The sequence below is a fragment of the Comamonas sp. genome, assembly GCF_009360615.1.
GTDB lineage: Bacteria > Pseudomonadota > Gammaproteobacteria > Burkholderiales > Burkholderiaceae_C > Comamonas.
On record NZ_SPEY01000041.1, the window covers coordinates 1 to 56,826 of the forward strand.

Below are 56,826 nucleotides of genomic sequence, written 5' to 3' on the forward strand. Positions count from 1 at the left end.
CCGGCCGCCCCCGCTGCACGGGCAAGCGCCGTAGAATCCCGGGGTTTCCGCCCAGCAGGGCGCCCCCGCACCGGATCCATCGATGAGCTCTTCCGCATCCTCCTCTACCCCCATTTCCTACAAAGACGCCGGTGTTGACATCGACGCAGGCGACGCACTGGTCGAACGCATCAAGCCCCTGGCCAAGAAAACCATGCGCGAAGGCGTGATGGCAGGCATCGGCGGCTTCGGCGCTCTGTTCGAAGTGCCCAAGCGCTACAAGGAACCCGTGCTGGTGTCCGGCACCGACGGTGTGGGCACCAAGCTCAAGCTGGCCTTCGAGTGGAATATGCACGACACCGTGGGCATCGACCTGGTGGCCATGAGCGTGAACGACGTGCTGGTGCAGGGGGCCGAGCCCCTGTTCTTCCTCGACTATTTCGCCTGCGGCAAGCTGCATGTGGACACGGCCGCTGCCGTGGTGGGCGGTATCGCCAAGGGCTGCGAGCTGTCCGGTTGCGCGCTGATCGGCGGTGAAACCGCCGAAATGCCGGGCATGTACCCCGATGGCGAATACGATCTGGCCGGCTTTGCCGTCGGCGCGGTCGAGAAGTCCAAGATCCTCAGCGGCCAGAACGTCAAGCCCGGCGACGTCGTTCTGGGCCTGGCCTCGCATGGCGTGCACTCCAACGGTTTCTCTCTGGTGCGCAAGTGCATCGAGCGCGCCGAAGCCCAGGGCAGCCTGCCCGAGACCCTGGACGGCAAGCCCTTCAAGGCCGCCATCATGGAACCCACACGCCTGTATGTGAAGAACGTGCTGGCCGCACTGGACAAGCATCCCATCAAGGCCCTGGCCCACATCACCGGCGGCGGCCTGCTGGAAAACATCCCCCGCGTGCTGCCGGAAGGCACGGCGGCCCATCTGAAGGCCGGCAGCTGGCCCCAGACCGAACTGTTTGCCTGGCTGCAGAAGACTGCCGGCATTGACGATATCGAAATGAACCGCACGTTCAACAACGGTATCGGCATGGTGGTGGTGGTGGCGGCCGAAGAGGCCGAGGCCACGGCAGCCACCCTGGCCGGGCTGGGCGAGAAGGTCTACACCATCGGCGCCATCACGGACATCGGCTCCGGCAAGCCCGTTGAAGTGCGCTAAACAAGTCTTCATCACAGCCCTCTACCCCGAGCCTGAATGACGCAGCATTTGCCCGCCCCCATCACTACGCAACCGGGTGTTTCGCCCAAGGTCATATTGGCCAGTTACATATTGATGGGAGCCGCACTGCTGCTCGTCATGCACCAGGGGATTCTTCCCGGACTGCTGTGCGTGTGCGTGGGCTTCATGCTGACCCGCGCCCTGTCGCGCCTGCTGTCCCGCCTCAATCCTCGCGCCTTTGCCCGCCATCAGCTGCCGCACTGGGCCCAGGTGGTGGCGACCACCATCGTGATTCTGGCCCCCCTGGCCCTGCTCAGCGGTGCCCTCTCCCAGACGCGCACCTATATCACCGAAGCCCCCGCCCAGTACAAGGAACTGCTGGACTATCTGGCGGCCACGGTGCTGGAGCTGCGGGAGAAATTGCCTTCCGACATCGCCGACCAGTTGCCCGACGGCGCTCAGGAAATTCAAAGCAAGCTGGCTGGCTATCTGGCCGCCAAGGCCGGCGTACTGGCCACTGCAGGCCGCGCCTGGCTGACCGGCCTACTCTATGCCTATGTGGGCCTGATCATCGGCGCTCTGGCTGCCGTACGCCCCATCGCCACGCGCCACCCGCCGCTGGTGCAGGCCCTGCAGCAGCGCATTGGACACTTTGCCCTGGCCTTCAAGCAGATCGTGGCGGCCCAGTTCTGGATCGCCGCCTTCAACACCTTGCTGACGTCCATCTTCCTGCTGGCCATCCTGCCCATCTGGAAGCTGCAACTGCCCTATACGCCCGCGCTGATCACGCTGACCTTCATCGCCGGGCTGATCCCCATCGTCGGCAACCTGCTGTGCAACGCCGTGCTGACCCTGGTCGGCCTGTCGGTGTCGCCCGTGGCCGCCGCCGCCTGCCTGGGCTTTCTGATCCTGATCCACAAGGCCGAGTACGTGATCAACGCCAAGGTGGTGGGCACACGCACGCACATGGGCGTGTGGGAGCTGCTGGCCGTGATGTTCGTGGCCGAGTCGGTCTTCGGCCCCGCCGGCCTAGTGGCGGCACCGCTGTTCTACGCCTATCTCAAGAAAGAGCTGGAAGCCGCACAGCTGGTATAGGCCGGACGCGTGCCGCCCGGGCTTTCAGCCTGTGCGGCGCAGCCGGGCGATGGTTTTTCTGATGTAGTCGGCTTCTTGGCCTTGTGCAACGGGCGCATACCGCTCTAGATCCGATAGCGCTCTCTCAATCACCCCCCATTGGGCATAGGCCATGCCTCTGTCCCGGAACAGTTCCTCGCGACCGGGCTGCAGCAGGATCAGGCGATTGAGCACGGCCACCAGCATGGGCCAGTCCTTCTGGACCTGGTGAATCTCCTGCAGATTGCGCAACATGCGCGCCACGATATCGCGCGGGTGGGCCGCCTGCAGATACAGTCCCAGCGGCGGCGCATCGTCGGGCGAAATGCCAGCCTGATCCAGAAACGGCTGCAGGCGCTCCGCCAGGGCACTTGCCGAATACGAGTCGCCCGTCAGCGGGTCCTGCACCACCTGACCCTGGGGCAGCATGGTCTTGACCAGAAAATGTCCCGGAAAACCGATGCCCTCCACCGCCAGACCGATGCTGGCTGCCAGCTCCAGCCAGATCAGCGCCACACTGATGGGGATACCGCGACGCGTCTGCAGCACATGGTGGATATAGCTGTTGGCAGGGTCGTAGTAGTTGTTGAGGTTGCCTGCAAAGCCCAACTCGGCATAGAAGAACTTGTTGAGCGCGCTGAGCTTGCGCAATCCGTCCTCCTCCCCCGCCAGACGCTGTACCAGGCGCACCTGCAGCCTGTCCAGATCGGCCTGCACGGCCTGCAGGTCAAGATCAGGTTCGGCGTCCTGGGCAATGCTGATGGCCGCCTCCATCAGCGCAAAGTTTTCGTCGCTCTGCACCAGGGACGCGAAATACTGCAGGGCCGTGGGGTACTCGTCAATCGTCCAGCTCATAAGCTGGTTTGTAAGCCGGCTTGGCAGGCCGTGCAAGCGAAATCCCCTGGATACGCCTGTAAAACCGGCTCTTGCCGCTCACATTTTTCCATCGGCCGCGCAGACTTCAACGGCGCAGCAACTGGCGCAGATTCAGGCCCGACAGCCTCAGCACGCCAAAGTAGAGCACAGCGGCCCCGGCCATCATCGCAGCCAGCAAGCCGGCACGCAGCACGCCATGGCTGCGCAGGCCCACCCAGTCGAAATGCTGGCTGCCCCAGAGCAGCAGAACCGCCAGCAAGGCACTGGCCGCAATCACCTGCACGATGAATTTCGGCCAACCCGGCTTGGGCCGGTAGGTACCTCGGCGCAGCAATCCGGCGAGCAGCCAGGTCGCATTGACCAGTGCGGCCAGACCGATGGACAGGGCCAGCCCCGTGTGCTTGAGCCAGGGAACCAGCACCAGATTGAGCAACTGCGTGATCACCAGCACCACGATCGCGATCTTCACGGGTGTGCGGATGTCCTGGCTGGCGTAATAGCCGGGCGCCAGCACCTTGATGGCAACCAGGCCCAGCAGGCCGGCGCCGTAGCCCATCAGCGCCAGGGCGATCTGCCCCACATCGCTGTCATGCAAGGCGCCACGATGGAACAGCGTGGCCACCAGCGGCGTGGCAAAGGTCAGCAGGCCCACGGCGCAGGGCACGGCCAGCAGCACCACCAGTCGCAGCCCCCAGTCCAGCATATTGGAGTAGCGCTCGCCGTCACCGGCCGCCTTGGCGGAAGCCAGCTGCGGCGTCAGCACCACACCCAGAGCCACGCCCAGCAGGGACGTGGGAAACTCCATCAGACGGTCGGCATAGAACAGCCAGGTCACGCTGCCCGGTGCCATATAGGAGGCGATCTGGGTATTGATCATCAAGGACACCTGGGCCACACCCACACCCAGCAGCGCCGGCCCCATCAGCGCCAGGATGCGGCGCACCCCGGCCTCGTCCCAGGCTGCGCGGATGGCAGCAGACGAAAAACCGATGCGCGGCATCAGCCCCATGGCGCGCAGCGCGGGAATCTGCACCGCCAGCTGCAGCACGCCGCCCAGCATCACGCCGCCGGCCATGGCATAGATGGGCTCTATGCCCTGCTTTTCGAACCAGGGAGCACCGAGCACGGCCGTCACGATCATGCTGAGGTTGAGCAGCACGGGCGTGGCGGCCGATACCGCGAACTTTTTCCAGGTATTGAGAATGCCGGCCGACAAGGCCACCAGAGACATGAAGCCGATATAGGGAAACATCCAGCGCGTCATCACCACGGCGGCGTGATAGCCGTCGGGCGACTGGCGCATGCCGCTGGCCAGCAGCCAGACCAGCAAGGGAGCGCCGATCACGCCCAGCACGCACACCAGCAGCAGCACCCAGAACAGCAGGGTAGCGACATGGCTGATCAGGTGGCGTGTGGCCTCCTCGCCATCCCGGGTCTTGCTCGCGGCCAGCACCGGCACAAAGGCCTGACTGAAAGCACCCTCGGCAAACAGGCGACGAAAGAGGTTGGGAATTCTGAAGGCGACATTGAAGGCATCCGTCAGCGCGTTGGCGCCGAACATGGAGGCCATGAGCAGATCGCGAACCAGCCCCGAAACACGGGAGGCCAGCGTCAGAAGAGATACGGTGGAGGCGGCTTTGAACAGTGACACGCAGCGAAGTGTATGCGTTCACGCCCGCCGCTGCTTGGCATTCGCGAGGGCCTTGCACTCTGTAGCACTCCAGCAGGACCACTCGGCCCATCCCCCCATCGAGACTGGCTGCCGGGCACTGGAAGACCTGCAGGCAATAAGGCCCTCCCGCCCCACCTGACTTGTCTCGGAGACAGCAGACAAGGGGCTGACCGCCCCGCTGCGAGCCCCCAGAGGAAGGCTGCGCAGCAGCGCTCAGGGGTTCTGCTATAATCACGCGCTTTGCTGACATCATCCTCAGACACACAAGGAAATAAATCATGGCAACTAAAGCCAAAAAGAACCCCCGCCTGGCCTCCGGCCGCAAGCGCGCCCGCCAGAACGTCAAGCTGAACGCTGCGAACACTTCGCTGCGTTCCAAGTACCGTACTGCTGTCAAGAATGTCGAAAAGGCTGTTGTGGCCGGCGACAAGACCAAGGCAGCTGAACTGTTTGCCAAGGCTCAGTCCGTGATCGACGCGATCGCCGACAAGGGCATCTTCCACAAGAACAAGGCAGCTCGCGATAAGAGCCGCCTGTCCGCCAAGGTCAAGACCCTGGCTCTGGCTGCTTAATACCAGCCTCCCTCAAGCACGGATGACTTCGGTCATCTGCCGTTTGTAACGGGTGCGCTGTCAGCAAAAACATCAAAACCGCCTTAGGGCGGTTTTTTTGTTGTCCGCGCTCTGCAGATATCTGATTGATCAGCGCATGCACACACCGCCCCCCCTCTAGCACAAAGCGCCCTAATACGAATTGATTAGCGTCATATTTTGACTTCCCTAGGACAATCACCAGGTCGGGGAGTCTCATGTCTTTTATAGGACTTGCCCCGTATCTTCGCAAAAAGCCTGCGGCCTGCCTGCAGGCTTTTTTGATAGTCAAGTCTAGAAAAAGTCATGAAAAAGTCGATCAAAGCAGGACTGGGAGCCGTCGCGGCCCTGGTCCTGGCCGCGCTATTGTTTTTATTTTGGCCACTATTCCCCCGCTCCGTCCCCAAGGCCGAGAACGAGCAGCCTGTCGATGTGGTGATGGTGGGCGCCGGCGTGATGAGCACGACCCTGGCCACCTACCTGCAGGAGCTGCAGCCCGACTGGAAGATCGAGGTCTTCGAGCGCCTGGACGGCGTGGCCCTCGAAAGCTCCAACGGCTGGAACAACGCCGGCACCGGCCACTCGGGCTTTGCCGAACTGAACTACACACCACAGCTGCCCGATGGCAGCGTGGAAACCAAGCGTGCCGTGGGCATTGCCGAGCAGTTCGAGGTGACGCGCCAGTTCTGGGCCCACCAGGTCGGTCGCGGCCATCTGCAGTCGCCCGAGACGTTCGTGAACGCCACACCCCACATGAGCTTCGTCTGGGGAGATGACAACATCGCCTTCCTCAAGAAGCGCCAGCAGGCCCTGGTCCAGAACCCTCTGTTCTACGGCATGGAGTACTCCGAAGACCAGGCTCAGATCAAGAAGTGGGCTCCGCTGATGATCGAAGGCCGTGATCCGGCCCAGAAGATCGCCGCCACCTACATGCCCCTGGGCACGGATGTGAACCATGGCGTCTGGACCGAGCAGCTGATGGCCTCGCTCCAGAAGGGCCCCAACTTCCAGCTGCACCTGCAAAGCGAAGTCACGGCCCTGCGCCAGAACGCCGACAAGACCTGGAACGTGACCGTGGCCGATCTGGCCAAGGGCGGCCAGGAAAAGACCGTCAAGACCAAGTTCGTCTTCGTCGGTGCTGGCGGCGCAGCGCTCAAGCTGCTGCAGGCCTCGGGCATTCCCGAGTCCAAGAACTACGCCGGCTTCCCCGTGGGCGGCCAGTTCCTGGCCATCGAGAACCCCGAGCTGGCCAAGCGCCATGACGTCAAGGCCTACGGCATTGCCTCGACCGGCTCGCCCCCCATGTCCGTACCCCACCTGGATGCCCGCCAGCTCGACGGCAAGCCCGTGGTGCTGTTCGGTCCCTTTGCGCTGGCCACCACCAAGTTCCTCAAGAACGGCTCCTGGTGGGATCTGTTTTCCTCGGTCACCCATGACAATCTGATGGGCATGCTGCGCGTGGGCATCCACAACCTGGATCTGGTCCAGTACCTGATGCAGCAGGCAGAACTGACCGACGCAGACCGTCAGGCCGTGCTGGCCCAGTACTTCCCCGAAGCCAAGCGCGAGGACTGGAAACTCGTGACCGCCGGCCAACGTGTGCAGATCATCAAGCGCGACCCCGAGAAAGGCGCCGTGCTGCAGTTCGGCACCGAGATCGTGGGCTCGGAAGACGGCAGCATCGCCGCCCTGCTGGGCGCCTCGCCCGGTGCCTCGACCGCTCCCCACATCATGCTCAATCTGCTCAAGAAGTCCTTCCCCGAACAGATGGCCAGCGCCGAGTGGAAGGCCCGCATCCAGCAGATCGTGCCCTCCTACGGCCGCAAGATCAACGAGGATGCCGCCTATACCAACGAGATCCGCCGCATGACCAGCTCCGCCCTGAAGCTGCCCTACCTGGATGTCCCTGCCGACCTGGGCAAAAAGGCCGAAGTGGCTCCCGCGCCTGCCGCCGCTCCCCGCAACGCCACCCAGCTGAACAAGGAAATGCAGGCGCTCTGAGCCCTGCACTCCCCGCACCGGCCCGCCGGTGCCCGCCCCGCCGGCCTGTGCCGCGCGGGGCTTTTTCTTGCCGGGCCCGCCGACTGAGGTGTCGCCCCCTCCCTCGTCTCCATGCACCAGCCACTGACCCACGCACCGATAGGCCGCGCCCTGCTGCGTTTTTCCCTGCCGCTCTGGGGCGGTTATGTGCTGCAGTCGCTCAATACCTCGGTCAATGCTTTCTGGATCGGACGCCATCTGGGCGAAACCGCGCTGTCTGCGGCCGTGCATGCCAACAATCTGCTGTTTGCACTGATCGCCCTGGTCTTCGGCATCAGCCAGGCCGCCCATCTGCTGGTGGCGCAGGCCGTGGGAGCAGGCCGCTGGACGCTGGCCCGGCGCATCACGGGCACCAGCGCCAGTCTGTTTCTGGGCGTGTCCGTGACGATGGCCTTGCTGGGCTGGCCGCTGGCCGTCCCGCTGCTGGGTGCCATGGGGGCAGCGCCTGCCACCGTCGCACTGGCCGCTGACTATCTGCGCGTGCTCTTTCTCGCGCTTCCTCCCATGCTGCTGCTGATATTCGTGGCCGCCGTGCTGCGCGGCACGGGCGACAGCCGCACGCCTTTCGTGGCCTTGCTGGGCGTGGCCCTGGGCGATGCACTGCTCAACCCTCTGTTCATCTTCGGCACCGGCCCCCTGCCAGGCCTTGGCATGGCAGGCTCGGCGCTGGCCACCCTGGTGGCCAACAGCCTGGGCCTTGCGGGACTGCTGGCATGGCTGCGCTGGCAACGCCTGCCGCTATGGATAGGCTGGCGCCAGCGCCGCCTTTGGCGGCCTGCGCCGGAGCTGCTTCGCTGCCTGGTGACGAAGGGCCTGCCCATGGGACTGCAAATGCTGGCGGTCTCGCTCTCGCTGGTGCTGATGCTGGCGCTGATCAACGCCCATGGCGCGCAGGTTTCGGCCGCCTACAGCGCTGCTCTCCAGCTGTGGGCCTATGTCCAGATGCCGGCCATTGCCGTGGCCTCGGCCTGTTCCACCATCGCCGCGCAGAACGTGGGGGCCGGTCACTGGCCTCGTGTAGAGCGCACGGCGCGTGCCGGCGTGGCCTGCCACCTGCTGCTGACCGGCGCCTGCGTGTCCCTGATTCTGGCCTGTGACCGCTCCGTGCTGGCACTGTTCCTGCCCGACGGCAGCGCGGCGCTGGAGCCCGCACGCCACCTCAACCGCATCGTGCTGGGTTCGTTCCTGCTGCTGGGCGTGAGCAGCGTGCTGGCCGGCGTGGTGCGCTCCACGGGCGCGGTGCTGGCCCCTTTGGCGATCCTGACCCTGACGCTCTGGGGCCTGCGCCTGCCCCTGGCCTGGGGATTGCAGCCCCTGTGGGGGCAGGATGCACTGTGGTGGAGCTTTCCGCTCAGCGCGCTGGCTTCCATGCTCATGTCCATGGCCCACTACCGCCGCGGCACCTGGCGTCGGTCACGGCTGCTGGTCGGCACGGCAGCGCAGCGCTAGACCTGCAGCGCACCGATACAAAAAAAGCTTCCCGTGGAAGCCTTTGTCGTTTGCGCGGCGCCTCTGGGCACCTGGAAAATCACTTCTTGCCGCCAGCCGCCTCGTCAGGCAGCAGGCAGGCCTCGGCCACCTGCAGATCGTTATCCTTGGCGAAATTCAGGCAGAAGTCCCAGGCCATGGGCTCATAGTCACGCAGATCCCGGTTGATGACCACGCATTTGGTGCCGTTCATCACCGTGGGCACGCACCAGGGAGAGTAGCTCAGATGGCTTCCGGCGCAGGCACCGCCAGGGCGAAACTGACTCATGACACCGGCCAAGCGCTCGGCCCAGTCGCTGGGTCGAAAGGTTTTTCCGGCATGGGTCATACCCATGATGAACAGTTCTTTGCTGGAAGGGGTAACCATCAAATATTCGCCAAAAAGATCCGGCAACCAGGCGGGATCCCCGCCAACATGCCTAAACGACTATTCTAACTCTTGTATAAGAGCCATGCTGTCAACCCCACAATGGCGTAGGTTGATTGCATGGCAGCGATGCGCAATCCGCAATGTTGGGGCTATCCGGGCACTCTAGAATCAAAGCTCTCATTTTTCAGGTGCCGCTGTGCGCCGTTGACCTTCCTTCTCAGGAGACTCTTGCAATGACCGCTTTCATCGAGGCAGCTTCGCCCCACGTTATGCCCACTTACGGCCGCGTACCCATCGCGCTGGAGCGCGGCCAGGGCTGCCGCGTTTGGGACGTGAACGGCAAGGAGTATCTGGACGCGCTGGGCGGCATCGCCGTCAACACCCTGGGTCACAACCACCCCAAGCTGGTACCCGCGCTGCAGGATCAGCTCTCCAAGCTGATCCACACCTCCAACTACTATCATGTGCCCGGTCAGGAAACCCTGGCCAAGCTGCTGACCGAGCGCTCGGGCATGACCAATGTGTTCTTCTGCAACACCGGCCTGGAAGCCAACGAGGCCGCCATCAAGATCGCCCGCAAGTACGGCGTGGACAAGGGCATTGCCAAGCCCGAGATCGTGGTCTACGACCATGCGTTCCATGGCCGCTCCATCGCCACCATGAGCGCCACCGCCAACCCCAAGGTGCGCGACGGCTTCGGCGCCCTGCTCGACGGCTTCACACGCGTGCCCCCCAATGACTTCGAGGCCCTGACTGCGGCCACCGAAGGCAATCCCCATATCGTTGCCGTGATGATGGAGCCCATCCAGGGCGAAGGCGGACTGCACCCCATGCGCGCCGACTACCTGAAGAAGGTGCGTGCGCTGTGCGATGCCAAGGGCTGGCTGCTGATCATGGACGAAGTGCAGGCCGGCATGGGGCGCACCGGCAAATGGTTTGCCCACCAGTGGGCCGGCATCACGCCCGACGTGATGACCCTGGCCAAGGGCCTGGGCTCGGGCGTGCCCGTGGGCGCCGTGGTGGCGCACAAGGCTGCCGCCGAAGTGCTCAAGCCCGGCAATCATGGCTCCACCTTTGGCGGCAACCCCCTTTCCATGCGTGCCGGCGTGGAAACCATCCGCATCATGGAAGAGGACGGCCTGCTGTCCCATACCGCCGAGGTGGGTGAATACCTGAAGGCTAAACTCCAGTCTGAACTGGGTAGCCTCCAAGGCTTTGTCGAAGTGCGCGGCCAGGGCCTGATGATCGGCGTCGAGCTGGCCAAGCCATGCGGCCAGCTGATTGCGCAGGCTGCCGAGGCCGGACTGCTGCTGAGCGTGACCGCAGACACGGTCGTGCGCCTGGTGCCTCCGCTGATCCTGAGCAAGGCCGAAGCCGATGAAATCGTTGCCCGGCTCAAGCCCCTGGTTCAAGCCATTCTGGCCGCCTGATCCTCAAGGAACACTGCATGAAGCATTACCTGCAATTTAGCGACTTCACCGCCGACGAATACGAATACCTGCTGGAGCGTGCAGCCCTGATCAAGAAGAAGTTCAAGGGCTACGAGAAGCACCACACGCTGACCGACCGCACCATGGCCATGATCTTCGAGAAGGCCAGCACGCGCACGCGCGTGAGTTTCGAGGCCGGCATGTACCAGCTCGGAGGCTCCGTGGTTCATCTGACCACGGGCGACAGCCAGCTGGGCCGATCGGAGCCCATCGAAGACAGCGCACGCGTCATCAGCCGCATGACCGACCTGGTCATGATCCGCACCTTCGGTCAGGACAAGATCGAGCGTTTTGCCCAGTACTCGCGCGTGCCCGTGATCAACGGCCTGACCAACGAATTCCACCCCTGCCAGATCCTGGCCGACATCTTCACCTTCATCGAGCATCGCGGCTCGATCAAGGGCAAGGTGGTGGCCTGGGTGGGCGACGGCAACAACATGGCCAATACCTGGCTGCAGGCCGCCGATCTGCTGGGCTTCACGGTCCATGTCAGCACGCCCGGCGGCTACGAGGTGGACGAGCAGCTGGCCTTCAACGGCAAACCCGTCAACCCCGGCTGCTACAAGGTGTTCAAGGACCCCCTCGAAGCCTGCAAGGGCGCCGATCTGGTGACCACCGATGTGTGGACCAGCATGGGCTACGAGGCCGAGAACGAAGCACGCAAAAAGGCCTTCGCCGACTGGTGCGTGGATGCCGAGATGATGGCATCGGCCAAGGCCGATGCCCTGTTCATGCACTGCCTGCCCGCCCATCGCGGCGAGGAAGTCGAAGCCGAAGTCATCGACGGACCACAATCCGTGGTCTGGGACGAGGCTGAGAATCGCATGCATGTGCAAAAGGCACTGATGGAATACCTGCTGCTGGGCCGCCAGCCAGCCTGATTCGGCACGTCCTGGCTCATCTGCAGACCACCGCCCCATGCACCTGAGCCACATCACATCCCCACACCGCCAGCGGGCCCTGCGCCAGCTGGCGGTGTTTCTGTTTCCGCTGCGCCCCACCCAGGGGGATGCCCGCTACGGCCAGCGCGGGGGCCTGCTGGCGCTGCGCCAGCCCCATATGGCACGCCACACCCGCGTGCCCTCCTTCTTCGGCCCGCGCAAATCCTTTGCCGCACGCGTGCGCGCCCTCCATGTGCGCATCCACACCTTCTATCTGAAGTTTCTTCAAGGCCATACCTAGCGGCCCGGCACCCGAAGCCGCAGGCACCTCCCGTGCACCGGCTCCCCCTCGAAAGCCGTCCTTGCCTGAGGAGGACGGCCCGACCCCGATGCCTGAACCCTTGAAGAAACACGATGTCCGAATCCGTCCACCCCTGCCTGCGCTGTGGCGTCTGCTGCCAGAACTACCGCGTGGAGTTTTCCATCTACGAGCTGCAATCCATGGGCGGCACCGTCCCCGACGAACTGGCCCATGAAGTGCCCGGCAAGGGAAACCGCGCGCGCATGAACGGCACGGAACGTCACCCGGTGCGCTGCGTGGCACTGCGCGAGCTGCCCGAGGTCGGCGATGGCTGCATAGGCTGCGGAATCTACGAGCAGCGCTCGCGCCCCTGCCGGGACTTTCCGTTTGCCTCCTACGGCTGCCACGACACGCGCGAGAAATTCGGCCTGCCGGCGCTGAGCGACGAGGAAGTCCAGCCCTGGCTGGAAGCCGCCTGAGCTTTCGACAAGCCGGCCAGCGCTATCCAATAAAAAGCTGCCTGCGATTGCCAGCCAAGCACTTCAGCCACGAAAGTATCTGAAATGCCAAAGTGGCAAGCGCAGGCAGCTATTATTTTGCAGCTTAGTCAGGCCTTTCGCGTATCCGAGCAGCTGTCGCCACCACAGGCGCTGCAACCGCCGCAGCGGCCGCCACGGGCCGCCGGAGCCAGCGACGGATGAACCCGCATCAGCTTGCTGCGCAGGCCGGCCGGCATGAAACGCCAGGCCAGCGACACGGCGGCCACCAGGACGATGGCGCCCACGATCAGTTCCTGCCACATAGACAATCCTTTCTCAGCCCCATCCCAGGGCCACGGCGATGCGATAAGTCACAAAGCTGGCCAGATAGGCCAACGCAAACAGATAGCCGGCCATGAGCAGCGGATAGCGCCAGCCATTGGTCTCGCGCTTGACCATGGCCAGCGTGGAGATGCACTGGGGCGCAAACACGAACCAGACCAGCAGGGACAGCGCGGTCGCCATGGACCAGCTGCTCGCGATCAGCGGGCTCAGTTGCTGGGCCATGGCGTCATCGCCCACGGCCGACAGCGCATACACCGTCCCCAGCGCCCCGACGGCCACTTCGCGTGCGGCCATGCCGGGCACCAGCGCAATGGCGATCTGCCAGTTGAAGCCGATAGGCGCCAGCACCACCTCCAGCGCACGGCCGATCTGGCCCGCAAAGCTGTAGCGAATCGCGCCTTCGGTCACGCCTTCGGGAGCACCGGGATAGCTGGAGAGGAACCACAGTACGATGCTCACGGTCAGGATGATGCCGCCGACGCGGCGCAGGAAGATCATGGCCCGCTCGTACAGGCCCAGCACCAGGCTGCGCAGACTGGGAATGCGGTAGGAAGGCAGCTCCATCAGCAGCGGCGTGCGGGTCTTGACCTGGGTGGCCAGCTTGCCCACCCAGGCCACGGCCATGGCGCTGAGGATGCCGCCCACATAGAGGGCAAACAGCACCAGGCCCTGCAGATTGAAGAAACCGGCCACCGTCTGCTCCGGGATGAAGGCACCGATCAGCAGCGTGTAGACCGGCAGGCGTGCCGAGCAGGTCATCAGCGGCGCGATCATGATCGTCAGCAGACGGTCGCGCCAGCTCGAAATCGAACGCGTGGCCATGATGCCGGGCACGGCGCAGGCAAAGCTGGACAGCAGCGGAATGAAGGAGCGCCCGGACAGCCCCACGCTACCCATGATGCGGTCCAGCAAGAAGGCCGCGCGCGGCAGGTAGCCCGAGTCTTCCAGCACCAGGATGAAGAAGAACAGAATCAGGATCTGCGGCAGAAAGACCACCACCGAGCCGGTCCCGGCGATCACTCCGTCGACCAGCAGGCTGCGCAGGACACCATCGGGCATCACGCCATGCACCCACTGGCCGAAGCCGCTGACCAGGCCTTCGATCCCGTCCATCAGGGGCTGGGCCCAGCTGAACACGGCCTGGAACATCAGAAACAGCGTCGCCACGAGCAGCAGCGTGCCCCACAGCGGGTGCAGCACCACGGAGTCGATGCGATCGTCGCGCTGTGTGGGAGCTGCGGGCTCCTGTACGGTCAGCCGCATGATCTCGGCCACCTGCTGGTGCAGGGCCAGCAGCTGGGCGCGCGAGTTGCTGCCCGTCACGGGCTTGAACTGGCCTTCGAGTGTCGGCGCCCTGAGCTGTCTGGCCTGATCGCTGTCCAGCCAGGCCAGCAAATCCTTGGCGCCGGACAGGTGCACGCCCACGCTCTCCACCACGGGCACGCCCAGCAGCTCGCTGAGCCTGGCCTTGTCGATGACCAGGCCCTGGCGACGCGCCATATCGCTCATATTGAGCACCACCACCATGGGCAGGCCCAGGGCGCGTGCCTCCAGTACCAGACGCAAGTTCAGGCGCAGATGGGTGGCATCGGTCACGCAGACCAGCAGCTCGGGCGGCGCTTCGCGCGGGTGCTGGCCCTTGACGATGTCGCGGGTGATGCGCTCGTCCTCGCTGTGCGCATCCAGGCTGTAGGTGCCGGGCAGGTCCAGCACGCGCACGCGACGCTTGCCGGGCGTGCTCAGCCAGCCTTCCTTGCGCTCCACGGTCACGCCCGCGTAGTTGGCCACCTTCTGGCGGGCGCCGGTCAGCAGGTTGAACAGTGCCGTCTTGCCGCAGTTCGGATTGCCCAGCAGCGCGGCGCGCAACGGTGCCAGCTCCGCGACTTGAGGGCTCATCATGGTGATCTGGGACTCGCGCGCATTCATGCTGCGGCCTCCAGCTGCACCAGCACCTGGGCCGCCTCGTGGCGGCGCAGGGCAAACGTCGCCTGGCCTATGCGCACGGCCAGCGGATCCGGGCCGGGAAAGCCGGTAGCGACGATGCGCACGGTCTCGCCGGGCAGGAAACCGATTTCCATGAGTCTGAGCAGCAGGCTTTCATCCTCGCCTTCAGAGGAGGCGAGATCCACCACCCGGGCGGGTTGGTTCACCAGCAGCCGATCCAGGCCGATCACCGGCACGGTGGCCGGCACATGGGCTGCTGGGCTGGGAATTTGCACGCCGGATTCAGACGCTTGAACAGAAAGAGCATTCATGGACAAAGTAACTGACACTGCTTCAGACCTGACCGAGGGGGACTGCAAAGAACTCATGTCGCATTATTAATTGATTTTGATTCTCATTTTCCATTTACTGTAGGCGATTGATGCACAACGGTGGCGAATTGGCACCAGCAGCATGGATTTTTGGGCGGGTATTGCGCACCGCGGTTGACAAAACCGCAGCCCGGCGCACGCAAAGGGTTTGCACAGCTGCGAAAATCGGTGCCCCACCGGACGAAACCCGCCCCTGTCATGACCCATCCCTGCCTCAGCTGCGGCGCCTGCTGCGCGTCCTTTCGTGTCGACTTCTCCGTCCACGAGTCTCAGGATCATGGAGGCAGCGTCCCCGCCGGGCTGGTCGAGGAGGTCACCGACTACACCTGCCGCATGCGCGGCACGGACTGGGCCAGGCCGCGCTGCGCAGCCCTGGTCGGCAAGGTGGGGGAGCGGGCCAGCTGCGGCATTTACGAATGGCGCCCCTCCCCTTGCCGCGAGTTCGCTGCCGGCTCGGATGCCTGCAACCGCGTGCGCCAGCGCCACCAGCTGCCGGTGCTGGAAAGCGGCCTGATCTAGGAGCCCCGACCAGATCCGTGCATCAGGCGTCCTGCTCGATCAGCACCACGCCGATATTGTCCTTGCCGCCGGCGGCATTGGCCGCCCCGATCAGGGCCTCCTGCAGCTGCGCGAGCGGCAGGTTCGCATCGAACAGGGATTCAAGGCTGGCATCGCTGAGCATATCGGTCAGACCATCCGAGCACAGCAAGATGCGATCCCCCTGTTCCAAGAGCCAATGACTGAGCTCCGGCTCCACCTGGGGCATCACACCCAACGCTCTTGTGACCAGGTGACCGTAGCGCGAAGTCCTGGCATCGGCTTCGGAGAGCAGACCGGCATCGATATCCTGCTGCACGAGGGAATGATCCCGCGTCAGGCGCTGCAGCCGGCCCGCACGCCAGGCATAGGCCCTGGAATCTCCCAGATGAGCGATCAGCACCTCGCGGGCCAGAACCAGGGCGACCACCACCGTGGTTCCCATGCCGCTGTAGCCGGGCGTGGATTGCGCGGCGGCATAGATGGCCGTATTGGCCATGTGCAGGGCGTCCGTCAGTTCGCACTGCGCCACCGACAGGGATTCGTCGGCGGAAGGGCCGTGCTGCACGCTGGTGGTGATCAGCTCCACGGCCATGACGCTGGCCACCTCGCCCGCGTTATAGCCGCCCATGCCGTCGGCCAGCACGGCTACCGGCCAGGGTCTGGCCTGCGGCTCCATGCCGACCGCGTCTTCGTTGTTGCTGCGCTGGCGCCCCATGTCTGCACGCCCCACCATGCGGACGGCCGGCCAGACTCGGAAAGGGCTAGAAGCTGCAGGGGTGGACATGGAGGACGAAGGCGGGAGACGCAGATGGGGACGGATTGCGAAAAGCATTCAAGCGTAATGCAATTGAGATGCCCGCATCGTGGAAAAAGATGCCGTTTTGCACTAGTTGACCATGCAAGAGCGCAATTTTGTTCAATACCCGGACCAGCCAGGGACTCAGACTGGCGGCTTCTTGTTTCGGGTTCTCCCATGCTTTCTTCTGTTCTGGCCATGGCCGGATTCGCACTGGCCGGTGCCATCACGCCGGGCCCCGTGAACGTGCTGGCCCTGCGCCATGGCCACGGTCGCGCTGTCGCCGCCTTCTGCTATGTGCTGGGCGCCAGCATCAGTTACGCCCTTATCGTCTGGCTGATGGGCCAGAGCGGGCAATGGCTGCTGAAGCAGCCGGAGCTGCTGCGCTGGGCGCCGCGGGTCTGCGCTCTCTATCTGCTTTGGCTGGCCTGGCAACTGGCCAACGCGCCCGGAACGGACAGCCGTGGGACCCGGGAGAGTGATCCTGCATCGCTTCCGTCCGGTCCAGGCGGAGCATTCCTGCAGGGCATTGCCATTCAGAGCCTCAACCCCAAGGCCTGGCTGGTGGCGCTTTCAGGCATCGGCATGTTCGTGGCCCCGCTGGCGGCGCAGCAGCTTTCGCTGTCAGGCGCACTGCTGCTGTTTTGCACCGTCTCCCTGCTGGCCTGTCTGGCCGGCGTCGGCTGCTGGGCCGCGCTGGGCCATGCACTGACCCGGTGGCTGAACACGCCCCTGCGCCGCCAGCGGCTGAACCAGGCCCTGGCCATGGTGCTGGTGGCAAGCGTGGTCAGCATGCTGGCATGATAAGGCCGTCATGCCAGCTCCCAGTCACCGCTTCCACCGCCATCCGGCCCTTCCCTGGGCCGAGCTGCGCGTCAGCCGCCAGTCCTGCTACAGCTACCGCCTGCATGCCCATGCGCAGTACTCCATCGGCATTGTGGATGAGGGCGAGACCCTGTTTCTGCATGACGGGGGACCCGAGACCCTGAGCGCGGGCGGCGTGGTACTGATCGAGCCCGGCCACTGGCATGCCTGCAACCCCGAGACCCAGCAGCCCTGGTCCTACCGCATGCTGTTTGTGCAGGCCGAGTGGGTGCATGAGCGACTCGGCGTCGGTGCCCTGGGCTTTGCACGGCGCGCGCTGCATGAGCCGGAAATATCGCGCTGGGCCGACTGCCTCTGCCAGCCGCTTGCAGGCAGCGCCACGGACGCGCAAGTGCAGCACCACGTGCAATCGCTGACGGATTTCCTGCAATTGCTGGGCAGTGCCGTCCACGCTCACGGCCCATTGCCTCGACCACCCGATGCCGTCCTTCCTGCACTGCAGCACATGCACCGCAGCCCCGAAGACGAAACCAGCGTCCAGGCCCTGGCGCTGCGCTGCGGCATGAGCCCCAGCCGCTTCATCCGCCGCTTCAGGGCCGTCACCGGCGTCACGCCCGGGGCCTACCGCCTCAACCTGCGCCTCAATGGCGTGCGCCACCTGCTGGCCCAGGGCGAGCCCCTGGCCTCGGTCGCTCAACAGATGGGCTTTGCCGACCAGGCCCATATGCAGCGTGCCTTCAAGGCCCATCATGCGCTGACGCCCGGCAACTACGCAGGAATGCCACGCTGAGGCGGCCTGGCCAGGGTCATTCGCCGCCAAGCCGCCGCAGCCGCTCATTCGCGGGATACTTGCCGCTTCGATTTTTCCCGGGCGCACGTCAGCAATGGCCAACTTTGACAGTATTCAGCAACGCGAGACAGGCTTGCAGCAGCACCTGAACTCCGCCCAGATGACCATGATCGCCATCGGTGGCGCCATCGGTACCGGCCTGTTCATGGGCAGCGCCTTTGCCATCGGATTTGCCGGCCCCAGCGTGCTCATCAGCTATGCCATAGGCGCCTTCATCGGCCTGCTGCTCATGGGATGCCTGGCCGAGATGACCGTGGCCCATCCCACCTCGGGCTCTTTCGGCGCCTACGCCGAGCACTACATCAGTCCGCTGGCCGGCTTTGTGGTGCGCTATGCCTACTGGGGGGCCGTGGTCCTGGCCGTGGGCATGGAGGTCACGGCCGTGGGCAAGTACATGGCCTACTGGTTCCCCGCCGTGGACCCGTGGATCTGGGTGGCCCTGTTCTCGGTCCTGCTGGCTGCCGTCAACGCCACCAGCGTCAAGGCGTTCGGCCAGGTCGAGTACTGGTTCTCGATGGTCAAGGTGATTGCCATCGTGGCCTTCATCCTGATTGCGGCCTATGTCGTCTTCGGCACCCGCCCCAAGGGCGTGGGCTTCGACAACTACTGGGTCGATGGCGGCTTCTTCCCGAATGGCTGGTGGGGCACCTGGGTGGGCGTGATCGTGGCCATCTTCAGCTATCTGAGCCTGGAGTCCATCGCCATTGCGGCGGGTGAAGCCCAGAACCCCAAGCAGGCCGTGACCCGCGCCTTCCGCACCACGGTGCTGCGCCTGGTGCTGTTCTATCTTCTGTCGCTGGCGCTGATGCTGGCCGTCGTGCCATGGAGCCATGCAGGCACGGACAAGAGTCCCTTCGTCAAGGTGATGGAGATTTTGCAGATTCCCGGCGCGGCCGCGGCCCTCAACTTCGTGGTGCTGCTGGCCTCGCTGTCGGCCATGAACAGCCAGCTCTACGTGACCTCGCGCATGATGTTCAGCCTCTCGCGCGGCGGCTATGCCCCCAAGGGCCTGAGCAGGCTCAGCAAAAACGGCGTGCCGCTGGGCGCGATTGCCGTCTCCTGCCTGGGCATGGCCGTGGCCATGGTGCTCAACGTGCTCAAGCCCGAGCAATCACTGGAGCTGATGATGTCGATTGCCATGTTCGGAGCCATGTTCGCCTGGTTCATGGTGTTCGTGACCCATCTGTTCTTCCGGCCGCGCTGGCTGCGCGAGCATCCAGGCCAGAAACTGGAGTTCCGCATGTGGGGCTTTCCCGTGCTGACCCTTGTGGGCGCCCTGCTGATGGCGGGCGTGATCGTCACCACGCTGTTCACCCAGGAGTTCCACACCACCATGCTGGTAGGCGTTCCGTTTCTGATGGTGCTGGTGCTGGTCTATGCTCTTTGGTATAGAAAGAAGAAGGTTACCCCCTGAGGCGCTAGCGCGCCTTCCCCCAAGGGGGGACGACAGCCTTTGCTGCGGGGCGGCCCTTGCTGGCTGTCCCGCACTCGGGCCTGTTATCGATCAAGAGCGACCGAACCCATTCATACACACCATGACACGCCAGATCTGGGATATTTCTCCTGCCATCCATCCTGCCGCACCGGTGTTTCCGGGCGACACGCCCTATAGCCAGGAATGGGTGGCCCGCATTGGCCCGGGCTGCCCGGTCAATGTCAGCGCCATCCATCTCTCGCCCCATGTGGGCGCACATGCCGATGCGCCGCTGCACTACGATCCGCAGGGCGCAGCCATTGGCTCCGTCGATCTGGACGCCTTTCTCGGCCCCTGCCGCGTGATCCACGCCATAGGCTGCGGGCCGCTGATCGAATGGCGTCACATCGAGCACGCCATCGACGTCGACCTGCCCGCACGCGTGCTGGTGCGCACCTACGACCAGGCGCCCACCGGCTGGGACGCCGAGTTGGCAGCCTATGCACCCGACACCGTGCAGAAGCTGGCCGACCTGGGCGTCAGGCTGATCGGCATCGACACTGCCAGCATCGACCCCGCCACCAGCAAGAGCCTGGACAGCCACATGGTGATCCGCCGGCGCGGCCTGCGCGTTCTGGAGAACCTGGTGCTCGATGCGGTGAGCGAAGGCGACTACGAGCTGATCGCCTTGCCGCTCAAGCTCACCGAAGCCGATGCCTCGCCAGTGCGCGCCATATTGCGCAGCCTGCTCTGAACCGCTTTGCGCCACAAACCCGATACCCTCGCTGCCTGGTACCAAGGCAGCTCCGGACTCGGACACAATGAGCGAATCCGATTCCGCCACGGTTTGAATCAGAACCGGCTCTGACGCAGACACAATCGGCGCCGGACGCCATCAGAAATGAGAGAAGGAAGACAATGACCACTTTGCAAGACTGCCAGGCCCTGGACGCCCAGGACCCGCTGCGCGCACTGCGCGAACGCTTTGCCCTGCCCCCGGGCGTGATCTACCTGGACGGCAATTCCCTGGGGGCTCAACCCCGGGCGGCAGCGGCCCGCGTCGCGGAAGTCGTCACCCAGGAATGGGGCCAGGACCTCATCACCTCCTGGAACAAGGCCGGCTGGATCACGCTGCCCGAGCGCCTGGGCAATCAGTTCGCGCCCTGGCTGGGCGTGGGCCCGGGCGAGCTGGTGTTCACCGACACCGCCTCCATCAATCTCTACAAGGTGCTGAGCGCCGCCGCCCGCATCGCCCGCGAGGACAGCCCGGGGCGCCGGAAAGTCATCAGCGAGCGCAGCAACTTTCCGACCGACCTCTATATCGCACAGTCCGTCTGCCAGGAATATGGTCTGGAGCTGGTGCTGCTCGAGCCCGAGGACATCGCCGGCGCGCTGCAGAGCGATGTGGCGATCTCCATGCTCACCCATGTCAACTACCGTACGGGTGCCATGCACGACATGGCTGCAGTGACGGCCGCTGCCCATGGCCAGGGCATTCTGTGCGTCTGGGATCTGTGCCACAGCGCGGGTGCCGTGCCCGTGGACCTCACGGGCGCCGATGCCGACTTTGCCGTGGGTTGCAGCTACAAATACCTCAACGGCGGCCCCGGCGCTCCCGCCTTTGTCTGGGCGCATCCGCGCCTCATCAACCGCTTCTGGCAACCGCTGTCGGGCTGGTTCGGCCACGCCGAGCCTTTCAAATTCGTTCCCGACTACCACCCGGCCCGGGGCATCCAGCGCTATCTCTGCGGCACTCAGCCCATGATCAGCCTGAGCGTGCTGCAGTGCGGCATCGACATCTACACCGAGGCTGAAGGGTTCGGCGGCATGGCCGCACTGCGCAAGAAATCGCTGGCGCTGACCGACCTGTTCATCCAGCTGGTGGAAGAACGCTGCCAGGGCCACGGCCTGGGACTGGCGACCCCCCGCGAGCATGCGGCACGCGGCTCCCAGGTCTGCCTGACCCGCGAGGAGGGCCTGGGCGTGGATGGCAAGGACAGCGGCGCCTATGCGATTGTGCAGGCACTGATCGCCCGCGGCGTGATCGGCGACTTCCGCAAGGGTGACGGCGGCACGGGCAGGCACCGGGACATTCTGCGCTTCGGCTTCACGCCTCTGTACGTGGGCTTTGCCGATGTCTGGAACGCCGTCGAGCATCTGCGCCAGGTGCTGGAATCGGGCGAGTGGCAACGGCCCGAATTCAATACCGTGAATGCCGTGACCTGATCAATATGCGCTATCGGACAACGAGGCCCACAGGTGCGCAGCCACCAGTGCGCGCCAGGGCTTGAACTGGTCCAGCCAGTCCCTGGCGGCACACGCATCGGGCTGGGCACTGCCGGTGAGCAGACCGATAGCCCGACGCACCGCCACATCCCCGTGCAGGCTGCCGTCGGGCCAGCCATAGCCACGCAGCAAGGTGTAGTTCACTGTCCACGGACCGATGCCCTTGACCGCCAGCAATTGCGCCGAGGCAGCGGCCACATCCTCCTCACACCAGCTCCCGGCGGCGCTGCGCCCGGCCCATTCATCCAGCGGCAGCCTATCCTCGGCAACGGCCTGGGCCACGGCCAGCAGGGTCTGTGCCTTGGCCTGGGAAAAGCCCGCGCCGCGCAGCGCATTGATGTCCAGGGCGGCCACGCGCTGCGCATCGGGATAGGCGTGAAGCCCGGGCATTGCCCCGACTTGCGCCAGCGGTTCGCCCGCCAGCGAGATCAGTCTGCGCCGCAGCGAAACGGCCACGGCCACCGTGATCTGCTGCCCGGTGATGGCCCAGGTCAACGCCTCGAAGGGTGTGGGTGAACCGGGCACATGCAGGCCGGCCTGGCGCGACAGCAGCGAGCCCAGCTCGGGGTGATCGCCATGCGCCAGCTCCAGCGCGCCGGGCGCGTAGACCAGCCCCAGCATGCGTTTCACCATGGCTTGGAACACGTCCCGGTCTGACTCGGCAGGCTCTGGGTGCACTGCATGCAGTCGGGCCTGAACCTGTCCCGCCTTCCAGTGCAGCTCCAGCAAGGCGGGACTGCGCTTCCACAGGATGGCCTTGTGCAGGCTGCGCGCATCGGCATCGACCCGCTCGGCCAGTTGACGCTCGTCGCGATCATGGAAATGCACGAACTCGTCAAAGCGATAGCGAAGAGGCAGGGCAATCGAGACTTCCAGCAGCATGCGGTTTTCCATTACATGGGCAGCGCCAGGGTGCGCCCGGGATTCATTCAGGGTATCCATCGCTTCCGTCGCCCATCAATCAAGGATTTCGGATAGCTGTCCATTCAGACACCTTGAAGACGACGCGATGGCAGCTCTCTTCAAGAGCGCTTGAGTTGCGCCTGCTGGGCCTCTCGCAGCAGCAGGGCACGCTTGCGCTCCACCCCCCAGCGATACCCCGAGAGGCTGCCGTCATTGCGCAGCACACGATGACAGGGCACGGCCACGGCAATCGGATTGGCCGCCACCGCGCTGGCCACGGCCCGCGAGGCGCTGGGCTGGCCCAGACGCCGGGCCAGTTCGCTGTAGCTGACGGTCTGTCCGGCAGGAATGCTCTGCAGCGCCTGCCACACACGCTGCTGAAACGCCGTGCCCTGAATATCCAGCGGCAGGGCCAGCCCCAGCCGGGGCTGCTCCATCAACGCGACCACCTGAGACACGGTCTGCTCATACTGGGCATCGGCCCCGATCAGCTGGGCCGCCGCGAAACGCTGCTGCAGATCATCGACGAGCGCATGCGGGTCATCCCCTAGCAGCACGCAGCACACGCCCTTGTCGGTGCTGGCCACCAGCAGGCTGCCCAGCGAACATTCGGCCAGGGCGAAACGGATGCGCTGGTCCTGCCCCCGCTTGCGATAGGACTGCGGGGTCATGCCCAGCATAGCCGGCGCATCCTTGTAAAAGCTGCTGCTGGCTTCATAGCCGCTCAGGTAGGCTGCGTCGGTGACCGACTCGATGCCGCCCTTCGCCAGCGCGGCGCGCACATGCCTGCCGCGATGGGCCTTGGCATAGGCCTTGGGCGTGAGCCCCGTGGCACGCTTGAAGCTGCGATGCAGCTGCCAGGGGCTGAGCCCCAGCCGCTGCGCCAGCACCTCCAGCGCGGGCATGGGCTCTTCGCTCTCCAGCCAGCGACAGCACAGGACCATGCGCTCATCGATTGGCGGGTTGGCGGCGGCTGTAGAAGTCAGAGGACTGGACATGGCTTGAATCTCGGCTGAGTGCGTTTTCCGTCACGGGTCTGTGACTGGCCTGACTTTACGCAAAGCTTTGGCAGCTTGCATCCACGTTCTTGCAGGCTTTGCGGGCCCGGATTCGGTTACGCTGCGCGCACCGATCCAACAAACATGATTTCACCATGACGAACGAATCCTCCGGCTGCCCTCTGCATGGCGGCGCCGCCATCGTCCGCGACGAGAAAGCCCAGCTCGACTTCAGCCGCGACATGAGCTATGGCGACTATCTGCATCTGGACCAGATTCTCACGGCCCAGCACCCGCTGTCGCCGGCCCATGACGAGATGCTGTTCATCGTGCAGCACCAGACCAGCGAGCTGTGGATGAAGCTGATGCTGCACGAGGTGCGCGCGGCCACCGCCGCCATTGCCAATGCCTCGGGCACGACCAAGCCCGATGCCTTCAAGATGCTGGCGCGCGTCTCGCGCATCATGGAGCAGCTGGTCAGCGCCTGGACCGTGCTGTCCACCATGACGCCGCCCGAATACTCGGCCATGCGCCCCTATCTGGCCAACTCCAGCGGCTTCCAGAGCTACCAGTACCGCTGCATCGAGTTCGCGCTGGGCAACAAGAACGCGGCCATGCTCCAGCCCCACGCGCATCGCTCGGACCTGCTGGCCCAGGTACAGGCCGCCTACGAATCGCCATCGCTGTACGACGTAGCCCTGCAGCTGCTGGCGCGCGAAGGCATCGCCGTGCCTGCCGACCGCCTGCAGCGCGACTGGACCCAGCCCTATGAAGCCAGCGAGGGCGTCAAGCAGGCATGGATCACCGTCTACCGCGATCCGCACAAGCACTGGGATCTGTACCAGCTGGGCGAAAAGCTGGCCGATATCGAAGACGCCTTCCGTCTCTGGCGCTTCCGCCACCTGACCACGGTGGAGCGCGTCATCGGCTTCAAGCGCGGCACGGGCGGCACCGGCGGCGTGAGCTACCTCAAGAAGATGCTGGACGTGGTACTGTTCCCCGAGATCTGGAGCCTGCGCACCGAGCTGTAAGCGGGTCCGGCCATCGCCACTCAGGCTGCCCCTGCTGCTCTTTCGTGACAGCGCGGGCAGCCTGAATTCTTTAGGCTCCGTGCAAAACCTAACATCACAACTAACTGCCCATGCCTTCCGATCACAGCGCCGCCGTGGCTGCGCCGAACCCCAGCCCGAAGCCCGACTCCTCCGCCTGGGCCATGCTGGTCTGTCTGCTCACGGGCTTTGCACTGAGCCAGGCCTTCCGAACGGTCACCTCCATCATCGCCGACGGTCTGCGCACGGACTTCGGCCTCTCCGCGCAGTCCCTGGGCTCGTTTGCCGGACTGTTTGCGCTGTCCTTCGGCGTGGCCCAGCTGCTCATGGGCATCGGCATGGACATCTACGGCCTGCGCCGTACCGTGCTTCTGGCCTTTCCGCTGTCGATTGCGGGCGCCGCGCTGTCCGCACTGGCACCCAGCTATTCCTGGCTGATGCTGGGCCAATTGCTGATCGGCGTGGGCTGCTCGCCCGCCTTTCTGGCCAGCACCATGTTCATCGCACGCCACTTTCCGGCCGATAAATTTGCCTATCTCTCGGGCATAGGCCTGGGTCTGGGCGGACTGGGTCTGCTGTTCACCGGCACGCCCATGGCCTGGCTGGTGCAGCATCTGGGCTGGCGTGCCGGCTTTGCGCTGCTGGCGGTGCTGAGTGTGTTGTCATGGCTGCTGATCTTCTTCAAGGTGCACGAGCCCGAGCTGCCCGGCGATGCCCTGCCCAAACCCGGATTCATGCAGGCGCTGCAGGGTTTTGGCAGTCTGCTGTTGCTGCCTCACACCTGGGGCATTGTGCTGCTGGGCATGGTCAGCTATGCCTCATTTCTCACCGTGCGCGGCCTCTGGCTCAGCCCCATGCTGATGGACCGCTACCAGTTCTCCTTGGTCACCACGGGCAACGTGGCTCTGGCCTGCTCCGTCATTTCGCTGTTCGTGCCTTCCATGTTCGGCCGGCTCGATCCTGGACCTGCCAGACGCCGCCAGCGCATCGCACGCTTTGCGCTGCTCATGGCCGGCATTTTTGTGGCCCTGGCCCTGGTCCACCAGTCCGTGGGCAGTGTGGTTCTGCTGCTGGTCATGAGTGTGCTTTCGGGCTACGGCACGCTGATCTACGCCGATGTGCGCTCCTCCTACCCGCCGGCCACGACGGGACGCGCCCTGTCCATCTTCACCATGGCCATGTTCCTCGGAGCCGCACTCATGCAGTGGCTGTCGGGCCTGGTTGCAGGAGTTGCGGAGCGCCAGAATGCCGACATCTACCAGGCCGTGATGCTGATGATTGCCGCCATGCTCGGCGGCGGCGTGCTGGCCTACCGGGTCATCAAGCCCTCGCCGCTGCTGCTCAAGGCCGATCACTAGAGCACTGATGGCGCAGCGCCGGCAGCTGCGCCCGCGCTAGAGTGCGTTCTCGTAAAGCCAGGGCACATCCATGATGCGCCCTCCCAGAGCGCGCAGCGACAGATCGCGCCCCCAGCGCAGCGGCCCTGTCGCATGGAAGATGCGGCCGTTGCGCAGCGAGCGCTCCTGCACCCTTGCATTGCGCTGCCAACGATTCAGCGCATAGCGCCGCAGCCGCAGGCTGACGTCCAGATCGTGCATGGACAGCGCTCGCTGCAGCTCGGCGGCATCCTCGATGGCCATGCCTGCGCCCTGGGCCAGGTAGGGACGCATGGGATGGGCGGCATCGCCCAGCAAGGCCACCAGACCCTGCGCCATCTGGGCCTGTGACGACAGCGGCTGGCGGTCGGCTACCGGCCACAAGCGCCACTCGCCCCCTCCGCAGGGCACATGCTGCACCAGGTCCTGCAGATAGCCGCAGGTACCCTGAAGGTGCTGGAGCAGATGGGGCAGATTGGCCGAGTGGTCCCAGTGGTCGAGATCCTCAGGCGCCGGTCCCTGGACGATGATCACCAGATTCTGCAGCTCGCCCCGGCGCACGGGGTACTGGATGGCGTGCAGCTGCGGCCCCAGCCATGCCGTGACCTCGCTGGTGCGCAAGCGCTTGGGCAGATTGGCCTGGTGCACCATGGCGCGATAGGCCAGATGCCCGGTCACTCGCGGCGGCCCGTCCCCCAGCATCTGGGCCCGCATGGCACTGCGCACGCCGTCGGCTCCGATCAGGGCATCGCCCTCGATGAGCTTGCCGGAGCTGGTGCGAATGGTGACCACACCGTCCTGTTCGCTATAGCTGCTGACGGACTGGTTGAGGTTGAGGTGGACCTCGGCCAGATCCTGCAGGGTCTCCAGCAAAATCCCGTGCAGGTCGGCGCGGTGGATGGTGAGATAGCTGGCTCCATAGCGCTGCACCATGTCCGCGCCCAATGGCAGGCGCCCCAGTTCCCGCCCCGTCACGGCGCTGCAGGCCCGCAAGGCCTGGGGGCAGGCCACAACCTGCTGCAAGGATCGCTGCAATCCCCAGGCCTGCAGGCGGCGCACCACATTGGGGCCGAGCTGAATGCCGGCCCCGACTTCCGAAAACTGCGCGGCGCGCTCGAACAGACGCACCCCCCAGTCGGCACGTACCGCCCCAATGGCAGCGGCCAGACCACCGATACCGCCACCTGCAATCAACACCTGCTTGTTCATGGTCTCTTATTGTGCCGCCTGGACGCCTGCATCGACGAAAACTCTGATTTGCGCTGCAGCAAACTTTGCCCATGAAAAAAGCCCGCCAAGGCGGGCTCTTTCAACGTGCGCAAAGCAGATCAGATGGCGAACTTTTCGCGATCCTGGTCTGCAATCCACTTGGGCGGCTTGCCTCGGCCGGTCCAGGTCTGACCCGTCGCAGGGTCACGATACTTGGGAGCCACCTTGGCGCCTGCACTGGCGGAAGAACGCGCACGAGCGGGAGGGAAAACATCTTCAGCAGTCAAGCCGTACTCAGCAATCAGGCCGCGAACCTTGCTCACAGCTTCGGCCAGTTCACGCGAGCGGGCTTCATTGATTTGCTGCTCCAGCTCTTCTCTCTGCTTCAGGAGTTCCTTGTAAGTGCTCATGATTTGCGCTTCTTGGTTGATTAAAGTGACCTCATTATAAATGCCGGATTTTCAAATTCATCATTTTTCAAGTAAGCAGAAACCACAATTCAAAATATTGATAAAATGCAACCATGTGTTAATAAATAGCTATTCACCGTCAGGACCTGCCAATATCCTGTCGAGGGGCCTGCCGACCATATCCACGGGCTTCAATATTCATCTGCGGCACAAGACCATCCCGCCCAGAGCCGACAAATGACCGCGATCAGCGAGGAATAAACCGGGCCGGCTGTTATAGAGCTCTTCGTCTTCATCGGGCAATACCGGAACGGCAATCCGACCAGCCATTTCAAGCCGGGCATCAGCCCCTCCTCAGTCAGGACCGTTTTCCTCTTCGGGCTGCGCACGCGCACAGCGAAACGCTGCGCCAATAGCCTGCGCTGAATCCGGCAAGCGTCATGCCGTCATGCGCCGTGTGATATTCGCCGTTCATGGGTACCCTGCATCGTGTTCTGGCCCGCAACCGAAGGAGCCATTCCATCCCGCGCACCGTTTCGGTCAAGAAAGCAGAAGCCAGCACACGCTCCTTCCGCGCCTCCCGTGATCTTCCCCTCGGGGCGAGCCTCCCCTGGGGGACGGCAGGCACCTCATGCAACTCCGCATGCCGCATGCCAGGAAGGCCGGCCACCTGCCTGCCGTGGTTGCAGCCCACAACGCCCGGGCCATCGTCATTTCGCCATCCATGGGATGCATATCAGCGTTCAGAGGCATTAAAGATGCGAGAAATCTTCCGTCAAAATACGAAATGCTTCGCATCGACGCAGCCTCACAGGCCTCAATCCGACCTTCCTCGCCCCTTCTTCCAAACTGGCGGCGACTTCTTCTTCGTTCGTGATCTAGATGACAGGATCGATAATCCTGAGTCGCGTCAAAATGACATGCGGAGAAAATGTCAACAAACGCACAAAGGACTTTGCAGCGAGGACAGCCCGGGCCTTTGGCGGTGCCACCAATACCGAAACCTGTCGGGGTGAGGCCTCCCCGGATGCCCGAAAAGCAGCGCGTCCCAGATAATCGTTATAAATGTAATAGCATTTACGACGATAGTCGTTGCCGGAATGGTGAAAACTCTTTCCGATATTCCCATCGATACCGGCCAGACTGCCAGCGCATCGCTGAAGGCAGCGCCGTTCCAAATGCCTTTGGGCAGCACCATGGAAGTAATCCCCACTTGCACGAAAGACAGAAATCCCCTGGGGTTCTCGAGCAGTGGCGGCACAGCCCGAGAACCGCGCCCCCTCCGAACCCAAGGCAGCGATCGGGCCTTGCGGCAGTAAGCCAATGCCCATTGCGGCAATCCAGACACCCCGTCGAGCTGCGCCCGCGACGCAAACAGCAGAAAATCGACGACTCGTCCATCAGAAAGAACACCATGGCACTTTACTGTATCGGGGACATTCAGGGTTGCGACGACGCTTTCGAGCGTTTATTGCAGACCGTTGATTTCTCCGTAAGCCGGGACACACTTTATGTGCTCGGCGACCTTGTCAATCGCGGCCCCAAATCCGCCGAGGTATTGCGCCGCTGCATGCAGGCCGGCGACGCCATGCGCCCGTTGCTCGGCAATCACGACCTGCATCTGCTGGCTGCGGCGCAGGGCCTGCGCCGTCAGAGCAAGCGGGATACGCTGGCCCAGGTTCTGGCCGCCCCCGACCGGGATGCCCTGCTGCACTGGCTGCGCCAGCAGCCCCTGGCTCGCCTGCACACCAATGCGCGCGGAGAGCAACTGCTCATGGTGCATGCCGGCGTGCTTCCTCAGTGGAGCCTGCACGATGCCATGGCCTTGAGCGCCGAAGTCCAGACCGTGCTCCAGCATGCCGACCATGCGCGCTTTCTGCAGAATATGTATGGCAACCAGCCCGATCGCTGGTCTGACGCACTGCAAGGCGATGACCGACTGCGCTGCGTCGTCAACGCCTTTACCCGTCTGCGCTTTTGCAGCACCGACGGCGTCATGGATTTCGAGAGCGCGGAATCCGCCGATCAGGCACCCGAGGGACTGATGCCCTGGTTCGATGTGCCGGGGCGGCGCACTGCCGGTACCCCCATGGCGTTCGGCCACTGGTCCACGCTGGGCCATGTCAACCGGGCCGACCTGATGGCCCTGGATACCGGCTGCGTTTGGGGCGGCTGCCTCAGCATGATGAGATTCGGCGATCGCCTGGACGAGCGGGAACTCATACAGTTGCAGTGCCCGCAGGCCCAGGTTCCAGGTGCCAAGGGATAGTCCCCCCCAAAAAAAACGCCTGCGTCCTGCAGGCGTTCTGATGGAGTGATGGCCCGGTGTTCAGGATGCCACGACAGGCGCTCTGAACAGGGCAGCGACCTTGCGCTTGGATTTGATGCTCGCGCTCTTGACCGGGACCACATGCTGGCTGTCCCAGGATGCGGTTTCGGCCACGCTGCTGGCCTCATAGGGCCTGTCGAAGAAAGGATCCACGTTGACGGGACGCTGGGCCATGCGCGAGGGGCGATGCGCATAGCCGCCGCCACGGGGCGCTGCATCGAACTCGCGTTCGCGGCGCGGACGATAGTCCTCATCGCCACGGCTGCGGCGTGCAGGGCGCAAATCCAGCATGGGAGCGGGTTCGACGTCGATCTTCTTCTTGATCAGCTTTTCAATATCGGCCACATTGCGGCTGTCATGGTCAGTCACCAGGGTCACGGCCAGACCCGATGCGCCGGCGCGGCCGGTACGGCCGATACGGTGCACATAGTCTTCGGCATTGAAAGGCACGTCGTAATTGAACACGGCGGGCACATCCTTGATGTCCAGACCGCGCGCCGCCACGTCGGTACAGACCAGCAGATCCACCTCACCGGCCTTGAAGGCCTCCAGAGCCTTGAGGCGCTCGTCCTGGCTCTTGTCCCCATGCAGCGCGGCGGCACGCAGACCGTCACGCTCCAGCGCTCGCGTCAGGCGCGCGCAGCCGAGCTTGCTGTTGGAGAAGATGAAGGCCTGGCGAATACTGCGCTCCTTGAGCACCGAACGAATCGCATAGCGCTTGTCGTCATCCGTGACCTTGTAGAAGCGCTGCTCCACCGTGGACGCCGTCTCGTTGGGACGAGCCACCTCGATGGTGACGGGATCCTGCAGATAGCTGCCGGCCAGACGCTTGATCTCGGGCGAGAACGTAGCCGAGAACAGCAGCGTGGTTCGGCTCTTGGGCAGATAGGAGAGGATGCGCTGCAGATCGGGCAGAAAGCCGATGTCCAGCATGCGGTCGGCCTCGTCCAGCACCACATACTCCACCTGGTTGAGCACCACGTTCTTGGCTTCGATGTGATCCAGCAGACGCCCTGGCGTGGCCACCAGCACCTCGACGCCTTTTTTCAGCTCGATGGTCTGGGGCTTCATGTCCATGCCACCAAACACCACGGTGCTGCGCAGCTTGGTGTGCTTGGCGTACAGGGCAATCTGTTGCGCCACCTGATCGGCCAGCTCACGCGTGGGCAGCAGCACCAGGGCGCGAACGGGATGGCGGGCAGGCGACGCAGAAGCGTTTTCATGGCGCATCAGGCGCTGCAGCAGGGGCAAGGAAAAAGCCGCCGTCTTGCCCGTGCCCGTCTGGGCTGCGCCCATGACGTCCTTGCCGGTCAATACCACTGGAATGGCCTGCGCCTGAATCGGAGTCATGGACTCATAGCCCATGTCGGCCACTGCGCGTGCCAGGGGCTCAGCCAAGTGAAGATTGGAAAAAGAGCTTGTCATTGAGGACGTTATTGTCGCACCGAGTGGGTTTTTCGCGTTGGCTTTGTGCTTTTCTGCAGACGGAAAGCCTTCGCCCCCTCTGTTTTCACGCGGAAGAGGCCTTGCCAATATCCCGTGCAATCTATCGGGATAACCCGGATTTTCCCATTCTGCCGCTCCAAAAACAAAGGCGTGTGACAAAGCACACGCCGGGTTCCTGGAGGGCACGACTTACAGCGACTGGGCGGAAAAGGTGTCGCAGGCCTTGACACTGCCGGTCTTGTAGCCCTGGGTGAACCAGCGCACACGCTGGGCGCTGGAGCCGTGGGTAAAGCTGTCCGGGCGCACCGTGCCCGTGGCCTCACGCTGCAGCTTGTCGTCGCCGATCTGCTGTGCGGCATTCACGGCCGACTCGATATCGCCCTGCTCCAGCCAGCTTTTGGCCTGCTGCGACTTGTTGGCCCAGATGCCGGCCAGACAATCGGCCTGAAGCTCCAGACGCACGGACATGGCATTTTGCTCACGCTCGCTGACGCGGCCGCGCATGGCATCCACCTTTCCCGAGATGCCGAGCAGGTTCTGCACATGGTGGCCCACCTCGTGGGCCACCACATAGGCTCGTGCAAACTCTCCAGGGGCCCCCAGCTGACGGCTCATGGTGTTGAAGAAGTCCATGTCCAGATAGACCTTGCGGTCACCCGGGCAGTAGAACGGCCCCATGGCCGACTGCCCCGTGCCGCAGGCCGTGGGCGTGACACCCGTGAAAAGCACCAGCTTGGGGTTCTGGTACTGGGCACCGCCGTCGCGGAAGATCTGGCTCCAGACATCCTCGGTCGAAGCCAGCACCGTGGACACGAACCTGGCGCCCTGGTCATCGCCGGCGGGACGATGGGCGGGTGCCTGCTGCACCTGGGGCGAGCCACCGCCGGAGAGCATGCCGATCGTGGTCAGCGGGTTGATGCCGAAGACACCCCAGCCAATCAGCGCCAGCACCACGGTACCGATGCCGATGCTGCGTCCCCCCAGGGGAAAACCGCCGCCGCCGTCTCCACGGCGGTCTTCGACGTTATCCGACTCGCGGTTACCTTCCCATCTCATGGTGCTTACTCCTTTGCTGTTGCACGCGGCCTGCGCCGGGTGGCGATATTAAGAGCCACGGCTCCGATTGGCGGTATCAAGCTGTGCTTTTTGTCCTCCGGTACGTCTGCGCCACAGCATTGTTGACGTTCGGCCGGGCTTTCAGCGGCCGGACGGCGTGGAGACCAGGGGCACGCCTGCCGCACCGGGTGCGGACTGGGGTTGATTGCGGGCCACCTGCTCCTCGACCACATTGACCATGCTGAGAAACAGAAAAGCCACCGCCAGCAAGCCCGCCAACGCCAGAAGAGCGGATGCCCAGAGCCTGGCGGAAGAGGATTTGCGCGGCGTTGCCGCTTGCTGCTGGGTCGGCTCATAGGATGCCGCCGGGCCACCGTCCCGCCAGACCGGTTCGACCGGTCCACGGCTGGAGGGCGCCTGTGTCCAGGTAGGGTCCTTGCGTTGCCCGGAACGGGAGGAAAAACCAAACATGTGTGCAACTGAATCGATGAATAACACAGTGCCTATTGTGCGCGCTGGCAGCCCCCGCCCGGCGCATCCAGACAGCGACCTGCTGTCGGCCGACACCGTGCAGGGCTTGCAATTTTGTAAGCTCCGTAGTCTCTCCGATGTTCTTCGCGACTGCCCATGAATGCCCTGACCCAGCTCACGACCGCGTCTCTCGATGCACCCGCCACGGCGACCCTGCTGCCCTGGAACGCACTGGCCGATGAAATCGAAGCGCTGTTGCGCGAACTTCAGAACGGTGGCAGTGTGGCAGTTCCGCAACGAATCGTCATGCCCACCGCTGCGGGCAATTGCCTGTTCTGCATGCCCGCCACCGATGGCCGGGTGGTCATGACCAAACTCATCAGCTTCACGCCCGGCAATGCCCGCGCGGGCAGACCCACCATTCAGGGCGATATCGTGGTCTTTGATGCGGCCACCGGAGAGCGCCAGCTGATTCTGGACGGTCCCACCGTCACGGCCCGACGCACCGCCGCCGTCTCGCTGCTAGCTGCGCGCCGCCTGGCCCCTCAACCCCAGGGCCCGCTGCTCATCGTCGGCGCCGGCGTGCAGGGCAGCGCCCATCTGCAGGCCTTTGCCCAGGGCCTGGGCACGCAGGAAGTCTGGATTCACTCGCGCAGCGCCGACAGTGCGCAGCGGCTTGCAGGTCAGGCACGCGACCTGGGCCTGCACACGCGCATCGCCGACGACCTGCAGGAGGCGGCCCTGCACTGCCCGCTGATCGTGACCTGCACGCCCGCACAGGCCGTGGTGCTGCACGAGGCCGCGCGGCCCGACGCCTTTGTCTGCGCCGTCGGCGCCTTTACGCCACAAATGGTGGAACTGGCTCCTGCGCTGTGCCAGCGCTTTCTGCGCGAGGGTCGGATCGTCGTCGACACCGACGATGCGCTGCACGAGGCCGGCGACCTGCTACAGGCCGGCATTGACGTCGCCCTCCTGCCCACACTGGCCTCCGTGGTGCAGCAGGACTGGTCGCGCCCCACGAAGCCCGTACTCTTCAAATCCTGCGGCTGGGGCGGCTGGGATCTGGCTGCCACCCGTCTGGCCCTGCGGCAGCACCTGCTCATGCAGCCCGCCTGAACACCTGCACGGGCGCAAGTTCCGGAAGCATCAAGTCATTGATAGACAGGCGATCCCCATGCCCCGGATCGCCTGACCGAGCACTGACCGCGCTGGCAAGCGACGCCATCCGGTCCGACCTGTCTCCTTGGTGACAAATCTCAAAAAAGCGGTTTTAATAATACTCAGATTGAGTATAAATATTTAACAGCACAACCCAGGATGGAGACGATGACAATCAGAACCGTGGAATTCGACCAGCCCGCACCGGGCAACAGTGCCCTGTGCAGCACAGGCCAGGCCTGGGCCAGGGTGCTGCCCCCGCAGGACCGCCAGCAGCAACGCGAGACGGCGCTGCGCATCAAGGCCTTGCTCAAGGAACGCAATGCCGTCATGGTCGCCCACTACTATGTGGACGGTGCACTTCAGGATCTGGCACGCGACACCGGAGGCTGCGTGGGCGACTCGCTGGAGATGGCGCGCTTTGGCGCCAGCCATCCGGCCAGGACCCTGATCGTGGCCGGCGTGCGCTTCATGGGCGAGACCGCCAAGATCCTGAGTCCCGGGAAAACCGTACTCATGCCCGATGGCGACGCCACCTGCTCGCTGGATCTGGGATGCCCGGCCGAAGAGTTCAGCCGGTTCTGCGATGCCCACCCCGATCGCACCGTGGTCGTCTACGCCAACACCAGTGCCGCCGTGAAAGCCCGGGCCGACTGGGTGGTCACCTCGTCGATAGGGCAGGACATCGTGGCCGCCCTGCACGCGCGTGGCGAGAAAATCCTCTGGGCCCCCGACCGCCACCTGGGCCACCATATCCAGCAGCAGACCGGAGCCGACATGCTGTTGTGGCAAGGCAGCTGCGTGGTCCATGACGAATTCAAGGCCGACGAGCTGCAGGCCCTGGCCAACGCCCACCCCGGGGCCGCGATTCTGGTGCACCCCGAATCGCCGGCAGCCGTCACGGCGCTGGCCGATGTGGTGGGCTCCACCACCCAGCTGATTGCCGCCGTGGGCAAGCTGCCCACCGACAGCTTCATCGTCGCCACCGACCAGGGCATTCTTCACGATATGCGCCAGCGCTATCCGGGCAAGCGCTTTCTGGCAGCCCCGACGGCGGGCACGGGCGGCAGCTGCAAAAGCTGCGCCTTCTGCCCCTGGATGGCCATGAACAGCCTGCCCGGCGTGGAGCGGACGCTGCAGCAAGGCAGCGGCGCCATCGAGCTGGACGCATCACTGTGCCTGGCTGCACGCAAGCCCCTGCAGCGCATGCTGGACTTCGCGGCCGCCCAACGCCAGCCGGTACGTGCCAGCGGCGAGCTGGAACGCGACACGGACCTGTTCCGGAACTTCGGTCCGGCCTGAGAGAGGACAGATGCCATGCCCCAATCATCGACTGGAAGCGATGTCCTCATCATCGGCAGCGGACTGGCCGGCCTGACGCTGGCGCTCAGCCTGCCCGGCACGCTGCGCATCACCGTGCTCAGCAAGAGCCGGACCGACGAATGCGCCAGTGCCTGGGCCCAAGGCGGCATCGCAGCCGTGCTGGACCCCGCCGACAGCCTGCAGGCCCATGTGCAGGACACGCTGATCGCCGGCGCCGGCCTCTGCGACGAAGCTGCCGTGCACCGCATCCTGGCGCAGGGCCCTCAGGCCATCGCCTGGCTGCAAGGCCAGGGCGTGCCCTTCAGCACCGAGGCTGACGGGCGCCTGCACCTGACGCGCGAAGGCGGTCATGGCGCCCGGCGCATCGTGCATGCGGCCGACCGCACCGGGCTGGCCGTGCACCAGACCTTGCTGCAGGCCTGCCAGCGTCTGAAGCACATTACCTTGCTGCAGCATTGCACCGCCATGGAGCTGCTGCTGGACGTGCAGCAGCGCTGCGTGGGAGCCAGTGTGCGCACTGCCGACGGCCAGCCGCAGAACATGCTGGCCAGCCATACCGTGCTGGCCACCGGCGGCATGGGCCAGATCTACCCCAGCACCACCAACCCGGCAACGGCCACCGGCGACGGCATCGCCATGGCCTGGCGCGCGGGCTGTGTGGTGCGCGACCTGGAGTTCATGCAGTTCCACCCCACCGCCTTGCAGGTGGGCGGCCGGTCCGTGGGACTGGTTTCGGAAGCGCTGCGCGGCGAAGGTGCCCTGCTGCGCCTGCCGGACCGACACGGCCAGCCGGGCGAGCGCTTCATGCTGCGCCACGACCCGCGTGCGGAGCTGGCGCCGCGCGACATCGTGGCCCGCGCCATCGACGGTGAAATGCGGGCCCGCCAGTTGCCCCATGTGCTGCTGGACATCACGCACCGCAGCCGTGGCTGGCTGGGCGAGCATTTTCCCGGCGTCATGGCGCTGTGCGCAGCGCACGGCATAGACATCGCCACCCAGGCCATTCCCGTTGCACCCTGTGCTCATTACGCCTGCGGCGGCGTGCAGGCACACGTGGACGGGCGCACCGCCGTGGCCGGGCTGTGGGCGATCGGCGAGGTGGCCCGCACGGGTCTGCACGGCGCCAACCGGCTGGCCAGCAACTCCCTGCTGGAATGCGTGGTCATGGCCAGGTTTGCCGCGCTGCGCATGGCCGAGCAGCCCTTGTACAAGCCCGCAGCCCTTCATGAACGGCAGCGCAGGGCCGGCAAGGGTCTGAGTGCCGAAAGCCAGGAGGAGATGCGGCAGTCGCTGCAGCAGCTCATGCTGCACCACGTGGGCATCGTGCGCAGCAACCACAGCCTGATTGCGGCTGCCAAGCAGCTGGTGCTGTGGCGCGCCCAATGGCGCGGCGCCGACCCCGCATTGCGCAACCAACTGGCTCTGTGCAGCCTGATGGTGGATGCCGCGCTGCAGCGCCATGCCAGCGTGGGCTCGCACTGCAATCTGGACTGGCCTGCGCCTGAAGCGGCGACGGCCTGACGGCCCTCGGCGCCGGTCAGGGCAGCAAAAAGCCCGCAGCATCCGCAGCGGGCTTCGGGGGTGAATCAGCCACCGGCCTCAGGTCTTGGGCAGGGTCACGCCATGCTGGCCCTGGTACTTGCCGTTGCGGTCCTTGTAGCTGACTTCACATTGCTCGTCGCCCTGGAAGAACAGCACCTGGGCGCAGCCCTCTCCCGCGTAGATCTTGGCCGGCAGCGGCGTGGTGTTGGAGAACTCCAGCGTCACATAGCCCTCCCACTCGGGCTCGAAGGGCGTCACGTTGACGATGATGCCGCAGCGCGCATAGGTGCTCTTGCCCAGGCAGACGGTCAGCACGTCGCGGGGAATGCGGAAATACTCCACCGTGCGGGCCAGCGCAAAGCTGTTGGGAGGAATGATGCAGTAGTCGCCCTCGAAGTCCACAAAGCTCTTTTCGTCAAAATTCTTGGGGTCCACCACCGTGCTGTGGATATTCGTGAAGACCTTGAATTCGCGGGCGCAGCGGATGTCGTAGCCATAGCTCGATGTACCGTAGCTGATGATCTTCTTGCCGTCGACCTGGCGCACCTGGCCAGGCTCGAAAGGCTCGATCATGCCGTGCTGCTCCGCCATCTGACGGATCCATTTGTCGCTCTTGATGCTCATTAGAAGTCCTGTATCGCTTGATTTTTCATAGCGTCGTGCGCTCACAAATCAAGCGCAAGACTGCTATTTTGCTTGAGAAACAATGGTTTGCTCAATCAGGCGGTCATCTCCGAGGATGATCATGGCAAACAGCAACTCGTCCAGATTGCGCGCCTGGGCCGTCTTGCGCGCCAGCAGCGGCGTGCAGCCGGGGTTGATGACGACCAGGTCGGCCTCGCAGCCGGGCTGCAGATTGCCGATCACGCCCTGCAGGCCCAGCGCACGCGCAGCGCCTGCCGTGTGCTGCCACCACAGATGCTGGGGCGACAGGCTCTGGCCCTGCTTCGCATGGCTCTCGCGACCCACCACATAGGCGGCCTGCATGGTGCGAAACGGCGAGAAGCTCATGCCGCCGCCCACATCGCTGGCCAGGCCGTAAAGCATGCCGGCCTGGTCGGCCTTGAGGTAGTCGAAATAGCCGCTGGCCAGAAACTGGTTGCTGGTCGGGCTGATGGCCGCCGCCGCTCGCGTGTCGTGCATGAGCTGGCGGTCGGTTTCATCGAGCCAGATGCTGTGCGCATAGACGGCGCGCTCGCGCATCAGACCGAAGTCGTCGTAGACGGCCAGATAGCTGCGCGCGGCGGGGAACAGCTCCTTGACCCAGGCAATCTCGTCGAGGTTCTCGGCCACATGGGACTGGATCCAGACATCGCCATACCTGGCCGCCAACTCGCCCGCACCGCGCAGTTGCGCTTCGGTGCTGGTCGGCGCAAAGCGCGGCGTGATCGCATAGCCCAGGCGGTCCACGCCATGCCAGCGCTGGATCAGGGTTTCGGTGTCGATCAGGCCTTGCTCGGTGTCGTCGCGCACGCCATCGGGGCTATTGCGGTCCTGCAGGACCTTGCCGGCAATCATGCGCATGCTGCGCTTTTGCGCTGCCGTCATGATGGCATCCACCGATGCAGGATGCGAGGTTGCGAACGCCAGCGCCGTGGTCACGCCGTTGCGCAGCAGCTCGTTCATGAAGAAATCGGCCACGCCATCGGCATATTCGCGATCATGGAAACGCGACTCGTGCGGGAAGGTGTAGTTCTCCAGCCAGGGCAGCAGGCCCGGGGCCGGTGCGCCGATCACATCGGTCTGCGGGTAGTGGATGTGCAGGTCGACAAAGCCCGGTGCCAGCAGCTTGCCGGGCAGGTGAATGACTTGCACGCCTTCGCGCTCGAGATACTGGTCGGCCAGCGCCTGCCAGCTGCCCGCAGCCACCACGCGCTGCACGCCCGCGGCATCGGGAGCAACCGCCAGCAAGGCGTCGGAGTCATAAACCGCTTGGCCGTCATCGGCGAAGCGCAGCAGGGCACTACGATAGATTTTCATGGACCAGAGCTTACGCGCCCGATCTTGCCTGCGGAACACGGCAGCGCTTATAGAGGCTATACGACTGCGCACAGGCCAGGGCTTTCGCTATCAATAACAAAGCTTACTGCGCTTTTCGTGCATTGATTTCAATGCAATTCATATCTAAAAACCAATATCAGCAAGCGATAGAAGCTATCACTTTAGGTAGTTAAACACCCGAAACCCGGCGCCGCAACACCGCCCTGCCCGCAGCCACTTAACTAGGCGGCGCAGCTTCTGGCCACGGCCAGAAAGGCGCGCACCGCGGGCGAGTTCTCGCGTTCGCGGTAGGCCAGCGCCATGTGCACGCTTTCCTTGAAGTCGCGCAGCGGCCTGAAGACCACGCCCGGCTGATTGAGCAGGCGGTTCGACTCGGGCAGCACCACAATGCCATACCCAGCCGCAGCCAGGCTGGTTGCCGTGACGAAATCGTTGACGCGATAGGCCTCGCGCGCCGAAAACCCGGCGCTCTCGGCCAGCCGCGCCAGCACCTCGGCAAAGCCCTCGCTTTCGTTGATGAACTGCGGCGCAATAAACGTCTGGCCGCGCAGATCCGCCACGCTGATGGATGCGTGGCGTGCCAACGGGTGGTTCTCGGCCAGCGCCACCATGAAGGGCTCGCTGTGAACGATGACCGCCTTGACCCCCTCGGGGTAGCGACGGCGCGGCCGCAGCAGACCGGCATCGATCTCGCCCTGCTGCAGCGCCTGCAGCTGGCGCGGCGTCTCCATGGCCAGCACCTGCATGTGCACCTGCTCATGGCCGGGGCGGAACTGCGTGAGCATGCGCGCCAGCACCCCCGAGGTCACGGACGAGGAGATATAGCCCAGCTTGACATGGCCGCTCATGCCCTGGGCCGCCAGCTGCCCGATCTGCTGGGCCCGTTCCATATGGCGAAGCACGGCCACGGCTTCGTCATAAAGCAGCTCGCCCGCGTCGGTCAGCGTGATGGGCTTGCGCTTGTTGCGCTGCAGCAGGCGCACGCCCAGCTGCTGCTCCAGCTGCTGCACCTGCACGCTGACGGCGGACTGGGCCACGCCCAACTTGTCGGCGGCACGCGAGAAATGCAGCTCCTGGGCCACGGTGACGAAGTGCTCGAGTTGGCGGTAGCTGAGCATGGTTTTTTAATCTGAATTTCTTATCAAAGAATGCATTTAACCCCGTAGATCGTATCAAACAAGAAGTGTTCAATCACACCATTCCTGATTGAAGTACCCACCCACCATGAACGCGACTACCCCCCAGCAACTGATCCAGCCTGCCGCCTACGAGATCAGCCCCCATCCCGAGCATCCTCGTTTGCTGAAACTGGCACTGAACACAGAAGCCTTGAAAGCCTTCCTGGCCGATGTGCGCGATATCGACGTGCAGAACCTAGAGTACGTGCCCTTCATGCGCTTTCATCTGGCGCGCCGCCTGAAGGCCCATCTGGGTGAAGACTTCGGCACGACCCTGGTGAACACCATCAAGGACCGCAAGCATGGCGGCTTTGTGCTGGGCCTGGAAGGCGTGAGCCAGGACAGCGACGATTACGTGAAGTTCGGCACCGCCATCGGCCATATCCTGGGCCCGGCCAACCACGACTCCATGTCCAACAAGTACTACGCACGTTTTCTGGTCAAGCACACCGACGCCAGCGACTCCTATCTGCGTCAGGCCTATCGTCTGTTCACCATGCACACCGACGGCACCTTCGTGACCGAAGCCACCGACTGGCTGCTGATGATGAAGTTCGACGAGCAGAACGCCGTGGGCGGTGAGTCGCGCTTTCTGCACCTGGACGACTGGAGCGAACTGGACTGCTTCGTGCAGGACCCGCTGGGCGCCAGGCCACTGCTGTACAAGGCCCCCGGCTCGAAGAACGTGAACGAGCGCGTGGAACGCCCCGTGTTCTTCCACGGCGAGTTCGGCCTGTCCATCTCCTTCATCGACCAGTTCGTGCAGCCGGCCAACGCGGCAGAAGCCGAATATCTGCAGAACCTGTCCGAATCGATGGAAAATTCGCCCGGCACCCGCACCGTCAGCCTGCCCGCCGGCGACCTGGTGGTTCTGAACAACTACTTCTATGTGCACGGCCGCGCACCGTTCGAACGTAACGAGCAACTGCACCGCGAGCTGATGCGCCAGCGCGGTACATTCGCTCAGTAAACCTTGAACACCTGATGTTTCTGTCACGCCCCCGTGCACCGCAAGTGTGCGGGGGCGTAGCCAGTTACCCTCCCTGAATTTCGCTTCCGAGGCGCCCTACCATGGCATCGTCACAAGCCCCTGCTGCAAACGCAGCCTCCGCCCCCAAAGCGCAAGCCGCCTACGGCCAACGCGCAGGGCTTCCCCGTCACCTGCAGAACATCCTGTCGCTGCATGACTTCGAGGCCGCCGCACGCAGACACCTGCCCCGTCCTCTGTTTGGCTATGTCTCCGGTGCCGCCGAAGACTGCGTCTCGCTGCAGGCCAACCGCGACAGCTTCAGGCAATACGGATTCAGCTCCCGGGTCATGGTGGATGTGTCGCAACGCCATCAGAAAGTGGAGCTGTTCGGCCAGACCTGGGACTCTCCCTTTGGCGTGGCCCCCGTGGGCATCAGCGCCATCTCGGCCTATCGCGGCGATCTGGTGCTGGCGCAGACGGCAGCTGCCAACCGCATTCCCGCCATCATGAGCGGCACCTCCCTGATCCCCATGGAAGAAGTGGCCAAGGCCGCGCCCTCGACCTGGTTCCAGGCCTATCTGCCCGGCGACACCACGCGCATCGACGGCCTGATCGAGCGCATAGCAGCCGCCGGCTTCGGCACCCTGGTCATCACCGTGGACATCCCTGTCTGGGCCAACCGCGAAAACAATGTGCGCACCGGTTTCTCCATGCCGCTGCGCCCCTCGCTGCGCCTGGCCTATGACGGCATCACCCGTCCGCGCTGGATGGTGGGCACCATGCTGCGCACCCTGATCAACCACGGCATGCCGCACTTCGAGAATTCGTTTGCCACGCGCGGCGCGCCTCTGCTGTCGGGCACCGCCATCCGCGATACCACGGGCCGCGACCACCTGAACTGGAAGCACATCGAGCGCATCCGCCAGCGCTGGCAGGGCAACCTCATCATCAAGGGCATCCTCAACGAAGATGATGCCGTGATGGCCGCCGATATCGGCGCGCAAGGCATCGTGGTCTCCAACCACGGCGGCCGTCAGCTCGACGGCGTGGTCGCCCCGCTGCAGATGCTGCCCTATGTGGTGGACCGCGTGGGCCACCGCACGGCCGTGATGATGGACAGCGGCATTCGCCGCGGCAGCGATGTGCTCAAGGCCATGGCCCTGGGCGCGCGTATGGTGTTTCTGGGCCGCCCCTTCATGTACGCAGCCGCAGTTGGCGGTGCACAGGGCGTGGACCATGCCATCACCTTGCTGCGTGACGAGGTGGATCGCAATATGGCCATGCTGGGCGCGACATCCATGGCCGAGATCACCCGCGACTGCCTGCGCGCGACGCGGGGCTGAAACCGGTCAGCCTCTAAGATAGGACGCTTGAACCATAAAAAAGGAGAGCGTCATGCCCATGTTTGTAGACCACTCGCCCCCTGGCGAGTGCATTTTCTGCAAGCTCGTCAAAGGGGAGATTCCATCGGCCAAGGTCTATGAGGACGAGCTGACCATCGCCTTCATGGACATCGGCCAGGCCACGCGAGGCCATGTGCTGGTGGCCAGCAAGCGCCATGCCGTCAATCTGCTGGAGCTGACGCCCGAGGAAGCCGGCGCAGTGATGCAGACGGCCCAGCGCGTGGCGGCCGCGGTGAACAGGGCTTTCGATCCCGACGGCATCAATATCTTCCAGGCCAATGGTGCGCCGGCGGGGCAGACGGTGTTTCACTTTCATCTGCATGTGCTGCCGCGCTTCGAGGGCGATGGCCTGTCCGTGGTCTGGCAGCGCGAGGAACCGGGCTTTGCCGTGCTGGGCGAGCTGGCCGAGAAAATCAAGGCCGAATTGGCGTAAGTCGAATCACCATTAAAAAAAGAGAGCTGCCAGCGCTTGATGGCCAATCGCTGGCAGCTCTTTTTACTTGAAATCCCTGCTTTAGTGGGATTCGGCGCTCCTGATGGCATCCGCCACCTGGGACGGCGTCACATCACCCTTCTGGCGGCCCCAGCGCAGGCGCATGTAATTGACCAGATCGGCCATGTCTTCATGGCTGAGCTGATCGGCAAAGCCGGGCATGGCCTGCATGCGCTCGCCATGGGCCAGATCACGCTCGGGCAGGCCTTCGCGGATCACGCGCACCAGATTCAGCGGCGTGGGGAACATGGCCGTGGTGTTGGTATCGAGTCGCAGCGAGGAATGTGGCTGGCCCTGGCCATCGACGCCATGACAGCCTGCGCACAGACCGATATAGACGCGCTCGCCATTGGCAGGGACCTGGGTCTGAGGCGCTTCGGCAACCGGTGGCCTGGACTCAGGATTTTCACCCTGCATCAGATAGGCGGCCATGGTCTTGAGGTCGCCCTCCTCCATATGCGCACTCGAATGCTGGAGCACGGGGAACATGCCCATGGTCATCACGCCCTGGGGCGAGAGGCCGGTGCGCAGAAACTGCACCAGGTCCTGCTCGCTCCAGCCGCGTGCGGCCAACGATTTGGGGCGCAGGTCGGGTGCGTAGGCGCCTTCGATCACATTGCCGGCCAGCGACTGCTTGAGGTCCATCGCAAAGCTGCTGGTGCGCGGCGTATGGCATTCGCCGCAGTGGCCCAGGGTGTTGACCAGATAGGCACCACGGTCCAGCGAGTTGGCGGCTTCAGGTGCGCCGCCGGGGTGTTGCTCACCCGAGGGGCGCTCCAGCGCATTCCACAGTGCGAGGCCGGGGCGGATGCTGAACGGGAAGTGCATCTCCGGCTTGCGGTTGGGCACTTCCACGGCAGGCTGGGCCTGCAGCCAGACCCAGAGCGCATCGACATCGGCGCGCGTGATGTCGTGATAGCTGGCGTAAGGCATGGCGGGATAGAGGTTCTTGCGCCCCGGTGCCATGCCGCGCGCCACGGCGCGGTAGAGATCGTCGGCCGACCACTTGCCTATGCCGTGCTCCCTGGAAGGCGAGATATTCGTGCCGTACAAGGTGCCCATGGGCGTGACCATGGCCATGCCTCCGGCCAGCTCGGCGCCCGTGGTGGGCGAGCTGTGACAGGCCGCGCAGTCGGCAGCGCGAAACACCTGCAGACCCCGATCGAACAGCTTTTGCTTTTGTTCGGCGCTGATGTTGGCAAAGTCCACCGTGGCAGGCGGCACGCTGCCGCTTGCACTGCCCGCGATATACATGCCGCCCAGCACCACCATGGCTGCGGCGGCAATGCCTGCGGCGATCCTGGTGAATTTGCTGCGTTGAGCTTTATCCATGACGGCTGACCTCCCGCGTACGCTGGCCCGTGGTCAGGCCCGGCGTGGCCAGAATCAGGTCGCGCACAGCGTGGTAGTAGCGCACATAGCCGGTGCAGCGGCAGATATGCTTGTCCAGCGCAGCTTCCACGGCTTCTTCCACGGCATTGGCGTCCACGGGCCTGGCCTGCAGCTGCTCCAGCAGCACCGTGGCCGAGTTCACAAAACCCGGTGTGCAATAGCCGCACTGAAACGAGAAATGCTCGAGAAACGCCTTTTGCACGGCAGAAGCCGTGATCCGGCCGGTGTCATCGATGCTGGCCGCACCTTCGATGGTGCGCAGGCTTTTGCCATTGAGCCAGGCCACGCCGGTCACGCAGGCGGGCACGGTGTGCGGGCCCTTGCCAGGTTCGTCCACGATGATGGTGCAGGCGCGGCACACACCCTGGCCGCAGCCCAGGCGGGTGCCGTTCAGGCCTGCGTACTCCTGCAGGAACTCGATCATCATCAGATCTGCGGGCAGCTCGTGCGGGCCGGTTTTTTGGCCGTTGATGGTGGCTGAAAACTGGATACGTTTCTGCATCACAATGCCTTTTTGATTCGTTCCGCGCTCAGCGGCAGTTGATAGAAGCGCTTTCCGGTGGCATGGGCCACGGCATTGGCGCAGGCAGCGACGACGGGAATCATCACCACTTCGGCCATGCCCTTGGGCGGATCGGTGCGCGAGACCGGGGGCAGCACATGGCCCTCGGCCGTCCACACGGCCAGCTCGCTGGCGCGCGGCAGGTGGTAGCGGTTGAAGTTCCAGCTGCCGTTGCCGGGTCCGCTCGGCCCCAGGGGCAGCTCTTCGTACAGTGCGTGACCGATTCCCATGGCCACTCCGCCCTGCAACTGGCCCGAGACCAGCTCGGGCACCAGTTGCGAGCCGCATTCCAGCCAGGTCTTGTGCCCCAGCAAGCTCACCTTGCCGGTGCCCGTCGATACGGCCAGCTCTACCAGCGTGGCGCAAGGCGCGTAGTACACGGCACCCGCCGCCAGGCGGTGTACCGGCGGATAACTGACCTTGACGCGCGGCTGGAAAGCATAGCCAGCGCTGTCCATCGCAGCCTTTTTGGCAGCATCGGCGCCGTCGCCGAAGCGAACGGAAAGGGCATCGATCTCGGCGGCGAAGCGCTTGCCGCCCAGCTCGAACTCGGCACTGGCCCAGGAGCGGCGATTGAAGGTGTGGACGCAGACACCAGTGACCAGGCCCAGTTCATGGGCGCGCGCGGCCAGGCGCTCCAGGGTCAAGGGCTCCATGGCTCCCGCCACCAGCTTGCCGTCCTTCCACTCGGCCTCGTCGAGCGACACCGGCATGCCCTGCAGCGGCCCGCCAAACGGCTGACCCCAGATGGACAGGGCCGCAGGCCACAGACCATGGGCCAGCAACAGCTTGGCGGCCTGGCGTGTGGTATGGGTGAAATAGTAGGCCGAATTGGAGGCCGATTGCGGCGAAGTGAAGCTGGGCACCCAGTACGGGTCCTGCGACTGGCGATCTTCATCGGCCTGGGGCGTGGAGTTGGGTTGCTCCTGCGTGTGCACGGGCATCTCCGGCCACTTCTGCGCCGCAAACTCCACCTCGTCCACAGGGCGGCCGAGAAAGGGCTCTGCGGCCAGCATCTGCGCCGTGGTGGTGCCGGTGCCGATTTCTGCCGTGATGTGCTTCATCTTGAGCCTGCCCTCTGGCGATAGCTCGATCAATGCCAGCGCGGCTTCGCCGGCGGTACCGAAGCTTTTCTGCACCGAGGCGAAACCCACGCCGTAACGCATTCCGGGATGGGCGGCCTCGTACTCGGCCTTGCGTTGGGCCCGCCTGACCCACACCGGGTCCTTGGCGGCGAGGGCCAGAATTTCACCGATGCGCAACTGGCCCGCAGGCACGGCGCCCTGGGTATTGCGCATGCCTGTGCGCAGCAGGTTCTTCTGCCGCAGCGCAATCGCATCCATGCCGATCCGCTCGGCAATTTCATCGACCAGCATTTCGGTCGGAGCCATGGACTGCAGCGTGCCGTAGCCGCGCACCGACCCCGCCGTGACCTCGCTGCTGGGGAAGACGGCCACCGACAGATCGCTCTTGGGGAAGTAGTACACCGACTGCGAAGACGCGACACCGAGCGTGCCGACCGAGGGGCTGAAGTTCATGGTGCCGCCGCCATCGCCGCGCATGTCCACCGAGAAGGCCTGGAACTGCCCCTCGGCATCCACGGCAATCGTAGTCTTGAGGTCGAAGGGGTGGCGCTTGAGCGCGAACTGGAAATGCTGCCAGCGGTCCAGCGCCAGCCGCACCGGGCGGCCTTGCGCATAAAGCGCCGCCAGACCCACGTAGAAAGGGAAGGAGTGATGCTCCTTCTGCCCGTAGCCCACGGTGAAGGCGCTCAGGTAGTCCATTTCCCTGAGCGCAAAGCGGCTGGCCTTGACCATGGCGACCACATGGCCCGCCGTGGCGTAGGGCGCCTGGGTGGCGCCCACCATGTGCATCACGCCCCTGCTCTCTTCATACCAAGCCAGACCGTTTTCGGGCTCCAGAGCGGCGGGCTCCATGGACTGGCTGTGGTAGTTGCGCGAGAAGACCTGGGTGCCCTCGGGCGGTTGCCTGAGCAGCTGCTGGATCTGGGCCGAATACTGCATGGCCTTGCCATGCTTGGGATCGTCCACGCCGGGCCATTGCACCTCGGGGCCGGTCAGCGGCGGGCGCACGATGCCGTTGATCAGCGGCGCATGCAGATCGGGCTCGTCATGCCTCTCGGCTCCCATGCGCACATAGCGCGCGGCCACATAGGGCTTGCGTTTGGGTGGTGTGGCGGCTGCGCCCCACTGGAAGATTCCGTCATTGAAACGCAGCAGGCGCACGGCTTCGCCGTAGCGCTCGTAGTCATGCCAGATCCCCATGGCCACGGGCTGCCCCAACATGGGCGAGACCTGGCCCTTGGGCAAGAAGTAGCTGCCGTAAAAACCCGGCTCGGGCATGTGCACGCCATCGGCCTCGGCGCGCTCGGCGTCCACCAGCACATCGGGGGCAAAGTCCTTGCCCAGCACGGACAGATCCAGACCTTCGTAGATGCGGTCGGCACGCGGAACCATGATCAAAAGCGCATAGGACTGCTTCTCGGGCCAGCCCTGCATGTCGCGCGCGCGCAGGTCGATGGCAAACAGCTTCTGTCCCGTGACCTTGGCCATGCCGTCGCGGCGGTGGCGCAGCCGGCCGCCGTCCATCCAGGCCGCGTCCTGACCGCTGGCCGGCGCGACCATCTGCGCCAGCGCCTGCTCCAGCGGGCGCACTCCGGCCACCACTCCCAGGGCGGCCGCGGCCTTCAAAAAGCTGCGCCGGCTCATATCCGATTTGGGCACATTCATTCTCCAGTGAGCAAACCGAAGCGGCGGCAGGCCAGCCCTCCGGTCGCAATTGACTCGCAGCGCTGCCCGGACAACCGGGCAACGCCCGGATATCTGCACATCGGCCAGCACTGCGGCCGGCCGGCATGGAGATATCGCTTTCAAAAAGAAAATCGATTTGGTATCTGGATTGCTTCAATCTTCTTTATGAATAATTGATGCAACGCCAAAACAACCAAATCGATTTGGGCAAAGTAAAGTATACAAAAACTTCTGCAATGCCTGCCGCGCGCTCTGCAATGACCGCCCGCACTCTCGAGGAATTCCATGGCCGACACGCCCAGCCAACGCATCACCATCTCCGACGTGGCCCGCCAGGCCGGTGTCTCGCGCACCACGGTCTCGCACGCGCTCAATGGCCGCGGACAGGTCGATCCAGCCACACGCCTGAAGGTGGAAGAAGCTGCACGCAACCTCGGCTACCGGCCCAATCGCCATGCGCAGCGCCTGCGCACAGGCGGTGCCAGCATGATTGCGCTGATGTCGTCCATGCCGTTCACGGTCTCGGGCGGCCCTTCGCGACTGGGCTTTTTCATGGAAGTGGCAGCGGTCGCGGCCCAATCGGCGCTCGAGCGCGGCCTGGTCATGGCGCTGGTTCCGCCTCACCGGCCCGGCCAGACTTCGCTGAACCTGCTCGATATCGACGGCGCACTGGTCATAGAGCCGCAGGCAGGCGACCCCCAGCTCGCGCAGTTGCAGCAGCAGGGCCTACCGGTGGTGTCCATCGGGCGCCCGGGTGGGGACGATGTCAACGTGCCCTATGTCGACCTGCTGTCAGGTCCGGCCACGCAGATGCTGCTCACGCATATGCTGGCCGCCGGAGCGAAGCAGATTGCGCTGGTGGTCGGTGCCTCGGAGCGCACCTCCTACAGCCAGGCCGAGCAGGCCTATGCGGCCATGGCTGCAGGCCATGGCATGCAGCCTGTGGTGCTGCGCATGGACGAAGCCGAGGGCGAGGACGGCGGCCATGCCGCAGCCCGGCAGTTGCTGGGCGAACACCCCGAGCTCGATGCACTGCTGGTCATGGTCGATGCCTTTGCCGTGGGCGCTGCCCGCTACGCCCAGCAGGCAGGCCTGCGCATTCCCGAAGACCTGATGCTGGCCACGCGTTACGACGGCCTGCGTGCGCGCAGTTGCGAGCCACCGCTGACGGCACTGGACCTACATCTGGAAGACATCGCCCAGCAGGCGGTCGATCTGCTGTTCGAGCATCTGCGTGGCGACACCACCCGGCGCGTGGCCACCGGGCCTCTGCCGGCACTGGCACTGCGCCGCTCCACGCAAAGAAAGCCCGGTTGAATCACTTCAACCGGGCTTTCAATCGTCGCAGCCCTGGCTATCGGCGCTCGTGAATACCGCCGCCGCGCCGATGCGGATCCAGCGGGTCAGGCCGTGGCATATTGCCGAAACACCTCGTCGAGACGCGCAATCCATTCCTGCTTCTGCGACTCGCTCGCGAAGCTCGCTTCCAGGCTGTTGCGTGCCAGCTGGTAGGCCTCGGGCGCGCCCATGCCCGTGGCGGCAAATAGCTGGGTGTAGTTCTCGTTGACATAGCCACCGAAATAGGCCGGGTCGTCCGAGTTGATCATGACCTTGAGCCCGGCCGCCAGGAGACGCGGCAGATTGTGATCTGCGAGGTCTTTGACCACGCAGAGCTTGAGATTCGACAACGGGCACACGGTCAGCGGAATCTGCTCCTTGACCAATCTCTGCATCAGCAGCGCATCCTGCTCGGACTGCACCCCGTGGTCGATGCGCTCCACGTTCAACGCATCCAGAGCGCCCCAGATGTAGGCGGGCGGCCCCTCCTCCCCGGCGTGGGCCACCAGGCGCAGGCCCAGCTGCCTGCAACGTGCAAACACGCGGGCGAACTTCTCGGGGGGATTGCCCAGTTCGCTGCTGTCCAGCCCCACGCCGATAAATCGGTCACGCAGCGGCAGCGCGGCCTCCAGCGTCTGCATGGCGCTTTCCTCGCTCAGATGGCGCAGAAAACTCAGGATCAGCGAAGAGGAAATGCCCTGCTCGATCTGCGCGTCGCGGCAGGCGCGGTAGAGACCGTTGATGACGGTCTCCATCGGCACACCCCGCTCGGTGTGGGTCTGCGGGTCAAAGAAGATTTCCGTGTGCACCACATTGTCGGCGACGGCGCGATCCAGGTAGGCACGCGCCATGTCGTAGAAATCCTGCTCGTGCAGCAGCACGCTGGCACCCGCGTAGTAGATGTCGAGAAAGCTCTGCAGATCGGTGAACGCATAGGCCGCGCGCAGCGCCTCCACGCTGTCATAGGCCAGAGATATCTGGTTGCGCTGCGCCAGCGCAAAAATCAGTTCAGGCTCCAGCGAGCCCTCGATATGCATGTGCAGCTCGGCCTTGGGCATGGCGCGCAGCAGCTCCGGCAGACGGGAAACATCTACGGCAGGCACGGTGTTCATCTCAATTCTCCTTGGCGCTGCGCGCCGTTCAGTATCCAGCCTATCAAACCGGGACGGCTCAAGCCATATGGCCGCCCCCATACCCCATAGGTCGGTGACTTCGGCCTTGCCGCCCCAAGCCGGTGGCTCAGCCACAGGCAGGCCGACGCGGCAAAACCTCTCCGGCCGGTCTCAGCAGGTTCCGAAGCCGATTGCCTGGGCCTTCAGGAAACGGCGATAGGCCGACGACATGCGGTCGGCCGCCGAATGCATTTCCGCACGGGGATCCAGCGGCAGTGCCTTGGGCAGCTGCGACTCCAGCACCGGCTGGTCCTGCACAAAGATGGTGTGCTGGAAGGTCCGCAGCTGCTCATCGGTCGATTCGAAGTCCGCGACCGCCAGCCGGAACCAGACGCGGCTGGTTTCGGGGGTGACGGGGCAGATGAACAGACCGATCTGCTCGCGCCAGCCTTGCCTGGAAGTGCCCTCTTCGGGAATCTTGGTCAGAACGGCCGTGTAGGCCGCAGTCACCTCGTAGGTGTACTCCACCTCCGCCGACTGGGTGGAGTGCAGATTGGACTGGGGCTGAACCGCCTTGCAGCCTGTCGCCAGCACGCCGGTGGAGGTCGCTTCCACCTTGTAGGCGGCAATGGCCGTGGCGTCACGGCTGCCCAGCCAGCCTTCATGCACAAAGCCGAAGTGGGACATGTCGAGGAAGTTCTCGATGATGCGCGGCGCACTGGCTGCCACATCGTAAGGCCCGCAGTTCACCTTGCGCAGATGCGGATCCGTGTCCGCTGCGAACACGGGCAGTTGACTGTCCGAAGGCTCGAGTCGCACCCAGATCAGGCCATAGGCTTCCTGCACCTCGAAGGCCTGCACGCGCTGCGATGCAGGGGGCGTGAAGTCAGGCACGGCCGGCACTTTCACGCATTGCCCCTGCGACGAAAATTGCCAGCCGTGATAGGGGCATTCCAGATGCCCGTTCTCCACACGCCCCATGGACAGCCGAGCACCGCGGTGCGGGCAGCGGTCCACAAAGGACTGAACCCGGCCTTCGGCATCGCGCCACAGCACCAGAGGCTGTTCCAGCAGCCGCACGGAAAACGGCGCACTCACCACCTCGGAGGATTGGGCAACAGGATGCCAGAGGGTACGTTCAGTCATGGAGATACTCGTGAAAATCGAAATACAAAGGGCCGCCCTGCGGCGGCCCTGTCGCTGCTAGTCGTGTCCGCACGACGGTTGGCAGCCCACACTCCCCGGCAAACCCCGAGGGATGCCTTGAAGACATGCGCCACCGGCCGCAACCCGCATGCAGATGCGGCGCGAAGCCCGATCGGCAGTGCTTACTTGGCGTCGCCGCCTGGCACTTTGCCTTCCACGCCCTTGACGTAGAAGTTGATGCCTTTGAGGAAACCGTCATCGGCGACCTTGTCGGCAGCGATCAGCTCCTTGCCGTCCTGGCCGGTGATCGGGCCTTTCCAGATGGTGAATGTACCTTCCTTCAGCCCCTTTTTCACGTCGTCAACCTTTGCCTTGATCTCGGCGGGGATGTCGTCGGCCAGGGACACGATGTCGATCACGCCCTCCTTGACGCCCCACCAGGTCTGGCGGCTGCTCCACTTGCCGTCCAGTGCGCTGCGCGTGGAGTCGATGTAGTAAGGCGCCCAGTTGATGATGGAGGAACCCAGGTGAGCCTTGGGACCGTAGGCCGTCATGTCCGAATCCCAGCCGAAGGCACGCTTGCCTTTTTCCTCGGCCGTCTTGAGCACCGCCGGCGAATCGGTATTCTGGAACAGGATGTCGGCACCGCCATTGATCAGGCTGGTTGCCGCCTCGGTTTCCTTGGGCGGGCTGAACCACTCATTGACCCAGACCACCTTGGTCTTGATCTTGGGGTTCACGGACTGGGCACCCAGCGTGAAGCTGTTGATATTGCGGATGACTTCGGGAATCGGCACCGAACCCACCACGCCCAGGGTGTTGGACTTGGTCATGCCGCCGGCAATGATGCCGGCCAGATAGGCGCCTTCGTATGTGCGGCTGTCATACGTGCTGACATTGGCGGCGGTCTTGTAGCCGGTGGCGTGTTCCCACTTCACGTCGGCGAACTCGGGGGCCAGCTTCTGGATCACGTCCATGTAGCCGAAGGTGGTGCCGAACACCAGCTTGTTGCCCTGGGAGGCCATGTCGCGCAGCACGCGCTCGGCATCGGCACCTTCGGGCACGCTCTCCACGTAGCTGGTCTTGATCTTGTCGCCAAACTCTTTTTCCAGGGCCTTGCGGGCCTGGTCATGGGCAAAGGACCAGCCACCGTCGCCCACCGGGCCGACATAAGCAAAAGCAATCTTCAGAGGTTCCGGAGCTGCGGCGGCAGGAGCGGCAGCGGGGGCAGCAGCTGGCGCCGGTGCTTCTTCCTTCTTGCCGCAGCCCACGAGAGCGGCCGAGGCCACAGCCGTCAGTGCAGCGACCTTGATCAATGAACGCTTGTGCAAATCAGTCATTAAAGTTTCCTTGGAACAAAGAGTGAGGTTTGAAACCGGCAACAGCGCAGTACCTGGGATGCCGGTTACACCTTGGGCAATATATGCATAAACCGAGCCAAATTGCAGCCCGGTATCCTGAAAACGACAGCGCAAAAAGAAAGGCCCCGAGGGGCCTTTGATCGGACGTCGGTCGGACGTCCCGCAGTCAATGCTTATTTGGCGCCGGGCACCTTGCCCTCGATACCGTTCACATAGAAGTTGATGCTGCGCAGCCAGGCGTCGTCCGCCACCTTGCCGGCTTCCAGCAACTCCTTGCCGGTGTTGTCCTTGATGGGACCTGTCCAGACGGCGAAGGAGCCGTCCTTCAGGCCGGCGCGGGCCTTCTCCACCTTGTCCTTGATTTCCTGGGGCACGTCGTCGGCGATCTTCTTCAGATCGATGGCGCCTTCCTTCACGCCCCACCAGAAGTTGCCGGTCTGCCACTTGCCGGCCAGCGTGTCTTCCACCACCTTGGTGTAGTAGGGAGTCCAGTCGATCACGGCCGAGCCCAGGTGGGCCTTGGGCGCGAAGCCGCTCATGTCGCCGTCCTTGCCGAAGGCACGCGCACCGCGCTCCTCGGCCGTCTTCAGCACGGCGGGAGAGTTGGTGTTCTGGTACATCACGTCCACACCGCCGTTGATCAGGCTGTTGGCGGCTTCGGATTCCTTGGGAGGGGCGAACCACTCGTTCACCCAGACCACCTTGGCCTTGATGGAGGGATCGATGCTCTGGGCACCCAGCACGAAGCTGTTGATATTGCGCACCACCTCGGGGATGGGCACCGATGCCACCACGCCCACGGTCTTGGTCTTGGTCATGGCGCCCGCCACGATACCGGCCAGATAAGCGCCTTCAAAGGTCTTGGTGTCGTAGACGGCCGCGTTGTCGGCCGTCTTGTAGCCGGTGGCATGCTCGAACTTCACATCCTTGGCATCGGCAGCAACCTTTTGCACGAAATCCTGGTAGCCGAAGCTGGTGGCGAAGATCAGCTTGTTGCCCTGGCCGATCATGTCGCGCATCACGCGCTCGGCATCGGCAGACTCGGGAACGCTCTCGACCATGGAGGTCTCGATCTTGTCACCGAACTTCTCCTGAATGGCCTTGCGACCCAGCTCGTGCTGATAGGTCCAGCCACCGTCGCCGATGGGGCTCACATACATGAAGCCGATCTTGAGCTTGTCGGCAGCAGGCGCTGCCGCAGGTGCGGCGGCAGGCGCTGCAGGAGCCTCTTCCTTCTTGCCGCAAGCGGTCAGCACCGCCATGGAAACAGCCGACAGGCCGATCATCTTGATCAGCGCACGTTTGCCCAGAGTCGTCATTGGAGTTGTCCTCTCGTTATTTTTGAAAAGCGGATTGCACCACATTTGGGCATCACGCTCCAGGGTAGAAGGGTTTTCCCAGGGAGGCCGGCATATTGGCTCGAATCCAGGTCGGATTGCGCGAGATCAGCACCAGCACCACGATGGTGGCCAGATACGGCAGCATGGACAGAATCTGGCTGGGCACCTGGACCCCTGTGGCCTGCAGATGGAACTGCAGCATGGTCACCCCGCCAAACAGATAGGCGCCCAGCAGGACGCGGGCCGGCCGCCAGGTCGCGAATGTCGTCAGCGCCAGCGCGATCCAGCCTCGACCCGACACCATGTTCTCCACCCACAGCGGCGTGTAGACCACGGAGATGAAGGCGCCCGCCAGGCCGCACATGGCCCCGCCGAACACCACGGCCATCAGGCGTATGCGGCGCACGGGGTAGCCCAGGGCATGAGCCGAGGATGGCGACTCGCCGACCGAGCGCAACACCAGGCCCGCACGCGTGCGGTACAGGAACCAGACCATCACGGCCGCCAGCACGATGGCACCGTAGACCAGCGGGTGCAGCGTGAACAGGGCCGGCCCCACGACCGGCAGATCTGCCAGGCCGGGAATGGCGTACTTGGGCAGCTCGGGCAGCTTGGCCTGCACATAGCCCAGACCCACAAACGCCGAGAAGCCCGCGCCGAACAGCGACAGTGCAAGACCGGTTGCATACTGGTTGGTGTTGAACCAGATCACCAGCCCGCCAAAGATGGCGGCTAGCAGGGCTCCGGCCAGCATGCCCGCACCAAAGCCGACCCAGGTATTGCCGGTGTGCACGGTGGCGGCAAAACCGGCAATGGCGGCGCAAAGCATCATGCCTTCGGCGCCGAGATTGACGATGCCCGATTTTTCATTGATCAGCAGGCCCAGGGCCGCCAGCGCCAGAACCGTGCCGGCGCTGAGCGTGGAGCCCAGTAGCAGTGCATAGGATTCCATGGATCAGCCTCCCTTCACTGCAGAGATGGCGCTGCCGGCCTTTTTCGCCACCCAGCGGATGCGATAGGCCACCAGCGTGTCGCAGGCCAGCAGGGCGAACAACAGCAGTCCCTGGAAGACGCCGGTCAGCGCCTTGGGCAGACCCAGCCGCGACTGCGCCAGCTCGCCACCGATATAAAACATGCTCATGAGAATGGCCGAGAAAATCATGCCTACCGGATGCAGGCGTCCCACGAAGGCGACGATGATGGCCGCAAAGCCGTAGCCTGCGGGCACATAGGGCGTGAGCTGACCCAGGGGTCCGGCAACTTCCAGCGCCCCTGCCAGACCGGCTGTGGCACCGGAAATCAGCAGCGCCGTCCACAGTGCCTTGCGCGAGGAAAAACCGGCATAGCGTGCCGCCGACGGGGCCAGCCCACCGACCTGCAGCGCGAAGCCGGCACGCGTGCGAAACAGGAACGCCCACAGCAGACCGGCTCCCAGCAGCGAGATGATGACGCCGATATTCATGCGCATGCCCTGCACCAGCCGAGGAATCTGCGTCACCCGCTCGAAGCTCTTGGTCTGCGGGAAGTTGTAGCCCATGGGATCCTTCCAGGGGCCATAGACCAGATAGCCCAGCACCAGCGTGGCCACATAGACCAGCATCAGGCTGACCAGGATTTCGTTGGCGTTGAAGCGGTCGCGCAGCAGGGCGACGATGCCGGCCCAGACCATGCCGCCCAGCATGCCGGCGATCAGGATGGCCGGCACGATCCAGGGTCCCGTGGTCTTGTCGGCCAGCAAGGCAATGCCGCCGGCAGCCACCGCACCGATGACGAACTGGCCTTCGGCGCCGATATTCCAGACATTGGAGCGAAAGCAAACGGCCAGCCCCAGCGCAATCAGCAGCAGGGGCGTGGCCTTCACGGCCAGCTCGCCCAGGGCATAGCCCGACCTGATGGGCTCCCAGAAAAAGGCCTGCAGGCCCTTGACCGGATCCTTGCCCAGCAGCGCGAACAGGCAGACCCCGACCAGCACGGTGATCAGCAACGCCAGAATCGGCGATCCATAAGTCCAGAATCTGGAGGCCTGGGGACGTTGTTCCAGCTTAAGCATGGGCACCTCCCTGCACCGCTGCCGCATCCCAGAGACCGCTCATCCATTCGCCAATCTGCTGCACCGTAGCAGCCGCTCTATCCACCGAAGGGCTCAGCCGGCCCTTGGCCACCACATGCAGGCGGTCGCAAATCTCGAACAACTCGTCCAACTCCTCACTGACCACCAGCACGGCGCACCCCTGGTCGCGCAGCTTCAGAATCTCGCCCCGGATCTGCGCCGCAGCGCCCACATCCACCCCCCAGGTAGGCTGAGAGATGATGAGCAGACGCGGTCTGGCATCAATTTCACGACCCACGATGAACTTCTGCAGATTGCCGCCCGACAGCGACTGCGCGGCCGAGTTCGGACCGCCGGCCTTGACGTTGAAGCGCGCAATGATGTCCCGGGCCTGCGCCTGCAGAGCCGCCATGCGAATCCAGCCCCCCCTTGCAACCGCAGTCTTGCGCGTCAGCAGCAGGTTGTGGGCCAGGCCCATGCTGGGCACGGCCCCGCGCCCCAGCCGTTCTTCAGGCACGAAATGCAGGCCCATGCCACGGCGCCGGTTCGGCCCCATGCGGCCCACGCCCTTGCCCAGCAACTGAACGGCCTCCGGCTCGGAACGGGTGTCCTCGCCGGACAGCGCGTACATCA

General features: G+C 64.3%; 52 protein-coding genes (1 of these 52 only partly in view). 25 read left to right on the forward strand and 27 right to left on the reverse strand.

Annotated elements, in window-relative coordinates:
- The first annotated feature begins 82 nt into the window (after positions 1-82).
- Complete coding sequence (purM, locus tag E2583_RS12260) at positions 83-1,135, forward strand: phosphoribosylformylglycinamidine cyclo-ligase (protein ID WP_291596110.1); 1,053 nt, start codon at positions 83-85, stop codon at positions 1,133-1,135.
- Positions 1,136-1,171: 36 nt separating this feature from the next.
- A complete protein-coding gene (locus E2583_RS12265; RefSeq protein ID WP_291596111.1) occupies positions 1,172-2,230 on the forward strand; it encodes an AI-2E family transporter in 1,059 nt (352 codons plus the stop codon).
- Positions 2,231-2,254: 24 nt separating this feature from the next.
- Here the strand turns inward: E2583_RS12265 and E2583_RS12270 are convergent, their stop codons facing one another.
- Positions 2,255-3,103, reverse strand: a complete 849-nt coding sequence (locus tag E2583_RS12270; protein ID WP_291596112.1) for a SirB1 family protein — start codon at positions 3,101-3,103, stop codon at positions 2,255-2,257.
- 106 nt (positions 3,104-3,209) lie between these two features.
- On the reverse strand, positions 3,210-4,775 hold the full coding sequence (gene murJ, locus E2583_RS12275) for a murein biosynthesis integral membrane protein MurJ (RefSeq protein WP_291596113.1): 1,566 nt from the start codon (positions 4,773-4,775) through the stop codon (positions 3,210-3,212).
- Between the two features lie 299 nt (positions 4,776-5,074).
- Between murJ and rpsT the strand changes: the two genes are divergently transcribed.
- From rpsT to E2583_RS12290, 3 genes are all read left to right on the forward strand, one after another.
- Positions 5,075-5,368, forward strand: a complete 294-nt coding sequence (rpsT, locus tag E2583_RS12280; protein WP_003052598.1) for a 30S ribosomal protein S20 — start codon at positions 5,075-5,077, stop codon at positions 5,366-5,368.
- 324 nt (positions 5,369-5,692) lie between these two features.
- A complete protein-coding gene (mqo, locus tag E2583_RS12285; RefSeq protein WP_291596114.1) occupies positions 5,693-7,387 on the forward strand; it encodes a malate dehydrogenase (quinone) in 1,695 nt (564 codons plus the stop codon).
- Positions 7,388-7,498: 111 nt separating this feature from the next.
- Positions 7,499-8,875 carry an MATE family efflux transporter gene (locus E2583_RS12290; protein WP_291596115.1) on the forward strand — a complete coding sequence of 459 codons (1,377 nt, stop codon included), beginning with the start codon at positions 7,499-7,501 and terminating at the stop codon, positions 8,873-8,875.
- Positions 8,876-8,954: 79 nt separating this feature from the next.
- On the opposite strand, the gene E2583_RS12295 is transcribed toward E2583_RS12290, so the two are convergent.
- Positions 8,955-9,281 carry a DUF3579 domain-containing protein gene (locus tag E2583_RS12295; RefSeq protein ID WP_291596116.1) on the reverse strand — a complete coding sequence of 109 codons (327 nt, stop codon included), beginning with the start codon at positions 9,279-9,281 and terminating at the stop codon, positions 8,955-8,957.
- A 236-nt stretch (positions 9,282-9,517) separates the two neighbouring features.
- Here E2583_RS12295 and E2583_RS12300 point away from each other — a divergent pair, with 236 nt between their 5' ends.
- The 4 genes from E2583_RS12300 (at position 9,518) to E2583_RS12315 (ending at position 12,435) form a co-directional block, all read left to right on the forward strand.
- Entirely contained in the window at positions 9,518-10,714 is a 1,197-nt protein-coding gene (locus tag E2583_RS12300) for an aspartate aminotransferase family protein (protein WP_291596117.1), read from the forward strand.
- A gap of 17 nt (positions 10,715-10,731) precedes the next feature.
- Complete coding sequence (argF, locus tag E2583_RS12305) at positions 10,732-11,655, forward strand: ornithine carbamoyltransferase (protein ID WP_291596118.1); 924 nt, start codon at positions 10,732-10,734, stop codon at positions 11,653-11,655.
- Between the two features lie 37 nt (positions 11,656-11,692).
- A complete protein-coding gene (locus E2583_RS12310) occupies positions 11,693-11,956 on the forward strand; it encodes a hypothetical protein (RefSeq protein WP_291596119.1) in 264 nt (87 codons plus the stop codon).
- A 113-nt stretch (positions 11,957-12,069) separates the two neighbouring features.
- Positions 12,070-12,435 carry a YkgJ family cysteine cluster protein gene (locus tag E2583_RS12315; RefSeq protein WP_291596120.1) on the forward strand — a complete coding sequence of 122 codons (366 nt, stop codon included), beginning with the start codon at positions 12,070-12,072 and terminating at the stop codon, positions 12,433-12,435.
- 128 nt (positions 12,436-12,563) lie between these two features.
- Here the strand turns inward: E2583_RS12315 and E2583_RS12320 are convergent, their stop codons facing one another.
- From E2583_RS12320 to E2583_RS12330, 3 genes are read right to left on the reverse strand one after another with little or no spacing between them, the layout of a single operon-like run.
- The gene (locus E2583_RS12320) at positions 12,564-12,758 is read right to left on the reverse strand and encodes a hypothetical protein (RefSeq protein ID WP_291596121.1); all 195 of its coding nucleotides are present in this window, start codon (positions 12,756-12,758) and stop codon (positions 12,564-12,566) included.
- Between the two features lie 13 nt (positions 12,759-12,771).
- Complete coding sequence (locus E2583_RS12325; protein WP_291596122.1) at positions 12,772-14,706, reverse strand: ferrous iron transporter B; 1,935 nt, start codon at positions 14,704-14,706, stop codon at positions 12,772-12,774.
- Positions 14,703-15,035: a FeoA family protein gene (locus tag E2583_RS12330; protein ID WP_291596123.1), complete on the reverse strand. Its 333-nt coding sequence runs from the start codon at positions 15,033-15,035 to the stop codon at positions 14,703-14,705. Before E2583_RS12330 ends, E2583_RS12325 begins: the two co-directional genes overlap by 4 nt.
- A gap of 258 nt (positions 15,036-15,293) precedes the next feature.
- Here E2583_RS12330 and E2583_RS12335 point away from each other — a divergent pair, with 258 nt between their 5' ends.
- Positions 15,294-15,614 (forward strand): YkgJ family cysteine cluster protein, encoded by a 321-nt coding sequence (locus tag E2583_RS12335; RefSeq protein ID WP_291596124.1) that lies wholly within the window; start codon positions 15,294-15,296, stop codon positions 15,612-15,614.
- Positions 15,615-15,636: 22 nt separating this feature from the next.
- On the opposite strand, the gene E2583_RS12340 is transcribed toward E2583_RS12335, so the two are convergent.
- Positions 15,637-16,368 (reverse strand): Stp1/IreP family PP2C-type Ser/Thr phosphatase, encoded by a 732-nt coding sequence (locus E2583_RS12340; RefSeq protein WP_291596125.1) that lies wholly within the window; start codon positions 16,366-16,368, stop codon positions 15,637-15,639.
- 240 nt (positions 16,369-16,608) lie between these two features.
- On the opposite strand from E2583_RS12340, the gene E2583_RS12345 reads away from it, so the two are divergent.
- The 5 genes from E2583_RS12345 (at position 16,609) to kynU (ending at position 21,746) form a co-directional block, all read left to right on the forward strand.
- A complete protein-coding gene (locus tag E2583_RS12345) occupies positions 16,609-17,235 on the forward strand; it encodes a LysE family translocator (RefSeq protein ID WP_291596126.1) in 627 nt (208 codons plus the stop codon).
- A gap of 10 nt (positions 17,236-17,245) precedes the next feature.
- Positions 17,246-18,046 (forward strand): AraC family transcriptional regulator, encoded by an 801-nt coding sequence (locus E2583_RS12350; RefSeq protein ID WP_291596127.1) that lies wholly within the window; start codon positions 17,246-17,248, stop codon positions 18,044-18,046.
- Positions 18,047-18,140: 94 nt separating this feature from the next.
- The gene (locus tag E2583_RS12355) at positions 18,141-19,520 is read left to right on the forward strand and encodes an amino acid permease (RefSeq protein ID WP_291596128.1); all 1,380 of its coding nucleotides are present in this window, start codon (positions 18,141-18,143) and stop codon (positions 19,518-19,520) included.
- 121 nt (positions 19,521-19,641) lie between these two features.
- Positions 19,642-20,274 (forward strand): arylformamidase, encoded by a 633-nt coding sequence (kynB, locus tag E2583_RS12360; protein ID WP_291596129.1) that lies wholly within the window; start codon positions 19,642-19,644, stop codon positions 20,272-20,274.
- Positions 20,275-20,438: 164 nt separating this feature from the next.
- Positions 20,439-21,746, forward strand: coding sequence for a kynureninase (gene kynU, locus E2583_RS12365; RefSeq protein WP_291596130.1), 1,308 nt, complete (start codon positions 20,439-20,441; stop codon positions 21,744-21,746).
- Here the strand turns inward: kynU and E2583_RS12370 are convergent, their stop codons facing one another.
- A complete protein-coding gene (locus E2583_RS12370; RefSeq protein ID WP_291596131.1) occupies positions 21,747-22,748 on the reverse strand; it encodes a DNA repair protein in 1,002 nt (333 codons plus the stop codon).
- An 80-nt stretch (positions 22,749-22,828) separates the two neighbouring features.
- Positions 22,829-23,707: a bifunctional DNA-binding transcriptional regulator/O6-methylguanine-DNA methyltransferase Ada gene (ada, locus tag E2583_RS12375; RefSeq protein ID WP_291596132.1), complete on the reverse strand. Its 879-nt coding sequence runs from the start codon at positions 23,705-23,707 to the stop codon at positions 22,829-22,831.
- 155 nt (positions 23,708-23,862) lie between these two features.
- Between ada and kynA the strand changes: the two genes are divergently transcribed.
- Positions 23,863-24,738 (forward strand): tryptophan 2,3-dioxygenase, encoded by an 876-nt coding sequence (gene kynA / locus E2583_RS12380; protein WP_043374464.1) that lies wholly within the window; start codon positions 23,863-23,865, stop codon positions 24,736-24,738.
- 110 nt (positions 24,739-24,848) lie between these two features.
- Positions 24,849-26,114, forward strand: coding sequence for an MFS transporter (locus tag E2583_RS12385; RefSeq protein WP_291596133.1), 1,266 nt, complete (start codon positions 24,849-24,851; stop codon positions 26,112-26,114).
- Positions 26,115-26,150: 36 nt separating this feature from the next.
- On the opposite strand, the gene E2583_RS12390 is transcribed toward E2583_RS12385, so the two are convergent.
- Both E2583_RS12390 and E2583_RS12395 read right to left on the reverse strand, forming a co-directional pair.
- Entirely contained in the window at positions 26,151-27,341 is a 1,191-nt protein-coding gene (locus tag E2583_RS12390; protein WP_291596135.1) for an FAD-dependent monooxygenase, read from the reverse strand.
- Between the two features lie 119 nt (positions 27,342-27,460).
- The gene (locus E2583_RS12395) at positions 27,461-27,751 is read right to left on the reverse strand and encodes an H-NS histone family protein (RefSeq protein WP_291596136.1); all 291 of its coding nucleotides are present in this window, start codon (positions 27,749-27,751) and stop codon (positions 27,461-27,463) included.
- 1,414 nt (positions 27,752-29,165) lie between these two features.
- On the opposite strand from E2583_RS12395, the gene E2583_RS12400 reads away from it, so the two are divergent.
- Complete coding sequence (locus E2583_RS12400; RefSeq protein ID WP_291596137.1) at positions 29,166-30,020, forward strand: symmetrical bis(5'-nucleosyl)-tetraphosphatase; 855 nt, start codon at positions 29,166-29,168, stop codon at positions 30,018-30,020.
- Between the two features lie 60 nt (positions 30,021-30,080).
- Here the strand turns inward: E2583_RS12400 and E2583_RS12405 are convergent, their stop codons facing one another.
- The 3 genes from E2583_RS12405 to E2583_RS12415 all read right to left on the reverse strand — a co-directional run bounded on the left by E2583_RS12405 (position 30,081) and on the right by E2583_RS12415 (position 33,053).
- Complete coding sequence (locus E2583_RS12405; protein ID WP_291596139.1) at positions 30,081-31,505, reverse strand: DEAD/DEAH box helicase; 1,425 nt, start codon at positions 31,503-31,505, stop codon at positions 30,081-30,083.
- A gap of 210 nt (positions 31,506-31,715) precedes the next feature.
- Complete coding sequence (locus E2583_RS12410) at positions 31,716-32,582, reverse strand: neutral zinc metallopeptidase (protein WP_291596141.1); 867 nt, start codon at positions 32,580-32,582, stop codon at positions 31,716-31,718.
- 141 nt (positions 32,583-32,723) lie between these two features.
- Complete coding sequence (locus E2583_RS12415) at positions 32,724-33,053, reverse strand: hypothetical protein (RefSeq protein ID WP_291596143.1); 330 nt, start codon at positions 33,051-33,053, stop codon at positions 32,724-32,726.
- A 156-nt stretch (positions 33,054-33,209) separates the two neighbouring features.
- On the opposite strand from E2583_RS12415, the gene E2583_RS12420 reads away from it, so the two are divergent.
- From E2583_RS12420 to nadB, 3 genes are all read left to right on the forward strand, one after another.
- Positions 33,210-34,169, forward strand: coding sequence for a delta(1)-pyrroline-2-carboxylate reductase family protein (locus E2583_RS12420; protein WP_291596145.1), 960 nt, complete (start codon positions 33,210-33,212; stop codon positions 34,167-34,169).
- Between the two features lie 210 nt (positions 34,170-34,379).
- On the forward strand, positions 34,380-35,513 hold the full coding sequence (gene nadA / locus E2583_RS12425) for a quinolinate synthase NadA (RefSeq protein ID WP_291596146.1): 1,134 nt from the start codon (positions 34,380-34,382) through the stop codon (positions 35,511-35,513).
- A 15-nt stretch (positions 35,514-35,528) separates the two neighbouring features.
- Positions 35,529-37,055, forward strand: a complete 1,527-nt coding sequence (gene nadB, locus E2583_RS12430) for an L-aspartate oxidase (protein WP_291596148.1) — start codon at positions 35,529-35,531, stop codon at positions 37,053-37,055.
- 78 nt (positions 37,056-37,133) lie between these two features.
- Here the strand turns inward: nadB and dcd are convergent, their stop codons facing one another.
- The 3 genes from dcd to E2583_RS12445 form a co-directional block, all read right to left on the reverse strand.
- On the reverse strand, positions 37,134-37,700 hold the full coding sequence (gene dcd, locus E2583_RS12435; protein ID WP_291596150.1) for a dCTP deaminase: 567 nt from the start codon (positions 37,698-37,700) through the stop codon (positions 37,134-37,136).
- A 63-nt stretch (positions 37,701-37,763) separates the two neighbouring features.
- Positions 37,764-39,056: a guanine deaminase gene (gene guaD, locus E2583_RS12440; RefSeq protein WP_291596153.1), complete on the reverse strand. Its 1,293-nt coding sequence runs from the start codon at positions 39,054-39,056 to the stop codon at positions 37,764-37,766.
- Positions 39,057-39,298: 242 nt separating this feature from the next.
- Positions 39,299-40,195, reverse strand: coding sequence for a LysR family transcriptional regulator (locus E2583_RS12445; RefSeq protein WP_291596155.1), 897 nt, complete (start codon positions 40,193-40,195; stop codon positions 39,299-39,301).
- Between the two features lie 106 nt (positions 40,196-40,301).
- On the opposite strand from E2583_RS12445, the gene glaH reads away from it, so the two are divergent.
- The 3 genes from glaH to E2583_RS12460 all read left to right on the forward strand — a co-directional run bounded on the left by glaH (position 40,302) and on the right by E2583_RS12460 (position 43,061).
- The gene (gene glaH / locus E2583_RS12450) at positions 40,302-41,225 is read left to right on the forward strand and encodes a glutarate dioxygenase GlaH (RefSeq protein WP_291596157.1); all 924 of its coding nucleotides are present in this window, start codon (positions 40,302-40,304) and stop codon (positions 41,223-41,225) included.
- 101 nt (positions 41,226-41,326) lie between these two features.
- Positions 41,327-42,568: an alpha-hydroxy acid oxidase gene (locus E2583_RS12455; protein ID WP_291596159.1), complete on the forward strand. Its 1,242-nt coding sequence runs from the start codon at positions 41,327-41,329 to the stop codon at positions 42,566-42,568.
- 52 nt (positions 42,569-42,620) lie between these two features.
- A complete protein-coding gene (locus E2583_RS12460; protein ID WP_043374481.1) occupies positions 42,621-43,061 on the forward strand; it encodes an HIT family protein in 441 nt (146 codons plus the stop codon).
- An 81-nt stretch (positions 43,062-43,142) separates the two neighbouring features.
- Here the strand turns inward: E2583_RS12460 and E2583_RS12465 are convergent, their stop codons facing one another.
- The 3 genes from E2583_RS12465 to E2583_RS12475 are packed head-to-tail and all read right to left on the reverse strand — an operon-like array spanning position 43,143 to position 47,825.
- Positions 43,143-44,453 carry a cytochrome c gene (locus E2583_RS12465; RefSeq protein WP_291596162.1) on the reverse strand — a complete coding sequence of 437 codons (1,311 nt, stop codon included), beginning with the start codon at positions 44,451-44,453 and terminating at the stop codon, positions 43,143-43,145.
- Complete coding sequence (locus tag E2583_RS12470) at positions 44,446-45,015, reverse strand: 2Fe-2S iron-sulfur cluster-binding protein (protein ID WP_291596164.1); 570 nt, start codon at positions 45,013-45,015, stop codon at positions 44,446-44,448. Before E2583_RS12470 ends, E2583_RS12465 begins: the two co-directional genes overlap by 8 nt.
- Complete coding sequence (locus E2583_RS12475; RefSeq protein ID WP_291596166.1) at positions 45,015-47,825, reverse strand: molybdopterin cofactor-binding domain-containing protein; 2,811 nt, start codon at positions 47,823-47,825, stop codon at positions 45,015-45,017. Before E2583_RS12475 ends, E2583_RS12470 begins: the two co-directional genes overlap by 1 nt.
- Positions 47,826-48,131: 306 nt before the next feature.
- Between E2583_RS12475 and E2583_RS12480 the strand changes: the two genes are divergently transcribed.
- Positions 48,132-49,163, forward strand: coding sequence for a LacI family DNA-binding transcriptional regulator (locus E2583_RS12480; RefSeq protein ID WP_291596168.1), 1,032 nt, complete (start codon positions 48,132-48,134; stop codon positions 49,161-49,163).
- A gap of 86 nt (positions 49,164-49,249) precedes the next feature.
- On the opposite strand, the gene E2583_RS12485 is transcribed toward E2583_RS12480, so the two are convergent.
- The 7 genes from E2583_RS12485 to E2583_RS12515 form a co-directional block, all read right to left on the reverse strand.
- Entirely contained in the window at positions 49,250-50,296 is a 1,047-nt protein-coding gene (locus E2583_RS12485; protein WP_291596170.1) for an adenosine deaminase, read from the reverse strand.
- Between the two features lie 171 nt (positions 50,297-50,467).
- Complete coding sequence (locus E2583_RS12490; RefSeq protein WP_291596172.1) at positions 50,468-51,442, reverse strand: aromatic ring-hydroxylating dioxygenase subunit alpha; 975 nt, start codon at positions 51,440-51,442, stop codon at positions 50,468-50,470.
- A gap of 182 nt (positions 51,443-51,624) precedes the next feature.
- On the reverse strand, positions 51,625-52,782 hold the full coding sequence (locus tag E2583_RS12495; RefSeq protein WP_291596173.1) for a BMP family ABC transporter substrate-binding protein: 1,158 nt from the start codon (positions 52,780-52,782) through the stop codon (positions 51,625-51,627).
- Between the two features lie 194 nt (positions 52,783-52,976).
- A complete protein-coding gene (locus E2583_RS12500; RefSeq protein ID WP_291596174.1) occupies positions 52,977-54,122 on the reverse strand; it encodes a BMP family ABC transporter substrate-binding protein in 1,146 nt (381 codons plus the stop codon).
- A gap of 52 nt (positions 54,123-54,174) precedes the next feature.
- Positions 54,175-55,095, reverse strand: coding sequence for an ABC transporter permease (locus E2583_RS12505; RefSeq protein WP_291596175.1), 921 nt, complete (start codon positions 55,093-55,095; stop codon positions 54,175-54,177).
- Positions 55,096-55,098: 3 nt separating this feature from the next.
- Positions 55,099-56,193, reverse strand: a complete 1,095-nt coding sequence (locus E2583_RS12510; protein ID WP_291596176.1) for an ABC transporter permease — start codon at positions 56,191-56,193, stop codon at positions 55,099-55,101.
- Positions 56,186-56,826: the end of an ABC transporter ATP-binding protein gene (locus E2583_RS12515; RefSeq protein WP_291596178.1), read on the reverse strand. The gene runs 919 nt beyond the window's last position; only the last 641 of its 1,560 coding nucleotides appear in the window; its start codon lies beyond the right edge, outside the window — the gene reads right to left on this strand; it ends in the stop codon at positions 56,186-56,188. The genes E2583_RS12510 and E2583_RS12515 overlap by 8 nt, the downstream gene beginning before the upstream one ends.

Coding starts and splice junctions, on each gene's coding strand:
- E2583_RS12490 (WP_291596172.1), bottom strand. CDS start 51,442: ATGACTGAACGTACCCTCTGGCATCCTGTTGCCCAATCCTCCGAGGTG.
- E2583_RS12410 (WP_291596141.1), bottom strand. CDS start 32,582: ATGAGATGGGAAGGTAACCGCGAGTCGGATAACGTCGAAGACCGCCGT.
- E2583_RS12350 (WP_291596127.1), top strand. CDS start 17,246: ATGCCAGCTCCCAGTCACCGCTTCCACCGCCATCCGGCCCTTCCCTGG.
- E2583_RS12510 (WP_291596176.1), bottom strand. CDS start 56,193: ATGCTTAAGCTGGAACAACGTCCCCAGGCCTCCAGATTCTGGACTTAT.
- rpsT (WP_003052598.1), top strand. CDS start 5,075: ATGGCAACTAAAGCCAAAAAGAACCCCCGCCTGGCCTCCGGCCGCAAG.
- E2583_RS12335 (WP_291596124.1), top strand. CDS start 15,294: ATGACCCATCCCTGCCTCAGCTGCGGCGCCTGCTGCGCGTCCTTTCGT.
- E2583_RS12385 (WP_291596133.1), top strand. CDS start 24,849: ATGCCTTCCGATCACAGCGCCGCCGTGGCTGCGCCGAACCCCAGCCCG.
- E2583_RS12265 (WP_291596111.1), top strand. CDS start 1,172: ATGACGCAGCATTTGCCCGCCCCCATCACTACGCAACCGGGTGTTTCG.
- kynU (WP_291596130.1), top strand. CDS start 20,439: ATGACCACTTTGCAAGACTGCCAGGCCCTGGACGCCCAGGACCCGCTG.
- guaD (WP_291596153.1), bottom strand. CDS start 39,056: ATGAAAATCTATCGTAGTGCCCTGCTGCGCTTCGCCGATGACGGCCAA.
- nadA (WP_291596146.1), top strand. CDS start 34,380: ATGACAATCAGAACCGTGGAATTCGACCAGCCCGCACCGGGCAACAGT.
- E2583_RS12315 (WP_291596120.1), top strand. CDS start 12,070: ATGTCCGAATCCGTCCACCCCTGCCTGCGCTGTGGCGTCTGCTGCCAG.
- E2583_RS12300 (WP_291596117.1), top strand. CDS start 9,518: ATGACCGCTTTCATCGAGGCAGCTTCGCCCCACGTTATGCCCACTTAC.
- E2583_RS12320 (WP_291596121.1), bottom strand. CDS start 12,758: ATGTGGCAGGAACTGATCGTGGGCGCCATCGTCCTGGTGGCCGCCGTG.
- E2583_RS12400 (WP_291596137.1), top strand. CDS start 29,166: ATGGCACTTTACTGTATCGGGGACATTCAGGGTTGCGACGACGCTTTC.
- E2583_RS12475 (WP_291596166.1), bottom strand. CDS start 47,825: ATGAATGTGCCCAAATCGGATATGAGCCGGCGCAGCTTTTTGAAGGCC.
- E2583_RS12295 (WP_291596116.1), bottom strand. CDS start 9,281: ATGGTTACCCCTTCCAGCAAAGAACTGTTCATCATGGGTATGACCCAT.
- E2583_RS12405 (WP_291596139.1), bottom strand. CDS start 31,505: ATGACAAGCTCTTTTTCCAATCTTCACTTGGCTGAGCCCCTGGCACGC.
- ada (WP_291596132.1), bottom strand. CDS start 23,707: ATGTCCAGTCCTCTGACTTCTACAGCCGCCGCCAACCCGCCAATCGAT.
- E2583_RS12340 (WP_291596125.1), bottom strand. CDS start 16,368: ATGGTGGGGCGTGCAGACATGGGGCGCCAGCGCAGCAACAACGAAGAC.
- E2583_RS12485 (WP_291596170.1), bottom strand. CDS start 50,296: ATGAACACCGTGCCTGCCGTAGATGTTTCCCGTCTGCCGGAGCTGCTG.
- E2583_RS12325 (WP_291596122.1), bottom strand. CDS start 14,706: ATGAATGCGCGCGAGTCCCAGATCACCATGATGAGCCCTCAAGTCGCG.
- E2583_RS12355 (WP_291596128.1), top strand. CDS start 18,141: ATGGCCAACTTTGACAGTATTCAGCAACGCGAGACAGGCTTGCAGCAG.
- E2583_RS12290 (WP_291596115.1), top strand. CDS start 7,499: ATGCACCAGCCACTGACCCACGCACCGATAGGCCGCGCCCTGCTGCGT.
- E2583_RS12505 (WP_291596175.1), bottom strand. CDS start 55,095: ATGGAATCCTATGCACTGCTACTGGGCTCCACGCTCAGCGCCGGCACG.
- purM (WP_291596110.1), top strand. CDS start 83: ATGAGCTCTTCCGCATCCTCCTCTACCCCCATTTCCTACAAAGACGCC.
- E2583_RS12445 (WP_291596155.1), bottom strand. CDS start 40,195: ATGCTCAGCTACCGCCAACTCGAGCACTTCGTCACCGTGGCCCAGGAG.
- E2583_RS12470 (WP_291596164.1), bottom strand. CDS start 45,015: ATGCAGAAACGTATCCAGTTTTCAGCCACCATCAACGGCCAAAAAACC.
- E2583_RS12345 (WP_291596126.1), top strand. CDS start 16,609: ATGCTTTCTTCTGTTCTGGCCATGGCCGGATTCGCACTGGCCGGTGCC.
- E2583_RS12480 (WP_291596168.1), top strand. CDS start 48,132: ATGGCCGACACGCCCAGCCAACGCATCACCATCTCCGACGTGGCCCGC.
- E2583_RS12395 (WP_291596136.1), bottom strand. CDS start 27,751: ATGAGCACTTACAAGGAACTCCTGAAGCAGAGAGAAGAGCTGGAGCAG.
- glaH (WP_291596157.1), top strand. CDS start 40,302: ATGAACGCGACTACCCCCCAGCAACTGATCCAGCCTGCCGCCTACGAG.
- E2583_RS12460 (WP_043374481.1), top strand. CDS start 42,621: ATGCCCATGTTTGTAGACCACTCGCCCCCTGGCGAGTGCATTTTCTGC.
- kynB (WP_291596129.1), top strand. CDS start 19,642: ATGACACGCCAGATCTGGGATATTTCTCCTGCCATCCATCCTGCCGCA.
- E2583_RS12500 (WP_291596174.1), bottom strand. CDS start 54,122: ATGACGACTCTGGGCAAACGTGCGCTGATCAAGATGATCGGCCTGTCG.
- E2583_RS12270 (WP_291596112.1), bottom strand. CDS start 3,103: ATGAGCTGGACGATTGACGAGTACCCCACGGCCCTGCAGTATTTCGCG.
- E2583_RS12455 (WP_291596159.1), top strand. CDS start 41,327: ATGGCATCGTCACAAGCCCCTGCTGCAAACGCAGCCTCCGCCCCCAAA.
- E2583_RS12465 (WP_291596162.1), bottom strand. CDS start 44,453: ATGGATAAAGCTCAACGCAGCAAATTCACCAGGATCGCCGCAGGCATT.
- E2583_RS12370 (WP_291596131.1), bottom strand. CDS start 22,748: ATGGATACCCTGAATGAATCCCGGGCGCACCCTGGCGCTGCCCATGTA.
- E2583_RS12415 (WP_291596143.1), bottom strand. CDS start 33,053: ATGTTTGGTTTTTCCTCCCGTTCCGGGCAACGCAAGGACCCTACCTGG.
- E2583_RS12495 (WP_291596173.1), bottom strand. CDS start 52,782: ATGACTGATTTGCACAAGCGTTCATTGATCAAGGTCGCTGCACTGACG.
- mqo (WP_291596114.1), top strand. CDS start 5,693: ATGAAAAAGTCGATCAAAGCAGGACTGGGAGCCGTCGCGGCCCTGGTC.
- dcd (WP_291596150.1), bottom strand. CDS start 37,700: ATGAGCATCAAGAGCGACAAATGGATCCGTCAGATGGCGGAGCAGCAC.
- E2583_RS12310 (WP_291596119.1), top strand. CDS start 11,693: ATGCACCTGAGCCACATCACATCCCCACACCGCCAGCGGGCCCTGCGC.
- E2583_RS12330 (WP_291596123.1), bottom strand. CDS start 15,035: ATGAATGCTCTTTCTGTTCAAGCGTCTGAATCCGGCGTGCAAATTCCC.
- kynA (WP_043374464.1), top strand. CDS start 23,863: ATGACGAACGAATCCTCCGGCTGCCCTCTGCATGGCGGCGCCGCCATC.
- E2583_RS12390 (WP_291596135.1), bottom strand. CDS start 27,341: ATGAACAAGCAGGTGTTGATTGCAGGTGGCGGTATCGGTGGTCTGGCC.
- E2583_RS12420 (WP_291596145.1), top strand. CDS start 33,210: ATGAATGCCCTGACCCAGCTCACGACCGCGTCTCTCGATGCACCCGCC.
- nadB (WP_291596148.1), top strand. CDS start 35,529: ATGCCCCAATCATCGACTGGAAGCGATGTCCTCATCATCGGCAGCGGA.
- argF (WP_291596118.1), top strand. CDS start 10,732: ATGAAGCATTACCTGCAATTTAGCGACTTCACCGCCGACGAATACGAA.